Source organism: Cereibacter sediminicola (assembly GCF_007668225.1).
Lineage (GTDB): Bacteria > Pseudomonadota > Alphaproteobacteria > Rhodobacterales > Rhodobacteraceae > Cereibacter_A > Cereibacter_A azotoformans.
This window is the reverse complement of record NZ_VDEK01000006.1, coordinates 112,948-163,549: the sequence shown is the minus strand read 5'-3', so window position 1 is coordinate 163,549 and position 50,602 is coordinate 112,948. Positions and strand designations below refer to the sequence as shown.

At 68.7% G+C, this 50,602-nt stretch carries 46 protein-coding genes, 1 tRNA gene and 1 riboswitch (1 of these 48 cut by a window edge); of the genes, 30 read left to right on the top strand and 17 right to left on the bottom strand.

Annotated features, from left to right (window positions below; translation table 11 throughout):
* Nucleotides 1–87: 87 nt before the first annotated feature.
* Nucleotides 88–1,296: a signal recognition particle-docking protein FtsY gene (ftsY, locus tag FG154_RS06800; RefSeq protein WP_145105759.1), complete on the bottom strand. Its 1,209-nt coding sequence runs from the start codon at nucleotides 1,294–1,296 to the stop codon at nucleotides 88–90.
* A gap of 176 nt (nucleotides 1,297–1,472) precedes the next feature.
* On the opposite strand from ftsY, the gene FG154_RS06795 reads away from it, so the two are divergent.
* A complete protein-coding gene (locus tag FG154_RS06795) occupies nucleotides 1,473–1,871 on the top strand; it encodes a hypothetical protein (RefSeq protein WP_145105756.1) in 399 nt (132 codons plus the stop codon).
* Between the two features lie 12 nt (nucleotides 1,872–1,883).
* Here FG154_RS06795 and xseA read toward each other — a convergent pair whose 3' ends face one another.
* Nucleotides 1,884–3,443 (bottom strand): exodeoxyribonuclease VII large subunit, encoded by a 1,560-nt coding sequence (gene xseA / locus FG154_RS06790; RefSeq protein ID WP_145105753.1) that lies wholly within the window; start codon nucleotides 3,441–3,443, stop codon nucleotides 1,884–1,886.
* 104 nt (nucleotides 3,444–3,547) lie between these two features.
* Between xseA and purD the strand changes: the two genes are divergently transcribed.
* From purD to FG154_RS06760, 6 genes are all read left to right on the top strand, one after another.
* Nucleotides 3,548–4,810 carry a phosphoribosylamine--glycine ligase gene (gene purD / locus FG154_RS06785; RefSeq protein ID WP_145105751.1) on the top strand — a complete coding sequence of 421 codons (1,263 nt, stop codon included), beginning with the start codon at nucleotides 3,548–3,550 and terminating at the stop codon, nucleotides 4,808–4,810.
* A gap of 108 nt (nucleotides 4,811–4,918) precedes the next feature.
* Complete coding sequence (locus FG154_RS06780; protein ID WP_145105747.1) at nucleotides 4,919–6,178, top strand: aspartate kinase; 1,260 nt, start codon at nucleotides 4,919–4,921, stop codon at nucleotides 6,176–6,178.
* 24 nt (nucleotides 6,179–6,202) lie between these two features.
* Nucleotides 6,203–8,446 carry a phosphoenolpyruvate--protein phosphotransferase gene (ptsP, locus tag FG154_RS06775; RefSeq protein ID WP_145105744.1) on the top strand — a complete coding sequence of 748 codons (2,244 nt, stop codon included), beginning with the start codon at nucleotides 6,203–6,205 and terminating at the stop codon, nucleotides 8,444–8,446.
* 57 nt (nucleotides 8,447–8,503) lie between these two features.
* A riboswitch (SAM riboswitch) is annotated at nucleotides 8,504–8,581 on the top strand.
* A gap of 50 nt (nucleotides 8,582–8,631) precedes the next feature.
* Nucleotides 8,632–9,813, top strand: coding sequence for an O-succinylhomoserine sulfhydrylase (metZ, locus tag FG154_RS06770; RefSeq protein ID WP_145105741.1), 1,182 nt, complete (start codon nucleotides 8,632–8,634; stop codon nucleotides 9,811–9,813).
* 91 nt (nucleotides 9,814–9,904) lie between these two features.
* Nucleotides 9,905–10,984 (top strand): GTP cyclohydrolase FolE2, encoded by a 1,080-nt coding sequence (gene folE2 / locus FG154_RS06765; RefSeq protein WP_145105738.1) that lies wholly within the window; start codon nucleotides 9,905–9,907, stop codon nucleotides 10,982–10,984.
* 256 nt (nucleotides 10,985–11,240) lie between these two features.
* Nucleotides 11,241–12,695 carry a TrkH family potassium uptake protein gene (locus FG154_RS06760; RefSeq protein WP_145105735.1) on the top strand — a complete coding sequence of 485 codons (1,455 nt, stop codon included), beginning with the start codon at nucleotides 11,241–11,243 and terminating at the stop codon, nucleotides 12,693–12,695.
* 15 nt (nucleotides 12,696–12,710) lie between these two features.
* On the opposite strand, the gene FG154_RS06755 is transcribed toward FG154_RS06760, so the two are convergent.
* Nucleotides 12,711–14,507: a serine protease gene (locus FG154_RS06755; RefSeq protein ID WP_145105732.1), complete on the bottom strand. Its 1,797-nt coding sequence runs from the start codon at nucleotides 14,505–14,507 to the stop codon at nucleotides 12,711–12,713.
* Nucleotides 14,508–14,631: 124 nt separating this feature from the next.
* Between FG154_RS06755 and FG154_RS06750 the strand changes: the two genes are divergently transcribed.
* From FG154_RS06750 to FG154_RS06705, 9 genes are all read left to right on the top strand, one after another.
* A complete protein-coding gene (locus tag FG154_RS06750) occupies nucleotides 14,632–15,555 on the top strand; it encodes a glycine--tRNA ligase subunit alpha (protein ID WP_145105729.1) in 924 nt (307 codons plus the stop codon).
* Entirely contained in the window at nucleotides 15,552–16,022 is a 471-nt protein-coding gene (locus FG154_RS06745; protein ID WP_145105726.1) for a DUF6446 family protein, read from the top strand. The genes FG154_RS06750 and FG154_RS06745 overlap by 4 nt, the downstream gene beginning before the upstream one ends.
* Nucleotides 16,022–18,250 (top strand): glycine--tRNA ligase subunit beta, encoded by a 2,229-nt coding sequence (gene glyS / locus FG154_RS06740; protein ID WP_145105723.1) that lies wholly within the window; start codon nucleotides 16,022–16,024, stop codon nucleotides 18,248–18,250. Before FG154_RS06745 ends, glyS begins: the two co-directional genes overlap by 1 nt.
* A 118-nt stretch (nucleotides 18,251–18,368) precedes the next feature.
* On the top strand, nucleotides 18,369–20,927 hold the full coding sequence (locus tag FG154_RS06735; RefSeq protein ID WP_145105720.1) for a putative PEP-binding protein: 2,559 nt from the start codon (nucleotides 18,369–18,371) through the stop codon (nucleotides 20,925–20,927).
* A 204-nt stretch (nucleotides 20,928–21,131) separates the two neighbouring features.
* Nucleotides 21,132–21,818 (top strand): cell wall hydrolase, encoded by a 687-nt coding sequence (locus FG154_RS06725; protein WP_145105714.1) that lies wholly within the window; start codon nucleotides 21,132–21,134, stop codon nucleotides 21,816–21,818.
* A gap of 100 nt (nucleotides 21,819–21,918) precedes the next feature.
* Nucleotides 21,919–22,821 (top strand): dihydroneopterin aldolase, encoded by a 903-nt coding sequence (locus FG154_RS06720; RefSeq protein ID WP_145105711.1) that lies wholly within the window; start codon nucleotides 21,919–21,921, stop codon nucleotides 22,819–22,821.
* 45 nt (nucleotides 22,822–22,866) lie between these two features.
* A complete protein-coding gene (gene folP / locus FG154_RS06715) occupies nucleotides 22,867–23,904 on the top strand; it encodes a dihydropteroate synthase (RefSeq protein WP_145105708.1) in 1,038 nt (345 codons plus the stop codon).
* Entirely contained in the window at nucleotides 23,901–25,244 is a 1,344-nt protein-coding gene (glmM, locus tag FG154_RS06710; protein WP_145105704.1) for a phosphoglucosamine mutase, read from the top strand. The genes folP and glmM overlap by 4 nt, the downstream gene beginning before the upstream one ends.
* Before the next feature lie 95 nt (nucleotides 25,245–25,339).
* Entirely contained in the window at nucleotides 25,340–25,558 is a 219-nt protein-coding gene (locus tag FG154_RS06705; RefSeq protein ID WP_145105700.1) for a hypothetical protein, read from the top strand.
* A gap of 60 nt (nucleotides 25,559–25,618) precedes the next feature.
* On the opposite strand, the gene ilvC is transcribed toward FG154_RS06705, so the two are convergent.
* Entirely contained in the window at nucleotides 25,619–26,641 is a 1,023-nt protein-coding gene (gene ilvC, locus FG154_RS06700; protein ID WP_145105698.1) for a ketol-acid reductoisomerase, read from the bottom strand.
* A 130-nt stretch (nucleotides 26,642–26,771) separates the two neighbouring features.
* Here ilvC and FG154_RS06695 point away from each other — a divergent pair, with 130 nt between their 5' ends.
* The 3 genes from FG154_RS06695 to FG154_RS06685 all read left to right on the top strand — a co-directional run bounded on the left by FG154_RS06695 (nucleotide 26,772) and on the right by FG154_RS06685 (nucleotide 28,959).
* Nucleotides 26,772–27,227: an Lrp/AsnC family transcriptional regulator gene (locus tag FG154_RS06695; protein WP_145105695.1), complete on the top strand. Its 456-nt coding sequence runs from the start codon at nucleotides 26,772–26,774 to the stop codon at nucleotides 27,225–27,227.
* The gene (locus FG154_RS06690; protein WP_145105694.1) at nucleotides 27,224–27,682 is read left to right on the top strand and encodes an Lrp/AsnC family transcriptional regulator; all 459 of its coding nucleotides are present in this window, start codon (nucleotides 27,224–27,226) and stop codon (nucleotides 27,680–27,682) included. Before FG154_RS06695 ends, FG154_RS06690 begins: the two co-directional genes overlap by 4 nt.
* A gap of 149 nt (nucleotides 27,683–27,831) precedes the next feature.
* Entirely contained in the window at nucleotides 27,832–28,959 is a 1,128-nt protein-coding gene (locus FG154_RS06685; RefSeq protein WP_145105691.1) for an aminotransferase class V-fold PLP-dependent enzyme, read from the top strand.
* Between the two features lie 3 nt (nucleotides 28,960–28,962).
* Here the strand turns inward: FG154_RS06685 and FG154_RS06680 are convergent, their stop codons facing one another.
* The 3 genes from FG154_RS06680 to FG154_RS06670 all read right to left on the bottom strand — a co-directional run bounded on the left by FG154_RS06680 (nucleotide 28,963) and on the right by FG154_RS06670 (nucleotide 31,173).
* Entirely contained in the window at nucleotides 28,963–30,162 is a 1,200-nt protein-coding gene (locus FG154_RS06680; protein ID WP_145105688.1) for a UbiH/UbiF family hydroxylase, read from the bottom strand.
* A gap of 51 nt (nucleotides 30,163–30,213) precedes the next feature.
* Nucleotides 30,214–30,444: a hypothetical protein gene (locus tag FG154_RS06675; RefSeq protein ID WP_145105685.1), complete on the bottom strand. Its 231-nt coding sequence runs from the start codon at nucleotides 30,442–30,444 to the stop codon at nucleotides 30,214–30,216.
* Nucleotides 30,445–30,525: 81 nt separating this feature from the next.
* Nucleotides 30,526–31,173 (bottom strand): pyrimidine 5'-nucleotidase, encoded by a 648-nt coding sequence (locus FG154_RS06670; RefSeq protein ID WP_145105682.1) that lies wholly within the window; start codon nucleotides 31,171–31,173, stop codon nucleotides 30,526–30,528.
* A gap of 117 nt (nucleotides 31,174–31,290) precedes the next feature.
* On the opposite strand from FG154_RS06670, the gene FG154_RS06665 reads away from it, so the two are divergent.
* Nucleotides 31,291–31,926 (top strand): GntR family transcriptional regulator, encoded by a 636-nt coding sequence (locus FG154_RS06665; RefSeq protein WP_145105679.1) that lies wholly within the window; start codon nucleotides 31,291–31,293, stop codon nucleotides 31,924–31,926.
* Nucleotides 31,927–31,933: 7 nt separating this feature from the next.
* Here the strand turns inward: FG154_RS06665 and FG154_RS06660 are convergent, their stop codons facing one another.
* The 3 genes from FG154_RS06660 to carA form a co-directional block, all read right to left on the bottom strand.
* Complete coding sequence (locus FG154_RS06660) at nucleotides 31,934–33,859, bottom strand: glycosyltransferase (RefSeq protein ID WP_246100146.1); 1,926 nt, start codon at nucleotides 33,857–33,859, stop codon at nucleotides 31,934–31,936.
* 108 nt (nucleotides 33,860–33,967) lie between these two features.
* Nucleotides 33,968–34,750 carry a L,D-transpeptidase gene (locus tag FG154_RS06655; RefSeq protein WP_186312303.1) on the bottom strand — a complete coding sequence of 261 codons (783 nt, stop codon included), beginning with the start codon at nucleotides 34,748–34,750 and terminating at the stop codon, nucleotides 33,968–33,970.
* 215 nt (nucleotides 34,751–34,965) lie between these two features.
* On the bottom strand, nucleotides 34,966–36,129 hold the full coding sequence (gene carA / locus FG154_RS06650; RefSeq protein ID WP_145105676.1) for a glutamine-hydrolyzing carbamoyl-phosphate synthase small subunit: 1,164 nt from the start codon (nucleotides 36,127–36,129) through the stop codon (nucleotides 34,966–34,968).
* A 177-nt stretch (nucleotides 36,130–36,306) separates the two neighbouring features.
* On the opposite strand from carA, the gene FG154_RS06645 reads away from it, so the two are divergent.
* Entirely contained in the window at nucleotides 36,307–36,765 is a 459-nt protein-coding gene (locus FG154_RS06645) for a GatB/YqeY domain-containing protein (protein ID WP_145105767.1), read from the top strand.
* Nucleotides 36,766–36,781: 16 nt separating this feature from the next.
* Here the strand turns inward: FG154_RS06645 and FG154_RS06640 are convergent, their stop codons facing one another.
* From FG154_RS06640 to lipB, 3 genes are all read right to left on the bottom strand, one after another.
* Nucleotides 36,782–37,312 carry a DUF2244 domain-containing protein gene (locus tag FG154_RS06640; protein WP_145105674.1) on the bottom strand — a complete coding sequence of 177 codons (531 nt, stop codon included), beginning with the start codon at nucleotides 37,310–37,312 and terminating at the stop codon, nucleotides 36,782–36,784.
* Between the two features lies 1 nt (nucleotide 37,313).
* A complete protein-coding gene (gene ctaD / locus FG154_RS06635; RefSeq protein WP_145105671.1) occupies nucleotides 37,314–39,014 on the bottom strand; it encodes a cytochrome c oxidase subunit I in 1,701 nt (566 codons plus the stop codon).
* Nucleotides 39,015–39,332: 318 nt separating this feature from the next.
* Nucleotides 39,333–39,989, bottom strand: coding sequence for a lipoyl(octanoyl) transferase LipB (gene lipB / locus FG154_RS06630; protein WP_145105668.1), 657 nt, complete (start codon nucleotides 39,987–39,989; stop codon nucleotides 39,333–39,335).
* A gap of 254 nt (nucleotides 39,990–40,243) precedes the next feature.
* Here lipB and FG154_RS06625 point away from each other — a divergent pair.
* From FG154_RS06625 to rpmG, 6 genes are all read left to right on the top strand, one after another.
* Nucleotides 40,244–40,330: transfer RNA gene (locus tag FG154_RS06625), tRNA-Leu, on the top strand.
* A 290-nt stretch (nucleotides 40,331–40,620) separates the two neighbouring features.
* The gene (locus FG154_RS06620) at nucleotides 40,621–41,724 is read left to right on the top strand and encodes an ABC transporter ATP-binding protein (RefSeq protein ID WP_145105665.1); all 1,104 of its coding nucleotides are present in this window, start codon (nucleotides 40,621–40,623) and stop codon (nucleotides 41,722–41,724) included.
* A 56-nt stretch (nucleotides 41,725–41,780) separates the two neighbouring features.
* Entirely contained in the window at nucleotides 41,781–42,869 is a 1,089-nt protein-coding gene (locus FG154_RS06615) for an ABC transporter substrate-binding protein (RefSeq protein ID WP_186312302.1), read from the top strand.
* A 50-nt stretch (nucleotides 42,870–42,919) separates the two neighbouring features.
* Complete coding sequence (locus tag FG154_RS06610) at nucleotides 42,920–44,194, top strand: ABC transporter permease (RefSeq protein WP_145105657.1); 1,275 nt, start codon at nucleotides 42,920–42,922, stop codon at nucleotides 44,192–44,194.
* Nucleotides 44,195–44,271: 77 nt separating this feature from the next.
* Nucleotides 44,272–45,180 carry an ABC transporter permease gene (locus FG154_RS06605; protein ID WP_145105654.1) on the top strand — a complete coding sequence of 303 codons (909 nt, stop codon included), beginning with the start codon at nucleotides 44,272–44,274 and terminating at the stop codon, nucleotides 45,178–45,180.
* A 179-nt stretch (nucleotides 45,181–45,359) separates the two neighbouring features.
* Nucleotides 45,360–45,527: a 50S ribosomal protein L33 gene (gene rpmG, locus FG154_RS06600; RefSeq protein WP_002722806.1), complete on the top strand. Its 168-nt coding sequence runs from the start codon at nucleotides 45,360–45,362 to the stop codon at nucleotides 45,525–45,527.
* A 189-nt stretch (nucleotides 45,528–45,716) separates the two neighbouring features.
* Here rpmG and FG154_RS06595 read toward each other — a convergent pair whose 3' ends face one another.
* Together FG154_RS06595 and FG154_RS06590 are read right to left on the bottom strand one after the other, a co-directional pair.
* Nucleotides 45,717–46,457, bottom strand: coding sequence for a Bax inhibitor-1/YccA family protein (locus FG154_RS06595; protein ID WP_011907725.1), 741 nt, complete (start codon nucleotides 46,455–46,457; stop codon nucleotides 45,717–45,719).
* A gap of 132 nt (nucleotides 46,458–46,589) precedes the next feature.
* On the bottom strand, nucleotides 46,590–46,820 hold the full coding sequence (locus FG154_RS06590; RefSeq protein WP_145105651.1) for a YjiS-like domain-containing protein: 231 nt from the start codon (nucleotides 46,818–46,820) through the stop codon (nucleotides 46,590–46,592).
* A 121-nt stretch (nucleotides 46,821–46,941) separates the two neighbouring features.
* Here FG154_RS06590 and FG154_RS06585 point away from each other — a divergent pair, with 121 nt between their 5' ends.
* Nucleotides 46,942–47,871 carry a LysR family transcriptional regulator gene (locus tag FG154_RS06585; RefSeq protein ID WP_145105649.1) on the top strand — a complete coding sequence of 310 codons (930 nt, stop codon included), beginning with the start codon at nucleotides 46,942–46,944 and terminating at the stop codon, nucleotides 47,869–47,871.
* A gap of 4 nt (nucleotides 47,872–47,875) precedes the next feature.
* On the opposite strand, the gene FG154_RS06580 is transcribed toward FG154_RS06585, so the two are convergent.
* Nucleotides 47,876–48,835 carry an NADPH:quinone oxidoreductase family protein gene (locus FG154_RS06580; RefSeq protein WP_145105646.1) on the bottom strand — a complete coding sequence of 320 codons (960 nt, stop codon included), beginning with the start codon at nucleotides 48,833–48,835 and terminating at the stop codon, nucleotides 47,876–47,878.
* Nucleotides 48,836–49,198: 363 nt separating this feature from the next.
* On the opposite strand from FG154_RS06580, the gene FG154_RS06575 reads away from it, so the two are divergent.
* Both FG154_RS06575 and FG154_RS06570 read left to right on the top strand, forming a co-directional pair.
* Nucleotides 49,199–49,561 carry a helix-turn-helix domain-containing protein gene (locus tag FG154_RS06575; RefSeq protein ID WP_002722818.1) on the top strand — a complete coding sequence of 121 codons (363 nt, stop codon included), beginning with the start codon at nucleotides 49,199–49,201 and terminating at the stop codon, nucleotides 49,559–49,561.
* Between the two features lie 88 nt (nucleotides 49,562–49,649).
* Nucleotides 49,650–50,450, top strand: a complete 801-nt coding sequence (locus FG154_RS06570) for an inositol monophosphatase family protein (protein ID WP_145105642.1) — start codon at nucleotides 49,650–49,652, stop codon at nucleotides 50,448–50,450.
* A 64-nt stretch (nucleotides 50,451–50,514) separates the two neighbouring features.
* On the opposite strand, the gene FG154_RS06565 is transcribed toward FG154_RS06570, so the two are convergent.
* Nucleotides 50,515–50,602, bottom strand: partial view of a pyruvate carboxylase gene (locus tag FG154_RS06565; RefSeq protein WP_145105639.1) — the end only. It continues 3,377 nt past the right edge of the window; 88 of the gene's 3,465 nt are visible here — the last part of the coding sequence; the start codon falls outside the window, past its right edge; it ends in the stop codon at nucleotides 50,515–50,517.

Genomic DNA, 50,602 nt, shown 5'->3' with positions numbered 1-50,602 from the left:
CCGGGGGGCTGTCTGCCCCCCGGACCCCCCGAGGATATTTTTCCGGAGTGAAAGGCGGGGGTCGCGTCCGGGGAGGGGCGCGGTCGGTCAGTCGTCGAGGCCCATCAGGGCGCGGGCGAACTCGTCGGGGTCGAAGGGGGCGAGATCGTCGATCTGCTCGCCCACGCCGATCGCATGGATCGGCAGGCCGAAGCGATCGGCCAGGGCCACGAGCACCCCGCCCTTGGCGGTGCCGTCGAGCTTGGTCATCACGAGGCCCGAGACATCGGCAAGCTTGCGGAAGATCTCGACCTGGCTCAGCGCGTTCTGCCCGGTGGTGGCGTCCAGCACGAGCAGCGTGTTGTGCGGCGCGTCTGGGTCCTTCTTGCGGATCACCCGCACGATCTTGGACAGCTCTTCCATGAGGTCCGTGCGGTTCTGAAGCCGGCCGGCCGTGTCGATCATCAGAAGATCGGCCCCCTCGGCCTGGGCCTTTGTCATGGCATCGAAGGCGAGCGAGGCCGGGTCCGAGCCCTCGGGCGCCGTCAGGACCGGCACGCCGGCGCGGCGGCCCCAGACCTGAAGCTGCTCGACGGCGGCGGCGCGGAACGTGTCTCCGGCCGCGATCACGACGGACTTTCCGGCGGCGCGGAACTGGGAGGCGAGCTTGCCGATCGTCGTGGTCTTGCCCGACCCGTTCACCCCCACCACCAGCACCACCTGCGGGCGCGAGGGATAGAGCGGCATCGGGCGGGCCACGGGTTCGAGGATGCGGGCGATCTCGGAGGCCAGCGCCTCCTTGATCTCGCGCGACGAGACGCGGCGGCCATAGCGGCCCTCGGCGATGTTGGCGGTGACGCGGAGCGCGGTCTCGACGCCCATGTCGGCCTGGATCAGCACCTCCTCGAGGCTCTCGAGCATGGCGTCGTCGAGGATCCGGCGCGGCTCTTCCGTCTGGCCGAACATGCGGCCGAAGAAGCCGGGGCGGCGTTCGGGTTCGGGTTCGCGGTCGCGCCCGCCGTCCTCGGGGGGCGGTTCGGGCGCACGGCGATCTCGATCGGGCAGGGGGGCGGGCGGCGGCGGTGCGGGGGCGCGCGCAGGCGCGGGCTCGGGCTCGGGGGCGACGGTGGCCGGAGGCTCGGCCGGGCGCGGTGCGGGCGCGACCGGCCGGTCGAGGATCAGGGGCGCCTCGTCCATCTCGGGTCCCGTTTCGGCGGGTTCGGTCGAGGCGCCCTCCTCGACCAGCGCGTCCAGCTCGTCCGACAGCCGGTCCGAGGAGCGGAACATCTTCTCGCGCATCTTCTTGAAGAACGACATGGGCTTCCGCCTCCCCTTCCTGCGGCATCTGACACCTAGTCGCTCAGGCGGCGCGAGGGAAGGGGGAAGGCCGCCGCAGCGTCGCCGGGCGTTGGCGCAGGCGTGACTGGCCAAGGGGGCGCGCCTCTGGCAGTCTGGCGCGGGCGATCCCGCCCGCCGAACTGCCGGAGGGACTCATGCACAGGATCATCCTTTGCGCCATGGCGCTGGCCCTCGCCGGGGCCGCGCAGGCGGGCGAGCCGATCAGCGCCGAGGAGTTCGAGGCCTATTCGGTCGGCAAGACCCTCTCTTACGCCGTGGGCGGGCAGATCTACGGGGCCGAGCAGTATCTGCCCGGCCGCCGCGTCGTCTGGGCCTTTCGCGGGCAGGAATGCGCCCGCGGGGAATGGTACGAGGACGCGGGCCAGATCTGCTTCGTGTACGAGCACGATTCCACGCCGCAATGCTGGACCTTTTACCGCGATGCCGCGGGCCTCAGGGCGCAGTTCGAGGGCGATCCGGCGGGAACGGAGCTGTCGGAGGTGGCCCAGACGCCGGCGCCGCTGGTCTGTGCGGGCCCCGACGTGGGCGTCTGAGGCGCGCGGAGCTCAGAGCAGGCTCCCCTGTGCGGGCGGTTCGGCCTTGCCCTTGCGGGGCTTGCGCGCGCCGAGCGTGAGACGGCCGTCCTGGAACTCGATCTCGAGGCTGGCCGCCCGCTCGGCGGCGGTTTTCGTGGTCACCACCTCGCCGTCCGCGCGCACCACCGCATAGCCGCGCCGGAGGGTCTCGCGGTAGCCCAGCGTCTGGCGCAGCCGGTCGAGCGCCTCGAGCCGATCGGCCAGCCGCCCGAGCCGCGCCTCGGGGGCGGCCTCCAGACGGGCGGCCAGTGCCGCGAGAGCCGCCGCATCGCGCCGGTTCGTGCGCTCGCTTTCGGCCACCAGACGCGCGAAGGCGGGGGCGAGGCGGCCCGAGAGGGCCTCGAACCGGTCCCGCGCACGCTCGCTGCGGCGGCCGAGGCAGGTCTCGAGGCCGCGGCCGCGGTCGGCGAGCCGGTCCTTCTGCCGCGCCACCAGATCGGCCAGCAACCGGGGCCGCAGATGGGCGCCCAGCGGCTCGAGCCGGGCGCGGCGGGCCGCGACGCTCTGCCCGAGCGCACCCGCAAGCCGCGCGGACCAGAGGTCGAACCGCTGGCTCGGGCCGGCAACGAGGCTGTCCAGCCGCGGCAGCGCGCGCGAGAGATCCCGCAGCCGCTGGTCGCGGCGCCGGATCGTCTCGGCCGCGCACCGCGAGAGCCGCGCGCCCTGTCCGTCGAGGCCGGCCAGAAGTTCAAGCCGCACGGGCACGGCCATCTCGGCCGCGGCGGTGGGCGTGGGGGCGCGGCGGTCGGCGGCGTGGTCGATCAGGGTGGTGTCGGTCTCGTGGCCCACGGCCGAGATCAGCGGGATCCGGCTCTCGGCGGCGGCGCGGACGACGATCTCTTCGTTGAAGCCCCACAGATCCTCGAGACTGCCGCCGCCGCGCGCCACGATCAGCAGGTCGGGGCGCGGGATCGGCCCGCCCTCGGGAAGGGCGTTGAAGCCGCGGATGGCGGCCGCCACTTCGGGGGCGCATTTCTCGCCCTGCACCGCCACCGGCCAGACCAGCACATGGCTCGGGAAGCGGTCGCGCAGCCGGTGCAGGATGTCGCGGATCACCGCGCCCGAGGGCGAGGTCACGACGCCGATTACCCGCGGCAGGAAGGGCAGCGGGCGCTTGCGGGCGGCGTCGAACAGCCCCTCGGCCGCGAGCGCCGCGCGGCGCTTTTCCAGCATCGCCATCAGCGCGCCGGCACCCGCGGGGGCCATGTCCTCGACGATGATCTGGTATTTCGACTGGCCGGGGAAGGTGGTCATGCGCCCCGTGGCCACGACCTCCATCCCTTCCTCGGGCCGGACCGAGAGCCGCCCCGCCTGACCTTTCCAGCAGATCGCCGCGATCACGGAGCGATCGTCCTTGAGGTCGAAATAGAGGTGCCCCGACGCGGGGCGCGACACGCGCCCGATCTCGCCGCGCACGCGGACAAGGCCGAACTCGCCCTCGATCACGCGCTTCACGGCGCCCGACAGCTCCGAGACGGTGTATTCCGGCGTGTTGCGGGCGGGGGCGGGGTCTTCGAAGAGATCGGACATGGGGTCTTTCTGCCCCAGCGGGGCAGGGCAGGCAAGCGGCCGTGCGATCCTTGTCCGGGGCGGCCGCAGGCAGTAGGAAGCGGCAGGTTGGACAAGGAGCGCGCATGAACATCCTCATTCTCGGCGGCGGCGGGCGCGAGCATGCGCTGGCCTGGGCGATCAAGCAGAACCCCAAGTGCGACCGGCTGATCGTGGCGCCGGGCAACGCCGGGATTGCACGGATCGCCGAATGTTCCGACCTCGATATCCTCGATGGCGCGGCCGTGGTCGCCTTCTGCGAGGCGAATTCGGTCGATTTCGTCGTGGTGGGGCCCGAGGCGCCGCTGGCCGCGGGTGTGGCCGATGCGACGCGGGCCGCGGGCATCCTGACCTTCGGCCCCTCGCAGGCCGCTGCCCGGCTCGAGGCGTCGAAGGGCTTCACCAAGGAGATCTGCGACGCCTGCGGCGCACCCACCGCCGCCTATGCGCGCTTCACCGAGGCGGAGGCGGCGCGGGCCCATGTGCGGGCCTCGGGCGCGCCGATCGTCGTCAAGGCCGATGGGCTGGCCGCGGGCAAGGGCGTGGTGGTGGCCATGACCGAGGCCGAGGCCGTCGCCGCCATCGACGACATGTTCGCAGGCAGTTTGGGCGCGGCGGGCGCCGAGGTGGTGATCGAGGAGTTCATGGCGGGCGAGGAGGCCAGCTTCTTCGTCCTCACTGACGGGCGCACCGTCCTGCCGATCGGCACCGCGCAGGACCACAAGCGCGCCTTCGACGGCGACGAGGGGCCGAACACCGGCGGCATGGGCGCCTATTCGCCCGCGCCGGTGCTCACGCCCGCGATCCAGTGGCAGGCGCTGGACGAGATCATCAAGCCCACCATCGCCGAGATGGCCCGCCGCGGCGCCCCCTACAGCGGCGTCCTCTACGCCGGGCTGATGATCGAGCAGGGCCGCGCGCGGCTGGTGGAATACAACGTCCGCTTCGGCGACCCGGAGTGCCAGGTGCTGATGCTGCGGCTGGGGGCGCAGGCGCTCGACCTGCTTCTGGCCTGCGCCGAGGGGCGGCTTGACGAGATGCGGGTCAACTGGGCCGAGGATCACGCGCTTACCGTGGTGCTCGCGGCGCGGGGCTATCCGGGCAGCTACGAAAAGGGCTCGGAAATCCGCGGCCTCGAGGCGCTGCCCGAGACGAGCCGTCAGGTGGTGTTTCATGCCGGCACGGCGGCGCGGGATGGCCGGATCACGGCGGTCGGAGGGCGGGTTCTGGCCGCCACCGCGCGCGGCGGCACGCTGGCCGAGGCGCGGGAGGCGGCCTATGCGATGGTTGATGCGATCGACTGGCCGGAGGGTTTCTGCCGCCGCGACATCGGTTGGCGCGCGCTCTGATCCGGCCGGGCCCCGGCGCGCGTCTCGCGACGCCGGAAGCCCTTGCCCTTCCGTCCGCCCCCGCATAAGAAGCGCCGGATTCCGGGGTCCGGCTGCGGGGGTTAGACCATGCCGCTTCTAGTCATGAAATTCGGCGGCACCTCTGTTGCCGATCTCGCGCGCATCAAGAATGCGGCCGAGAAGGTCAAGCGCGAGGTCGAGCGCGGTTACGACGTGATCGTGATCGTCTCGGCCATGTCGGGCAAGACCAACGAGCTGGTGGGCTGGGTCGAGCAGACCTCGCCGCTGTTCGACGCGCGCGAATATGATGCGGTCGTGTCTTCGGGCGAGAACGTGACCGCGGGCCTCATGGCGCTGACCCTGCAGGAGATGGACGTGCCCGCGCGCAGCTGGCAGGGCTGGCAGGTGCCGATCAAGACTACCTCGCAGCATTCGGCCGCCCGCTTCCTCGAGATCCCGCGCGAGAACCTCGACGCGAAATTCGCCGAAGGGTTCAAGGTTGCCGTGGTGGCGGGCTTCCAGGGCGTGAGCCCCGAGGGCCGGATCACCACGCTCGGCCGCGGCGGCTCGGACACGACGGCCGTGGCCTTCGCGGCGGCCTTCGCCGCGGAACGCTGCGACATCTATACGGACGTGGACGGGGTCTATACGACCGACCCGCGCATCGCGTCGAAGGCGCGCAAGCTGGAAAAGATCGCCTACGAAGAGATGCTCGAGCTGGCCTCGCTCGGGGCCAAGGTGCTCCAGACCCGCTCGGTCGAGCTGGCGATGCGCTACAAGGTGAAGCTGCGGGTGCTGTCCTCGTTCGAGGACACCGACGAGACCTCGGGAACCCTGGTCTGCGACGAGGAGGATATCATGGAATCGAAAGTCGTCTCTGGCGTCGCCTATTCGCGCGACGAAGCGAAAATGACCCTCGTCACCGTCGAGGACCGCCCCGGCGTCGCCGCGGCGATCTTCGGCCCGCTGGCCGAGGCCGGGGTGAACGTGGACATGATCGTCCAGAACATCTCGGAAAAGGACTACGGCAGCCATCCGGGCTCGGTCACGGACATGACCTTCTCCTGCCCGATCAACCAGGTGGCCCGCGCGCGCAAGGCGCTCGAGGACGCCAAGGCCGCGGGCAGCATCGTCTATGACGAGCTGGTGGTCGATACCGAGGTGGCCAAGGTCTCGGTCGTGGGCATCGGGATGCGCAGCCATGCGGGCGTGGCCTCGACCATGTTCCAGGCGCTCGCCGCCGACGGTGTGAACATCAAGGTCATCGCAACCTCCGAGATCAAGATTTCGGTGCTGATCGACCGGAAATATATGGAACTCGCGGTGCAGGCACTCCATGATGCCTTCGCATTGGAGACGGCCAACTGAGGCCGGCATTGGCGCCGGGGGGTCATGCCTGAACGCAGCGAAAGCGAAAGCCGCAAGCTTCTCAGGCGGTTGCGTGACAGTCTGGCCCTGTCCGCCAAGGGGCAGGACCGGCTTGACCGCATCACGTCCCTGATTGCGGACTCGATGCAGACCGAGGTCTGCTCGATCTACCTCTTCCGTGACCCCGAGACGCTCGAACTCTGCGCCTCGCAGGGTCTGAAGCCCGAGGCGGTTCACAAGACGCGCCTGAAGCTGGGCGAGGGGCTCGTCGGGCGGGTGGCGCGGACGGCGGCGCCCATCAACACCGGCAACGCGCCCTCCGAGCGGGGTTTCCGCTTCATGCCCGAGACGGGCGAGGAGATCTATTCCGCCTTCCTCGGCGTCCCGATCCAGCGCGTTGGCGAAAAGCTGGGCGTGCTGGTGGTGCAGTCACGCGAGGCGCGGCTTTACACCGACGACGAGGTCTATGCCCTTGAGGTGGTGGCCATGGTGCTGGCCGAGATGGCGGAACTGGGGGTGTTCATCGGCGAGGGCGAGGCGCTTTCGGCCAAGCACATCCGTCCCGTGCTGGTGCGCGGATCGACCGGGCAGGAGGGCGCGGCCGAGGGCCATGTCTGGCTGCACGAGGCGCGCGTGGTGGTGACGAACCCGGTGGCCGACGATCCCGCCCACGAGATCGAGCGCATCCGGGCGGCGGTGGCGCAGCTGCGCGTCTCGGTGGACGATCTGCTCTCGGCCTCGGTGCTCGACAAGGACCAGCGGCAGGTGCTCGAGGCCTACCGCCTCTTTGCCCATTCCCGCGGCTGGCTGCGGCGGATGGAAGAGGACATCATGGCCGGCCTCTCGGCCGAGGCCGCGGTGCAGAAGGAGCAATCCGCCGCCCGCGCCCGGCTGGAACAGGTGCCCGACGCCTATCTGCGCGACCGGCTGCACGATCTGGATGACCTGTCGCACCGGCTGCTGCGCATCCTGACCGGGCAGGGGCGCGACACGGGCGCCGAGATGCCCGAGAATCCGGTGCTCGTCGCGCGCAACATCGGCCCGGCCGAGCTGCTGGAATACGGCCGGCAACTCCGGGGCATCGTGCTCGAGGAAGGGTCCGTCGGCTCGCACGCCGCGATCGTGGCGCGGGCGCTGGCGATCCCGCTGGTGATCCACGCCGACCGGATCACGACCGAGGCCCTGAACGGGGATCACATCATGGTGGACGGCGACAACGGCCTCGTCCATCTGCGTCCCGAGGTTGCGGTCGCGGCGGCCTTCCGGGACAAGATGGCGATGCAGGCCAAGGCGCAGGAGCGGTATGCCTCGCTGCGCAACCTCCCGGCGCAGTCGAAATGCGGCACCGTCACGGGGCTGATGATGAACGCGGGCCTGATGGCCGACCTGCCCAGCCTGGACAGTTCGGGCGCGGAGGGCGTGGGCCTCTTCCGCACCGAGTTGCAGTTCCTGATCCGCAACCAGATGCCCAAGCGCGACGAGCTGGCCCGGCTTTACGCCCGTGTCATGGATGCCGCGCGCGGGCACCGGGTGGTGTTCCGCACGCTCGACATCGGCTCGGACAAGGTGCTGCCCTATCTCAAGCCGCAGGATGAGCCCAACCCCGCGATGGGCTGGCGCGCGATCCGGGTGGGGCTCGACAAGCCGGGCGTGCTCAGGATGCAGCTTCAGGCGCTGATCCGGGCCTCGGCCGGGCGCGACCTCTGCATCATGTTCCCCTTCGTGTCGGAGCATCACGAGTTCATGATGGCGCGCAGCCACCTGCTGCGCGAGCTGCACCGCGAGCGGAGCCTCGGCCATCCGGTGCCGGTCAACATCTCGGTCGGCACGATGCTGGAGACGCCGAGCCTGGCCTACGCGCCCCGCGCCTTCTTCGAGACGACGGACTTCATCTCGATCGGCGGCAACGACCTGCGGCAGTTCTTCTTCGCCGCCGACCGCGAGAACGAGCGGGTGCGCCGGCGCTACGACGTTCTCAACGTGAGCTTCCTGAGCTTCATCGAGCATATCGTGAACCGCTGCGCCGATGCGGGAACCCCGCTCTCGTTCTGCGGCGAGGATGCGGGGCGCCCCGTCGAGGCGCTGTGCTTTGCCGCGATGGGCATCCGCACGCTCTCGATGCGCCCGGCCTCGATCGGCCCGGTCAAGGCGCTCTTGCGCCGGGTGGACCTGATCGAGGCGCGCAAGGTGATCGAGATGTCCCGCGCCTCGGGGGCCGAGACGGTGCGCCCGGCGGTTCTGGAATGGCTGGCGACGCAGGTCGACTGAGCCTGCCGCCCGCCCCGCACATCCGGTCGATTGACCTTGCCCTGCGACAGGCGTAAGGCCGTGCCTCGTGGTGCTTTGTTGCCGGATTGCGGGCCACGTTAAAGAAGCCGCTAAAGAGGCGAGGGCGCACAGCCCCCGTGCTCTCCGGCATGGGGGCTTTTTGGTATCGCGAAGGACGATCGGCCATGACGAAGGACTGGAAGACACGGACGCAGCTCGTCCACGGGGGCAGCCGGCGGAGCCAGTATGGCGAGATGGCCGAGGCGATCTTTCTCACGCAGGGCTTCGTCTATGACACGGCCGGGCAGGCCGAGGCCCGCTTCGTCGAGACCGGCGAGGACGAGTTCATCTACGCCCGCTACGGCAACCCCACCACCCGCATGTTCGAAGAGCGCATCGCGGCTGTCGAGGGCACCGAGGATGCCTTTGCCACCGCCTCGGGGATGGCGGCGATCCACGGCGTCCTGACCTCGATCGTGCGGGCGGGCGATCATCTGGTGGCGGCGCGCGCGCTCTTCGGCTCGTGCATCTACATCCTCGAGGAAGTGCTGGGCCGGTTCGGCGTCGAGGTGACCTTCGTCGATGGCACCGACCTTGACCAGTGGCGCGCGGCGGTTCGGCCGGGCACCAAGGCCGTGTTCTTCGAGTCGGTCTCGAACCCGACGCTCGAGGTGGCCGATATCGGCGCCATCGCCGCGATCGCCCATGCGGTGGGCGCGCTGGTGATCGTGGACAATGTCTTCACCACCCCCGTCTTCTCGACCGCCGTCCGGCAGGGTGCGGATGTGGTGATCTATTCGGCCACCAAGCATATCGACGGGCAGGGGCGCGCGCTCGGCGGCGTGGTCTGCGCCTCGCAGCAGTTCATCCGCAAGGTGCTCGAGCCGTTCATGAAACACACGGGCGGCTCGATGAGCCCCTTCAACGCCTGGCTGATGCTGAACGGCATGGCGACGCTGGATCTGCGCTGCCGGGCGATGGCCGACAGCGCCGAGAAGATCGCCCGGGCGCTCGAGGGCGATGCGCGGCTCGTGCGCGTGATCCATCCCTCGCTGAAGAGCCACCCGCAGCATGAGATGGCGCAGGCGCAGATGGACCGCCCCGGCACGATGATCGCGCTCGATCTGGCCGCGGGCAAGGAGGCGGCCTTCCGCTTCCTCGATGCGCTGAAGATCATCAAGATCTCGAACAACCTCGGCGACGCGCGCTCGATCGCGACCCATCCCGCTACCACCACCCACCAGCGGCTGTCGGACGCGCAGAAGGCCCATCTCGGCATCACGCCGGGCCTCGTGCGGCTGTCGGTGGGGCTCGAGGATGCGGACGATCTGATTGCCGACCTGAAACAGGCGCTCGACGTGATCTGAACCTTCGCCTGACCCGTATCGGATCGACTGTTGGGGAAAGGGGCGGCACCCTCTATATAGGGTCCGACCCGCTGTGATGAGGGGAAGCGAGATGAACATCCTGACGCCCGTGGCCGATCGCCTGCCAAGCCGCGAGGAGGCCGAGGAGGCTCTGGCCGTCCTCCGCCGCTGGGCGAAGCACACGCCGGTCTCCGACGTGGCCGGTCTTGCGCCCGACGTGCCGGCCCTGGTCTATCCCGATCTCAGCCGCTCCTACCCGCGCAACTTCACCGTGGACGAGGCCTACAAGGCCTCGCTGCCCGACCTGCAGAACGGTCCCGCCAGCCTGATCGTCGGCGCGAAGGCGGTGATCCAGCACGTCGGCATCTCGAACTTCCGCCTGCCGATCCGCTACCACACGCGCGACAACGGCGACCTGACGCTCGAGACCTCGGTCACCGGCACGGTGAGCCTCGAGGCCGAGAAGAAGGGCATCAACATGAGCCGCATCATGCGGTCCTTCTATGCCCACGCCGAGCAGGGCTTCAGCTTCGAGGTGATCGAGCGCGCGCTGGAAGACTACAAGCGCGACCTCGAGAGCTTTGACGCCCGCATCCAGATGCGCTTTTCCTTCCCGGTGAAGGTGCCGTCGCTGCGCTCGGGGCTCGTGGGCTGGCAGTATTACGACATCGCGCTGGAACTGGTGGACCGGGGCGGGGTGCGCAAGAAGATCATGCATCTCGACTTCGTCTATTCCTCGACCTGCCCCTGTTCGCTGGAGCTGAGCGAGCACGCGCGTCGCGAGCGGGGCCAACTCGCCACGCCGCATTCGCAGCGGTCGGTGGCGCGGATCTCGGTCGAGGTGCGGCCCGGCAAGTGCCTCTGGTTCGAGGATCTGATCGAACTGGCCCGGTCCGCGGTGCCGACCGAGACGCAGGTCATGGTCAAGCGCGAGGACGAGCAGGCCTTCGCCGAGCTGAACGCCGCCAACCCGATCTTCGTCGAGGATGCGGCGCGCAGCTTCTGCCAGGCGCTGCAGGCCGATCCGCGCGTCGGCGACTTCCGCGTGGTGGCGAGCCATCAGGAATCGCTGCATTCCCATGATGCGGTGTCGGTGCTGACGGAGGGGCCGACCTTCGCGGCCGAAAGCCTCGACCCGAGGCTCTTCGCCAGCCTCTATCACGCCGGCTGACCCGTCGGGCGGGCTGAAGGGCCCCGCCGCCCGCCTCCGGGGCAGGCCCCCGCTGGACTCGGGTGGGCCAGATCGGCTACGGCTTCGGCAGCGAGAGGGGGCCCCGATGGCACCTTCGCCGATTTGCCGGGGCTTGCCATATGGTTCCTCACCGCCGCCTTGCCGATGACCGGGCCGCTCCGCCCGTGCCAGGGCGGCGGCCGGCGCGTGTGAGGCAGGTTTGACAGCCCCGTCACCCACCCGACAAGCCTCTGGCATGATCGACCCTCGCCCCGTCGGATACATCCTTGGTCTGCTCGTGGCCACGCTGGGCGCGCTGATGCTGCTGCCGATGGCGCTCGATCTGGCCACCGGCAACCCGCACTGGATGAGCTTTGTCGAAAGCGCCACCATCTCGGCGCTTGCGGGCGCGCTGCTGGCGCTGGCCTGCGCCAACGGGCGGGGGCAGGGGATGGGCCTCTCGCTCCAGCAGAGCTTCCTGCTCACGACCGGCGCCTGGGTGGTGATGCCCTTCTTCGGGGCCCTTCCGTTCATGCTGGGCCAGCCCGACGTGGGCGTGACGGACGCCATGTTCGAGGCCATGTCGGGCTTCACCACCACGGGCACCACCGTCTTCGTCGGGCTGGACCGGCTGCCGCTCGGCACGAACCTCTGGCGGGGGATGCTGCAATGGCTGGGCGGTCTGGGGATCGTCATCGTCGCCATGATCTTCCTGCCGGTGATGAAGGTCGGCGGGATGCAGTTCTTCCGCTCGGAAGGGTTCGACACGCTGGGCAAGATCCTGCCGCGCGCGCTCGACATCTCGAAGGCGCTGATCCAGATCTACCTCGTGCTGACGATGGCCTGCGTGCTGACCTATCTCGCGCTCGGCATTCCGCTCTTCGAGGCGGTCGTCCATGCGCTCACCACGGTTTCAACGGGCGGTTTTTCCAGCTCGGACAGGTCCTTCGGCCTGTTTCAGGGGCCGGCCGAATATGCCTGCGCCGTCTTCATGCTGCTCGCCTCGCTGCCCTTCGTGCGGTTCGTCCAGCTGGCGCAGGGCGAGGTTCTGCCGCTCTGGCGCGATCCTCAGGTGCGGGCCTACCTGCGCTGGAACCTCTATGCGATCGCGCTGATCCTGATCTACGAGATCGTAAGCCGCGGAGCGCCGATGCTGCCCACGCTGCGCGAGACCACCTTCAACGTCGTCTCGACCTTTTCCGGCACCGGCTTCTCGAGCGTGGACCTCAGCCTCTGGGGCACCTTTCCCTTCGTGATGCTGATCGTGGTCGGGCTGATCGGGGGATGCACCTCCTCGACCGGCTGCTCGGTCAAGGTCTTCCGCTACCTGATCCTGCTCGAGGCCATCAAGGTCCAGATCCGCCGCCTCCAGAGCCCGAGCGCGGTCATCTTCGTCGATTACGAGGGCCGCCGCGTGGGCGAGGACGTGATCAACGCGGTGATCCTGTTCTTCACCATGTTCATCCTGAGCTTTGGCGTGCTGTCGGTGCTGCTGTCGCTGACGGGGCTTCAGACCAAGACCGCGATCACCGCCGCCTGGACGGCCATCGCCAATGTCGGCCCCGTCTTCGGCCCGGAGGTCAGCGCCACCGGCGCGGTGGACCGTTTCCCGGATTCGGCGAAATGGATGATGATCCTCGGGATGCTGGTGGGCCGGCTGGAGCTTCTGTCGGTCTATGTGCTCTTCATGCGCCGGTTCTGGCGCGGCTGAGCCGTCTCCTGCCGGTCAGTCCCAGCAGGAGACGAGCGCCGTCATTCCGTCGCCCAGACGGGCCAGATCCTCGGGCGCAAGCGCGCCGCCGCCGTCGGACATGCGGGGCAGGACGCCCGCCTCGGCAAGCCGGGCCGTCAGCGCCTCGGGCGCGAGGGCAAAGGAGACCTCGGCCGGCAGCTGCCGGTCGCCCTGCGGCCGCGACACCAGCATGCCCAGCACCGCGCCCGAGCCGTCGAGCACCGGCCCGCCCGCATCGCCCGGCCGCGCCTCAAGGCTCAGCCGGCGCAGGTTCGGCTCGCCCTCCAGCCCCGTCAGCCCGTCCAGCGTGCCGAAGGTCAGGGTGGGGGCGGGCAGCACGTCCTCGTAGGGATAGCCCGCCACGGCCACCGGCGAGCCGAGCCGCGCCTCGCTGCCGCGGAAACTGGCGGTGACGCGCGGGGCCATCGCGCGTTCCGGCTTCAGCACCGCGATCCCGAGGGCGGGGTCGGCCAGCACCACCCGCGCCTCGTGGTCGCGGTCGATCGTCACCCGCCCGCACTCCGCCACCGCCTCGGCCGAGGTCAGGACCGTGCCCCTGGCATCCACGAAGATCCCCGAGCGCGACTGGCGCGGCTTGCGCACCTCGAGCCCGGCCAGCATCCCGCGCCGCTGTTCCTCGCTCAGCTCCACCATGCCCGGATCGAGCGCACGGTCGCCGAAGGGGCGGAAGCTCGACCGCATCGCCGTCAGCACCCGCGCCATGCGCTCGTCCTCGTCGGGCCGCCAGACCAGCATGAAGCCCTTGATCAGCCCGCCGCGCAGTTCGGCGTGGGTGTAGCTGGCCACCCTGTCCGACCGCCCCTCGATGGTGAAGGAGCTGGCGCTGCGTTCGCGGTTGCCCTCCGGCGGAACCACCTCGAGCGTCTGGAGGATGTCGTAAAGCCCGAAGAGCGTGCCCTGATCGCCCGGCTCGGAGATGAGCATCACCTGCACGCCCGAGTCCTCGAGCGGGGCATAATGGACGAAGGGCGGGTCGTAGCGGTCGAACCGGACAAGGGAGGTGGGCAGGATCATGCGGATGCCCGCCGCTTCCTCGGTCACCGTCTCAAGCCCCAGTTCCGCCTGCGCGCGATCGTAGCTGTCCAGCAGGGCCGCCCGCTGGCGCGCGGTCAGAACGCCCGTCGCCTCAAGGCCCTGGGCTCCCTGGTAGGCCGCCATCGAGGCCCGCGTGCCCGAGCCGAAGGCGCCGTCGATCGCGGCCGTGTAGAAGCCGAACCATTGCAGCGCGGCCTGCAGCTCCTGCCGCTCGGCAAGCGACAGCCGCGCCTCGGATTGCCGCGCCTCGGCGGGCGTCTCGTCGGGGATCGTCGGCGCCGCCTCGGGCGGGGCCACGCGCACCGCCCCGGCGGCGTCCGCTTCCGGGGCGGGCTCGGCGGGGTCCTCCTCGGGGACGGGCTCGGGGCCGGGCACCGCCAGCGCCTCGATCTCGGGGCGCACCTGCCCCGGCGCCGCAAAGGCTTCGCGGAAGTTGCGCCCGTCGGCGATGAAGCTGTCGGGCGGGATCATGCCCGCGTCGCGCAGATCCTGCAGCCGCAGCCGCGCCACCTCGGGGCCGTAGGGGCCGAGCACGATCCCGTACCAGCCCGAGGCGAGCCGGTAGCCCGACACGTCGGGGAACAGCTCGGCATAGGCGCGGGCGCGGGCATCCGCCTCGGCCTCGGTGGGGCGGGCCTCGATCTGCACCCAGACCTGCGCCTGTTCCTGTGCCTCGAGGGGCGCGGCCGCCGGAAAGACTGCCAGCCACAGAAGGAAGATCGCCTGTCTCATCATCCGCCGTCTCGCCTCGCGCGGGCCGCGGCGGCAGGCCCGTCATTTCCGGTCCGCGCGGCCGCCGCCGATTGACCCTCGCCTGCCTCTTGCCTATGGAGAGGGCGCTTTGCAAGAGGGCCAGCGCATGACCGGCAAACCCGTTCCTCCCCGCAGCTTTCAGGAGATCATCCTGCGCCTGATGACCTATTGGGGCGGCAAGGGATGCGCGGTACTGCAACCCTACGACATGGAGGTGGGGGCGGGCACCTTCCACCCCGCCACCACGCTGCGCTCGCTGGGCGCGCGCCCCTGGGCCGCGGCCTACGTCCAGCCCTCGCGCCGCCCGACCGACGGGCGCTATGGCGAGAACCCCAACCGCCTCCAGCACTATTACCAGTATCAGGTGCTGATCAAACCCTCGCCGCCGGACCTGCAGCGGCTCTATCTCGGCTCGCTCGAGGCGATCGGGATCGACATGGATCTGCACGACATCCGCTTCGTCGAGGACGACTGGGAAAGCCCGACCCTCGGCGCCTGGGGTCTCGGCTGGGAGGTCTGGTGCGACGGGATGGAAGTCAGCCAGTTCACCTACTTCCAGCAGGTCGGTGGCCATGACTGCAAGCCCGTCTCGGGCGAACTGACCTACGGGCTCGAACGGCTGGCGATGTATGTCCTTGGCGTCGATCACGTCATGGACATGCCCTTCAACGATCCCGACAGCCCCACGCCGCTCACCTACGGCGACGTGTTCCGCCAGACCGAGCAGGAATATTCGCGCTGGAACTTCGACCAGGCCGACACTGACATGCTCTTGCAGCATTTCAGGGACGCCGAGGCCGAATGCGAGCGCATCCTGTCGGCGCCCGAGACCGACAAGGCGGGGCGCCGCATCGTCATGGCCCATCCGGCTTACGACCAGTGCATCAAGGCCTCCCACCTCTTCAACCTGCTCGACGCGCGCGGCGTGATCTCGGTGACCGAGCGGCAGGCCTACATCGGCCGCGTCCGGGCGCTGGCGAAGAAATGCGCCGATGCCTTCGTGACCACCGAAGCGGGGGCGGCTGCGTGAATGGCAAGCTCCTCGCCGGTGGCATCGTGCTGATCGCCCTGATCGCCGGGGCGGCGGTCTGGTGGACGCAACTCCATGCCTATTACGAGGAGGTCTCCTTTGACCGCGGCAACGAGATCCGCCTGACGCCGCTCCTTGGCGAAGTGCCCGAGGTGATCGTGGCGGACGGGGTGAAGGGGATCGACGCCGACTCCTCTCCGCTGCGCTTTCGCGCCTGCTTCACCACCCCGCTCAGCCAGGCGATGCTGACCGAAACCTACCGTGTCTATCCGACCCCCACGCCGCTCACCGCGCCGCCCTGGTTCGACTGTTTCGACGCGCCGAGGATCGACGAGGCGCTCCGCCGCGGCGAGGCCATCGCCTTCCTGTCCGAACATGACATCGCCCCCGGGGTGGATCGCGTCGTTGCGGTCTTTCCCGATGGCCACGCCTATGCGTGGCACCAGCTGAACGCCGAGGAACAGTAATGCCCGACCTGCTGATCGAACTCTTCTCGGAGGAAATCCCCGCCCGGATGCAGGCCCGCGCGCGCGAGGATCTGAAGAAGCTCGTGACCGACGGTCTGGTCGAGGCGGGCCTGACCTACGCCTCGGCGGGCGCCTTCTCGACCCCGCGGCGGCTGGTGCTGTCGGTCGAGGGGCTCTCGGCCGAAAGCCCCACGCTCCGCGAGGAGCGCAAGGGCCCCAAGGCCGATGCGCCCGCCGCCGCCATCGAGGGCTTCCTGCGTTCGACCGGCCTCACGCGCGACCAGCTCGAGATCCGGGAGGACAAGAAGGGCGCCGTCCTCTTCGCCGTGGTGGAAAAGCCCGGCCGCCGCGCGCCCGAGATCGTGGCCGAGGTGCTGGAGCGCACGATCCGCACCTTCCCCTGGCCCAAGTCGATGCGCTGGGGCACGGGCTCCTTGCGCTGGGTGCGGCCTCTCCATTCGATCCTCTGCCTGCTCTCGGATGAAGCCGGGTCGCAGGTCGTGCCGGTCACGGTCGATCAGGTGACAGCTGTCAACACCACCGAGGGTCACCGCTTCATGGCGCCCGGTCGCTTCGCCGTGACGGGCTTCGACGACTACCGCGCCAAGCTGCAGCGCGCCTTCGTGATGCTGGATGCGGTTGAGCGCGAACAGGCGATCTGGCACGAGGCCACCACCCAGGCCTTCGCGCAGGGCCTCGAGGTCGTGCCCGACGCGGGGCTTCTGACCGAGGTCGCGGGCCTCGTCGAATGGCCCGTGGTCCTGATGGGGCCGATCGGCGAAGAGTTCCTCGGCCTGCCGCCCGAGGTGCTGCAGACCTCGATGCGCGAACATCAGAAGTTCTTCTCGGTCAGGAACCCCGCCACCGGCCGGATCGAGAAATTCGTGACCGTCGCCAACCGCGAGACCGCCGACCACGGTGAAACGATCCTGAAGGGCAACGCCAAGGTGCTGTCCGCGCGCCTCTCCGACGCGCGCTTCTTCTGGGAGAACGACCTGCGCACGGTTCAGACGGTGGGCCTCGAAGGCATGGCCGCGGGCCTCGCCCATGTCACCTTCCACAACAAGCTCGGGAGCCAGGCCGACCGCATCGCCCGCATCGAAGCGCTCGCGCGCGAGATCGCGCCCCTCGTCGGCGCCTCTCCCGACCTCGCCGCCGAGGCCGCGCGCGTGGCCAAGGCCGACCTGCAATCCGCGATGGTGGGCGAGTTCCCCGAGCTTCAGGGCACGATGGGCAGCTACTACGCCCGCGCCGCCGGCCTCCCCGAGGCCGTCGCGCTCGCCTGCAAGGCCCACTACCAGCCGCTCGGCCCCTCCGACGAGGTGCCCACCGACCCCGTCTCCGTCGCCGTGGCGCTGGCCGACAAGATCGACACGCTCACGGGCTTCTGGGCCATCGACGAGAAGCCCACCGGCAGCAAGGACCCGTTTGCCCTGCGCAGGGCGGCGCTGGGTGCAATCCGCTTAATCAACGCAAACGAAGCTAGGGTGCCTTTGGCGCAGGTTTTGATCAAGCATTCGGTTCGGGTCTTCCTCGACCTTTACTACGCTGGCCATGCCGCCGCTGTGACGAAGCTCGATGCAGATTTGCCTGACGACATTCGCCAGGAAGCGCAAACGCGCATGGAAGGGCGCCTCAAGGCGCTAACGGCAGACGAGCCGGCAGATGTGCTCTTCTTCTTCCCAAATATTGAGAAGGGGAATGCCGACCTCCTCACCTTCTTCCACGACCGCCTCAAGGTCCACCTGCGCGAGCAGGGGATCCGGCACGACGTGATCGACGCCTGCCTCGCCATGCCCGGCAACGACGACCTGACCCTCCTCGTGAAACGCGCCGAGGCCCTCTCGGCATTCCTCAAGAGTGACGACGGCACCAACCTCCTGCAGGGCTTCAAGCGCGCGAACAACATCCTCGCGCAGGCCGAGGCGAAGGACGGCGTCGAATACTCCTTCGGCGCCGATCCGAAATTCGCCGAGACGGACGAGGAGCGCGCCCTCTTCGCCGCCCTCGCACAGGCCGAGGCCGCCATCGCCCCCGCCATGCAGGCCGAGGACTTCGCCGCCGCCATGGCCGCCATGGCCGCCCTCCGCGCGCCGATCGACGCCTTCTTCGACACGGTGCAGGTCAATTCCGAAAACCCGGTCCTGCGGCGCAACCGCCTCAACATGCTCCATTCCATCCGTGCCACCTGCGCGCGCGTGGCCGATCTCACCCGGATCGAGGGCTGAGCCTTTCATTCTCGCCCAAATATCCCACGGGGGTGCGGGGGTGTGAAACCCCCGCTTCCCACCTCTCCGCTTGCTTGCCCGGTCCGGTTGCGTATCCTGCCCTGAAGGGAGCGCCGCAGTGCAGAAAATCGAGCCTATCGCCGACTTCGACCGCATCACGCCCACCGCGGCGATCAGCCTGGGCAAGCACGGCTTCAGGGCCAAGTGCCTGCAGCGCCTGGTGCGACTCGATCTGCCGGTGCCCATCACCGTGGCCCTGCCCGCACCCACCGTCCGCGCCATCGCCGCGGGCCATCCGGTCGATTGCGCCGCGATCCTCGCGGATTTCGGCCCCACGCCCCTCGTCTCCGTCCGGCCCAGCCCGGAAAACTCCGACTGGGGCGGGCCGGCCACCGTGCTCAACATCGGGATGAACGCGGCCCGCCACGCCGCGCTGGCCCGCATCCACGGCGAAGAGGCCGCCGACGCGATCTATCTCGGCTTCATCCAGAGCTACGCCATCCATGTCGCGCGCCTCGACCCCGAGACCTTCGACACCGACGGCACCTCGTCCGAGGCTCTGCGCGCGGCGCTGCACGCCTGGCAGGAGGAGATGGACGAGCCCTTCCCGCAGGATCCGGCGCGGCAGCTCTCCGAGGTGCTGCGCTCGATGGCCCGCGCCTGGGAGGGCACGACGGCGCGGCTGCTGCGCCAGGCCAAGGGCGCGCCCGCCGAGGCGCGGCTTGGCCTCGTGGTGCAGGAGATGGCGCAGGATCTGGGGCAGGGGATCTCGGGCTCGGGCGTGATCCAGTTCGTCGATCCCGCCACCGGCGCCCCGCAGGTGACGGGGCGCTTCTTCAACCGCTCGCGCGCCTGGCATGGCAAGGCCGAGACGCTCTATCTCACCCGCGACCCGCGCGGACCCTCGCTGGAAGAGCGCGCGCCCGAGATCTTTGCCGCGCTCTGCCGGCACGGCTCGGTCTGCCGCGCCCGGCTGCGCGAGGAGATGCAGATCGAGTTCACCATCGAGGACAGTCGCCTGGCCGTGCTCGACGCGGTGAAGGTGCAGAGATCCTCGCGGGCCGGGCTGAGGATCGCGGTTGCGCTGGCCGAGGACCAGATCATCACCCGCGCCGAGGCGCTGCTCAGGGTCGAGCCGCGCGCGCTGTCCGAGCTGCTCCACCCCCAGGTCGATCCGCGAGGGCGGCGCGACCGCTTTGCCCGCGGCATCGCGGCCAGCCCCGGCGCCGCGGTGGGGCGGATCGTCTTTTCCTCGCAGGCCGCGCAGGCCTCGGCCGCGCGCGGCGAGCCCTGCATCCTCGTGCGGCGCGAGACCTCGCCCGAGGACATCCGCGGCATGAACTGCGCCGCGGGCGTCCTGACCGAGCGCGGCGGCGTCACCAGCCACGCCGCGGTGATCGCGCGGGGCCTGGGTCTGCCCTGCGTGGTGGGCGCCTCCGAGATCCGGCTCGATGCGCGCGAGCGCCGCCTCGTGGCTCCCGACGGGCGCATCTTCCGCGAGGGCGACCTCATCACTGTGGACGGCACCGCGGGCGAGGCGCTGGCGGGCGAGGCCGCCATGCTCGCGCCCGCGCTCGACAGCTGCTTCCGCAAGCTCCTGTCCTGGGCCGACGAGATGCGCGACATCGGCGTGCGGGCCAACGCCGACACCCCGGCCGATGCGCTGGTGGCGCGCCAGTTCGAGGCGCAGGGCATCGGCCTTTGCCGCACTGAGCACATGTTCTTCACCGACGACCGGCTCGTGGTGATGCGCGAGATGATCTTTGCCGACAGCGCGACCGACCGCGCGGCGGCGCTGGCCCGCCTCCTGCCGATGCAGCGGGCGGATTTCGTGCAGCTGTTCGAGATCATGCAGGGCCATCCGGTCTGCATCCGCCTGCTCGACCCGCCGCTGCACGAGTTCCTGCCCCATTCGCGTGAGGGGATGCTGGAGCTGGCCGAGGCGCTCGACCGGCCGCTTTCGGAAGTGACGCGGCGTGTCGAGGCGATGGCCGAGTTCAATCCGATGCTGGGGATGCGGGGCGTGCGCCTCGGCGTGGCCATCCCCGAGATCTACGACATGCAGGCGCAGGCGATCTTCGAGGCGACGCTCGAGGTGGCGGGCCGCGGCGATCCGGTGGTGCCCGAGATCATGATCCCGCTCGTCTCGGCCCGCCGCGAGGTCGAGCTGGTCAAGACCCGGATCGACGCGGTGGCGGCGGCCGTTCACACGAAATACGGGCGCGACTTTGCCTACCGGCTGGGCGTGATGGTCGAGACGCCGCGGGCGGCGCTGCGCGCCGGCGAGATCGCGCAGCACGCCTCGTTCCTTTCCTTCGGCACCAACGACCTGACGCAGATGACCTATGGCCTCTCGCGCGACGATGCCGGCCGATTCATGAGCACCTATGTCCAGAGCGGGGTCTTCCCCGAGGATCCGTTCCACATCCTCGACGTGGACGGGGTGGGGGAGTTGTTGCTGATCGGGGCCGAGCGCGGGCGCCGGACGAGGCCGGATCTGGTGGTCTCGATCTGCGGCGAGCATGGGGGCGACCCCGAATCGATCGAGTTCTGCCGCCGTGCGGGCTTTGACTATGTCTCCTGCTCGCCCTACCGGGTGCCGCTGGCTCGGCTCGCCGCCGCTCATCTGGCCATTCGCGAGCGGATGGAGTCAAACGCCGAACGATCAATGCGTTAGGCCGGGAATCCGTCAAAGTTGTCACAGTGGCATGTCTGCAACATGGGCGGGATCTCGCCCATTTGACGCTTTGATTGGCGTTGCAAAAATGTCACGCGGCTGGACTCGCAGGGCATTTTCCGGCAGCCACGGCGCGGTTCCGCGCGGGACGGGTCTGGGCCACCGGCTTCTCGTGCGACGCAGCAACGACCGGGAACAGAGTAAATGCGCTTGCTTTATGTCTGGATGCGCAGCGCCGTGGCGCTGACGCTTCTGAGTGGAGCGGCCTTCGCCGATGTGACGGTGAGCCAGTCCAACGACCCGTCCGCCAGTCTGAGCGGACAGCTTTCGGCCCTTCTGGGCTCCGAGAAGAACGCGCTGGGGACGGTGCCCGCGCACCGGCTCGAGCAGGTGGCGGCCGCCGTGGTGCGGCGCGACACGCGGCCCGCGTCGGGCGAGCCTGTGGGCGCACCTCCGACGCTGCGCTATGACGAGTCCTGGCTGGCTTCGCAGCCGGTGACGTCCAAGGGCTCGGACGAATGGAAGTGCCTGGCCACCGCGCTCTATTTCGAGGCGCGCGGCGAGTCGATCCAGGGGCAGTTTGCGGTGGCCGAGGTCATCATGAACCGCGTGGACCGTCCGGGCTATCCCGGCTCGATCTGCGGTGTGGTCAATCAGGGCGGCCAGTTCTCCTACATGTTCGACGGCAAGCCCGAGACGATCCACGAAAAGGCCGCCTTCCAGCGCGCGGGCAAGATCGCCGCGCTGATGCTGGCCGGTGCGCCGCGGCAGCTGACGCAGGGCGCCACCCATTTCCATACCCGCGCCGTGCGGCCGGGATGGGCGCACCGCTTCCCGCGCACGGCCGCCATCGGCGCGCATCTCTTCTATCGCCAGCCCGGCGGCTCGTGATCCGCGATCGGTCGCGCCTCTTGCCTCGCCTGTCGCCTTCGCGCTAGGCGGGGCCGGTGCCGGGACTATGCTGCCCGAAGACCGACGCCGGGAGGCTTTCTTGACCAACGACATCCGCCTCGCCTTCGCCCATCCCGAAGAGCGGGCCGAGGCTTCGGCCGGCGCGGCCCCGCGCGACCGCATCTCCTTGCGCGACCATGTGGCCGAGGTCGAGATCGGCGCCTTCCAGCAGGAGCGGGGCACCCGCCAGCGCGTGCGCTTCAACGTGGTGGTCGAGGTCCGGCCCCATCCGGCGCCGCTGCAGGATGATGTGGACCGGATCCTCTCGTATGACCGCATCACCGAGGCGATCGCCGACGAGCTTTCGGCCGAGAGGCTGAACCTTCTGGAAACCCTCGCCGAGCGGATCGCCGAGCGGATCCTGGCCGAGCCGCAGGCGATGCGGGTTTTCGTGCGGATCGAAAAGCTCGACCGGGGGCCGGGGGCGCTGGGGGTCGAGATCGTGCGCTCGCGCGCCGAGGCGCCCTTGCGGCGGACGGGCGAGGGTGGCGAGGCGGTGCATCCGCTGGTGGCCTATCTCGACAATGCGGCCATTGCGGCCGCGGACCTGCCCGCCCGGCTCGATGCGCTCGAGGCGCGCGGGCTGCCTCTGGTGCTGGCGGTGGACCTGCCGGACGCGCCGCGGCCCGAGACGCACCATCGGCCGACCCAGCGGCGGATCGACCTGCTGGCCATCGAGCAGAACGCCTGGGCGCTGGCCGCGCGCGACCCGCGCTGCGTGGTGGTGGCGACGCGGACCGAGATCGACTGGGCGATGCGCCGGGGCCAGACCATCGTCTGGGCGCCGTCGAAGCTGGTGCTCGATGCGGTGGACGGGCCGAACTCGCGCGAGCCGGTGGCGCTGGCGCTGTGGCTGGCCGAGATGCTGGCGGCCGAGCGTCTGGTTGTTCACGGGGATGTAACATTGCCGGCAGGAAGCCGCGTGCCGCTCGAGCGCGCCTGACTGCGGCCTCTTGCGCCCCGGGCGCATGCGCCGCATGAACCCGTCATGCACTATGTCCGTCCGATCCCGCTTGCCGATCCGGCCCGGCCCGAGGGGGCGCTTCCGCTTGCCGGGGGGCCGCTCTTCTTCGACCGTGTCGAGATCCTCGAACGCGGCCGCACGCCGCTGATCCTGCCGGTGCAGGAGCTTGACCCCGCCGCGCTGGCGCCGCTGACCGCGCCGCGTCCGCCGCTGGCGGGCCTCTCGATGGGGCGGCCGCGGGTGATGGGCATCCTCAACGTGACGCCCGACAGCTTTTCCGACGGGGGCCGCTTTGCGGCCCTGCCCGACGCGCTCGCGCAGGCGCAGGCGCTGGCGGCCGACGGGGCCGACATCCTCGACATCGGCGGCGAGAGCACCCGCCCCGGCGCGGCCGAGGTCGATGCCGCCGACGAGATCAGCCGCACCGCCCCGGTGATCGAGATGCTGCGGGGGCAGGGGCTGTCGATCCCGGTCTCGATCGACACGCGCAAGGCGGCGGTCGCCGAGGCGGCCTTGCAGGCTGGCGCCGATCTGGTGAACGATGTGGCGGCCCTGACGTGGGACGCGGGCCTCGCCGATCTGGTCGCGCGCAGCGGGGCGCCGGTCTGCCTCATGCATGCGCAGGGCACGCCGCAGACCATGCAGGCCGATCCGCGCTATGACGACGTGCTGCTCGACGTCTATGACTGGCTTGCGGAGCGTATCCGCGCCGCCGAGGCCGCAGGCATCCCGCGATCGCGGATCGTGACCGATCCGGGCATCGGCTTCGGCAAGACCCTCGAGCACAATCTGGCCATCCTGCGCCGCCTGTCGCTGTTCCACGGGCTTGGCTGTCCGATCCTGCTCGGCGCCTCGCGCAAGCGATTCATCGGCACCCTATCGGGCGAGCCTCTGGCCGATCGGCGGATGGGGGGCTCCGTCGCCGTCGCGCTTGCCGCAGCGGCGCAGGGCGCGCAGATTCTCCGGGTGCATGACGTGCGCGAGACGCGGCAGGCACTGGTTCTGTGGCGGGCAGTCACATGCGAGGCGGAAGAGCCCGCGAGAGGAGGGACGCAGGCATGACGAGAAAACTCTTCGGCACCGACGGGGTGCGCGGGCGGGCGAACAGCTATCCGATGACGGCCGAGGTGGCGCTGCGGCTGGGTGCGGCCGCGGGGCGCTATTTCCGGCCCGTCGGGGCGGGCTCTCCGCGCGTCGTGATCGGCAAGGACACGCGGCTGTCGGGCTACATGCTGGAAAATGCGCTGACGGCGGGGCTGACCTCGACCGGGATGAACGTGCTTCTGCTGGGGCCCGTGCCCACGCCGGCGGTAGGGTTTCTCACCCGCTCGATGCGGGCCGATCTGGGGGTGATGATCTCGGCCAGCCACAATCCGCACGAGGACAACGGGATCAAGTTCTTCGGCCCCGACGGCTTCAAGCTGTCCGACGAGGCCGAGGCCGAGATCGAGGCGATCCTTGCGGGAGAGATCCAGCCGGCGCAACCGGGCAACATCGGCCGGGCCAAGCGGATCGACGACGGGCGCGGGCGGTATCAGGAATATTGCAAGACCACCTTCCCGGCGGGCCTGCGCCTCGACGGGCTGAAGGTGGTGATCGACTGCGCCAACGGGGCGGCCTACCGCGCCGCGCCCGAGGTGCTGTGGGAGCTGGGCGCCGAGGTGATCCCGCTGGGGGTGGAGCCGAATGGCAAGAACATCAACCTGCGCTGCGGCTCGACCCACCCCGAGGCGGCGGCCGAGGCGGTGCGCGCGCATGGCGCGGATGTGGGCATCTGTCTGGATGGCGACGCGGACCGGGTGATCATCCTCGACGAGCAGGGGCGGCAGGCCGATGGCGATCAGATCATGGCGCTCTTCGCCGCCCGCTGGGCCGAGGAGGGGCGCTTGCGGGATGCCACGCTGGTGGCCACGGTGATGTCGAACCTCGGGCTCGAGCGGTTCCTGTCCGCGCGGGGCCTGCGGCTCGAGCGGACGCCGGTGGGAGACCGCTACGTGGTCGAGGCGATGCGGAGAGGGGGCTGGAACCTTGGCGGCGAGCAATCGGGCCATATCGTGATGACCGACTTTGCCACCACCGGCGACGGGCTTCTGGCGGGCCTTCAGTTCCTTGCGGCGATGGCGCAGACCGGGCGCAAGGCCTCGGAGCTGTCCCGCAGCTTCGAGACGGTGCCGCAGCTTTTGCAGAATGTCCGCTACGCGGCCGGGCAGGAGCCCCTGACCGCGCCGAGCGTGCAGGCCGTGATCCGCGAGGCCGAGGTGCGGCTGAACGGGTCGGGGCGGCTTCTGATCCGCAAGTCGGGGACCGAGCCTCTGATCCGCGTCATGGCCGAATGCGAGGACGAGGCGCTGCTGCGCGACGTGGTCGAGGAGATCGTGGCCGCCGTCAAGGACGCCGCCTGAGGGAACAAGGCCGCGCGCGGGCGCATTGTCGAGGCATCGCAGAGGGGTCGGGCCCGGCTCGCCCCCTCTGGTCTTACCCGGACAAGGAGACGCCCATGGACTTCGCCTGGATCATCCCCTTCCTGTTCATGTTCACGCTGCTTTGCGGCGTCGTGTTCGCCATGGTCAGCAAGAAGCGGGTCGAGGATCGCCGTCACGACCCGAACGCGCCGAAATCGACGCTGGCCAAGGACGGCCCGCAGGGTGGCGTGGCCTTCCTGCGCAAGGACGGGCCGACGGCCCGCAAGCCGGACGCCGAGCCGGTGCTGGAATAATCCCGCCACCTGAAACGAGGAAAGGCGCCCCGAGGGGCGCCTTTCTGGCCTGTCGCGCGATCAGTTGCGCGCCCGGTCCACCATCTTGCCCTTCGAGATCCAGGGCATCATGCCGCGCAGCTTCTCGCCGACCTTCTCGATCTGGTGTTCGTCGTTGATGCGGCGGGTGGCCTTGAAGAACGGCTGGCCGACCGCGTTCTCCTGCATGAAGTCGCGCACGAACTTGCCGGTCTGGATGTCGGTCAGAACCGCCTTCATCCGGGCCTTGGTTTCCTCGTAGGGCAGGATGCGCGGGCCCGAGACATACTCGCCATATTCGGCGGTGTTCGAGATCGAGTAGTTCATGTTCGCGATGCCGCCTTCGTAGATCAGGTCCACGATCAGCTTCACCTCGTGCAGGCACTCGAAATAGGCCATCTCGGGTTCGTAGCCGGCTTCCACCAGCGTCTCGAAGCCCATGCGGATGAGTTCCACGAGGCCGCCGCAGAGCACCGCCTGCTCGCCGAAGAGGTCGGTCTCGCATTCCTGGCGGAAGTTGGTCTCGATGATGCCCGAACGCCCGCCGCCGATGGCCGAGCAGTAGCTGAGGCCGATTTCCATCGCCTTGCCGGTCGCGTCGTTGTGCACGGCCACGAGGCAGGGCACGCCGCCGCCCTTCACATATTCGCCGCGGACGGTGTGGCCCGGGCCCTTCGGCGCCATCATGATGACATCGACGCCCGGCTTCGGCTCGATCAGGCCGAAATGCACGTTCAGGCCGTGGGCGAAGGCGATGGCCGAGCCTTCGCGCAGGTTGTCGTGGACATACTTCTTGTAGGTCTCGGCCTGAAGCTCGTCGGGCATGGTGAACATGATCAGGTCGCACCAGGCGGCGGCCTCGGCGATGCCCATGACCTTCAGCCCCTCGGCTTCGGCCTTCTTGGCCGAGGGCGAGCCCTCGCGCAGCGCCACGACCACGTTCTTCGCACCCGAGTCGCGCAGGTTCAGCGCATGGGCGTGACCCTGGCTACCGTAGCCGAGGATGGCGACCTTCTTGTCCTTGATCAGGTTGATGTCGCAGTCGCGATCGTAATAGACGCGCATGGGGCGCTCCTTTCGGTGATGAACTGATGCGCACCGTAAGGATACCCGTGCGAGAGCGGCTGCAAAGTTTGACGATTGGCGCAGGTTCTGGCAAAGGTCATGCGCCGAAGTGGCTTTCCGTGAAAAGATCATGCTCGACGACACCGACCGCCGCCTGCTGCGCCACCTGCTGGCCGAGCCATCGCTCGGCACGGCCGAGCTGGCCGAGCGCGCGGGCCTGACCACCGCGACCTGCTGGCGGCGGCTGGAACGCCTGACCGAGCGCGGCGTGATCGGCGCGCGGCAGGCGGTCATCGACTGGCGCAAGCTCGGCTATTCGGTGGAGGTCAGCTTGCGCTTCACGCTCGACAAGACCGACCCGCGGGCCTTCGACGAGTTCCTCGCCGCGGCCCGGCAGGTGCCCGAGGTGATCGGGATCGAGACCTTCCTCGGCCGCGTCGATGTGCGGCTGAACGTGATCGCGCGCGACATGAAACATTACCAGGAGCTTTACCGCAGCCGCATCCTGACCCTTCCCCATATCGCGGACATCGAGGCGCTGATGCTGGTCGCCACGATCCGCGAGGCCGAGGCGCTGCCGCTGTGATCGATCTGGACGACACCGACCGCGCGCTGCTGCGCGCCTTGGCCGAGGATGCCACGCAAAGCGCGGGCGCGCTCGGCCGCCGCTTCGGCCTGTCGCAACCCGCCGCCTGGCGGCGCATCCGGCGGATGGAGGAGGCGGGCGTGATCGCGGGCCGGCGCCTGGTGGTGGACCGTGCGGCGCTGGGTTTCGGGGTGACGGTGTTTCTCGGGGTGAAGCTTGCGACCAAGGGCCGGGTGAGCCTCGAGGATTTCGAGCGGGCGGTGACGGCCATCCCCGAGGTGCAGGTGGTGCAGCATGTGCTGGGGCTGTTCGACTACCGTCTGCGGGTGGTGGCCCGCGACATCGCCGATTTCGAGCGCGTGCTGCGCCGGAGGATCATGACCCTGCCGGGGGTGGGGCAGGTCGAGGCGAACGTGTTGCTGACCGAGGAGAAACGCCCCGGGCCGCTCGGCTAGCGGAAAGGCCGGGGGCTGTCTGCCCCCGGACCCCCGAGGATATTTGGGCGAGAATGAAAGACGCGACGGGCCGGGGACTGCGACCTTTTACGGGTGGCGCGGGGGCAGGTGCCGGCGCTATCTCTCGGGGATACAGGAAGGAGGCCCCCATGCCCGCGCTGCGCCCGGATGTCGATCCCGACGGTCTGATGGAGTTCTCGGTCGTCTTTACCGACCGTTCGCTGAACCATATGTCCGCCCGGTTCCAGCAGGTGATGCGCGACATCTCGGCCATGCTGCGCGAGGTCTATGCGGCCGAGGCCGTGGTCGTCGTGCCGGGCGGCGGCACCTTCGCCATGGAGGCGGTGGCGCGGCAGTTCGCGACCGGGGCCCATGCTCTTGTAGTGCGCAACGGGTGGTTCTCCTATCGCTGGACGCAGATCCTGGAAGCGGGCGGCTTTGCGGCGGAACAGACGGTCGTGATGGCGCGGCCCTCGGGCAACGGGGCGCGCGCGCCCTTTGCGCCGCCGCCGATCGAGGAGGTGGTGGCGAAGATTGCCGAGGTGAGGCCCGACGTGGTCTTTGCACCGCATGTCGAGACCTCCTCGGGGATCATCCTGCCCGACGATTACATCGCGCGCATGGCCGAGGCCGCGCATGAGGCGGGCGCGCTGATGGTGCTCGACTGCATCGCGAGCGGCTGCGTCTGGGTCGACATGCAGGCCACGGGTGTGGATGTGCTCATCTCGGCGCCGCAGAAGGGCTGGTCCTCGTCGCCGGCGGCGGGGCTGGTCATGCTCTCGGCGCGGGCGGCGGAGCGGCTCGAGGCGACGCAGTCGAACAGCTTCGCGCTCGACCTGAAGAAGTGGCGGGCCATCATGGCAGCCTATGAGGCGGGTGGGCACGCCTATCACACGACGATGCCGACGGACGCGCTGCTGGGCTTCCGCGAGGCGATGGCGGAGACGCGGGCCATGGGGTTCGGCGCGGCCAAGGAGGCGCAATGGCGGCTTGGCCGGGATGTCCGGGCGATGCTGGCCGCCAAGGGGGTGGAGTCGGTGGCCGCCGAAGGGTTCGCCGCGCCGGGCGTGGTCGTGAGCTATACGGACGATCCCGAGATCCAGACCGGGCGGACGTTCCTCGCGCAGGGGATGCAGATCGCGGCGGGCGTGCCGTTGCAGGTGGGCGAGGGGGCCGAGTTCCGCACCTTCCGGCTGGGTCTGTTCGGGCTGGACAAGCTGGCCGATGTGGAGGGGACGGTTGCGCGGCTGAAGGCGGTGGTGGACCGGGTGATCTGACGTTCAGGCGACGCCGAGGCCCGCGCGCATCAGCGTGCGGCGCACCGGGGCGGATCCGTAGAGGGCGCCCAGGAACGTGGCGCGCAGGTCGCGCCAGACGGGATCGCCGGCCATCGAGGCGCGGTTCAGAAGGTCGATGCCGAGGATGCGGGCCTGCACCTCCCAGTGCCGGCGCCGGTGGTAGGCGTCGAGCATCGCAGCCGAGCCGAAATCGTCCTTGTGGTCCGCGGCAAGCTCCAGCAGCGCGCGCAGGTCGGCGAGGCTCATGTTCAGCCCCTGTGCCCCGATGGGCGGCATGACATGGGCCGCCTCGGCCATCAGCGCCGTGCGCTCGCCCGACATGCGCTCGGCCACCTGGCTGATGATGGGCCAGACGTTGATCTGCGAGTTCAGCGTGAGTGGCCCGAGCAGACCGCAGGAGCGCGCCGTCATCTCGGCTTCGAAGGCCGCGCGCGGCAGGGCCTTCAGGCGCAGCGCCTCGGTGCCGCGCTCCATCCAGACGATGGCCGAGGCGGGCTTGCCGCTGGCATCGGGCAGGGGCACGAGCGTGAAGGGGCCGCCCGAGCGGTGGATCTCGGTCGAGACATTCTCGTGCGGGATCGGATGCGTGACGGTGAAGGCGAGCGCCTTCTGGCCATAACGCAGCGTGCGCACCGCGATCCCCAGCGCCTCGCGGACCGGCGAGGCGCGCCCGTCGGCGGCCACCAGCAGGCGGGCCGAGACGCGCGTGCCGTCCGAGAGGGTCACGAGCGCCTCGCTTTCGCGGGTGAGGACGGACCGGGTCGCGGTGCCGGGGCGGAAATCCACCTTCTTCAGGGTCTTGAGATGAGCCACCATCTCACGCCGCAGCAGCCAGTTCGGCAGGTTCCACCCGAAGGGCTGGCCGGAGATGTCGGCCGCGTCGAAATCCTTCACCACGCGCGGTTCGGGCACGGGGCCGCCGGCATCCACGATCCGCATGACCTGCAGCGGTGCGGCGTGCGGCGCAAGCCGCGGCCAGAGGCCGGCCGCCTGCAGAAGCGGGATGGAGGGCTGAAGAAGCGCCGTCGAGCGGAGGTCGGCGCCTTCTGCTTCGGCCGAAGTGACTGGCGGCTGGGGATCGACGCAGATCACGGACCAGCCGGCCGAGGCGAAGGCGGCTGCGGCCGTGAGGCCGGCGACCCCTCCGCCGGAGACGAGAATGTCGGTTGCGATCCGGGCCATGGTTCCCTCCGTTTCCGGGGAAGCTAGAGGCGTGGGCGCCGGTCGTCCAGATCAGCCCAGCGTGATCATCACGATGATGGCCATCATCACCGGCACGAAGACGAGCGCGGTCATTCCCAGCATGACGGGGCCGAACGCCAGCGTGCCGAGCGCCACGATCGCGATAAGCGCGGCCGCGAAGGCGAACAGGACCAGGTCATCGCGTCCCGTCTTGCGTGTGTGACGCTCCACGGGGGGGATGATGTGGTTCGGCAGCTCGGTGATGTCGGCGTAAGCGTTCATGCAGGATCTCCGTTTGCGACGACGGACAGATAGTCGCAAACGGCCAAAATTGCTAGGGCATTACGCCGCATTTCGGGGCGATCAGGGCTGAAGCCGGGACAGAAATTCCGACAGGTCGAGCGTGTGGTGGTGGATGTGGGGCGCCGGCGCCGCCTCGGGCGCGACATGGACCGTGCGCATCCCCATCGCGTGCGGCTCGACGAGGTTGCGCGAATCATCCTCGAACATGGCCGCGGTGGCGGGGCTGAGCCGGTCGGCGGCAAAGACGGTCTCGAAGGCGGCGCGCTCGGGCTTGGGCCGGAAGCCCGCATGCTCGACCCCGTAGACGGCGTCGAAGAGGCCGCCGAGGCCGCGCGCCTCGAGCACGCGCTCGGCGTAGGGGGCGCAGCCGTTGGTATAGACGATCTTGCGCCCCGGAAGCGCGCGGATGCGGGCCGCGAGGATCATGTCGCGTTCGAGATGGTCGAGCGAGATGTCGTGGACATGGCTGAGATAGGGGCCGGGATCGACACCATGCTCGGCCATCAGGCCCGCAAGCGTGGTGCCGTAGCGCTGCCAGTAGTGCCGCCGGAGCCGGTCGGCCTCGTCGCGCACCACCCGAAGCTCGGTCATCACCCAGTCGGTCATGCGCCGCTCGATCTGGTCGAAGAGCCGGGCGGAGGGCGGATAGAGTGTGTTGTCGAGGTCGAAGACCCAGCCCCGGACGTGCGAGAAACGATCGGCCACCATGGGGCGGACGCTAGACCCGGCGGCGCGACGGCGCAATGGTTTGCCGTTGATCTGCATCGCCGCTCGCGGATAACGTCGCGCCGTTCCGCAGGAAGCTTGGGAAAGGGCCGCGTCCTCGTGCAGAAAGATGCCTATACGCTGATCCTCGAGGCCATCGAGGGAGGGCTCTACAAGCCGGGCGACCGTCTGGTTGAATCCGAGCTGGCCGAGCGGCTGGGCGTGTCGCGGACGCCGGTCCGCGAGGCGCTGCAGCGGCTCGAGACCCAGTCGATGCTGACGCGCGACGGGCGGAGCCTGATCGTGGCGTCGCTCGACCACAACCAGCTGTCCGAGCTTTACACCGTGCGCACCGAACTGGAGGGGCTGGCCGCGCGGCTGGCGGCGCGGCACGCCACGGAAGAGGAGATCCGCGTGCTGCGCGGCATGGTCGAGGATGACCGCGCGCTCCTCGGGGGTGATCCGCGGGCGCTGTCGAGGGCCAACAAGCGGTTCCACAAGCAGATCCACCTCGCGTCGCACAACCGCTTTCTCGTGCAGCAGCTTGATCTCGTGCATCGGTCGATGGCCCTGATGGCGAACACCTCCTTTGCGGCCGAGGGGCGTGACGAGGTGGCGATGGCCGAACATGACCAGATCGTTCAGGCCATCGCGTCCCGTGACGGCGATGCGGCCTATGCCGCCTTGCGCAACCACATCTCGAAGGCCTTCGAGACCCGGCTGAGGGTGGATGCGGGCGAGCTGCGGATGCGGTGATCCGCCATCAGGCTGCGCGGCGGCCCCTCAGCCGCGGCACCCAGGACGCCGCCCCGCGCGACGCGCCGTCGAAGAGGCCGTGGCGCGTCTTGTCCCAGTAGAACGGGGCGCGGAGAAGCTCCCACAGGGCCTTGTAGGCGGCGAAGGTGGCCAGCGGGTTGTAGAGATGCATCGTCGGCACCCACAGGGGGTTGAGCTTGTGCCGCGTGAGGCGCAGCGCGAGGATGCCGAGCGCGATGCTCACGCCCTCGGCCCCGAGAAGCAGGCCGACGATGGCCCAGAGGGCCGGCGTGGACAGAAGCGGCGCCACCGGATGCGGCAGGCCGAGGGCCAGCAGCCAGAACGACCACAGGACCGGGGCCAGCAGCGTCTGCGACAACGAGCCGAGGAACATCACCTGAAACCCGGCAAAGCGCCAGGGGCCCAGCTGACGCCACAAAAGCACCGGATCGCGCATGTGGACGGCCCAGGTCATCATGAAGCCCTTGATCCAGCGCGAACGCTGCTTGATCCAGGGGATGGCCCGGCAGTTCGCCTCTTCGCCCGTCACCGTGTCGATCAGGTCCGTCCGGTAGCCGTGACGCGCGAGGCGGATGCCCAGATCCGCGTCCTCGGTGACGTTGTGGGCATCCCACGCGCCCAGATCCTCGAGCGCCTCGCGGCGGAAGAAGAGTGTCGTCCCCCCCAGCGGCACCGCAAGCCCGAGCCGGTCGAGCCCCGGCAGCATCAGGCGGAACCACGAGGCATATTCGATGGTGAAGCAGCGCGAGAGCCAGTTGGTCCGCGGGTTGTAATAGTCGAGCTGGCCCTGAAGGCAGGCCACCTGCGAGCCGCGGCGGCTGAACCCCTCGACCACGCGGCGGATCTGGTCGGGGTCGGGCGCATCCTCGGCGTCATAGACGCCCACGATCGAGCCGCGGCAATGGTCGAGCGCCACGTTGAGCGCGCGCGGCTTGGTGCGAATGGCCCCGGCGGGAGAGATCACGATCCGCATCCAGGGCGGCAGGCGGGCCTCGAGCAGAGCCTTGCGGGTGCGCAGATCGGCCTCTTCGACCACGAGCAGGATCTCGAGCCGGTCGTGCGGATAGTCGATCCGCCCGAGCCGCGCCACGAGGCGGCCTGCGATATCCTCTTCCTGGTAGAGGGCGACGATCACCGAGACGATGGGCAGCCGCAGGAGGGGCGGGCAGGGCGGCTCGGCCGGGCGGCGGCGGAGCGTGGCCATGGCGGTGGCGATCCGCAGGGCGGTGCCGCAGGTCATGGCGAACAGCGCCCAGAAGGAGAGCGCGAGCACCACGAGCCCCGGCGCCAGCATCAGCCCGGCGGCAAGGCCGAGGCCCGTGCCGAGGGCAAGCCGCGTCGCCCGTCCCGTGCGCCAGCCCCGGCAGCTTTCGCCGGGCGTGACGCGGGTTTCGGCCGCTCGTCCGATGGCGGTGGCGCGCGCCGCATGCAGCGCGCCCTCGATCGCGGTTCGCGTGGCCAGCACGGGGATCACGCGCCCGAAGAGCTGCTCGAGCAGTGGGCCGTGGCGCCGGAAGCTCTCGGGCGACGGGGCCGCGACCAGCACGGCGCCGCCGACGTCATGCACCGGCAGAAGCGTCTCGCGCAGGCAGGTCCGAACGCCGAGGCGGTCGATCAGCCGCGGATCGGCGGCCCCGGTCGCCGGATCGAGAATGGGCAGGCCGCTTCGCCGGGCGATCAGGGCGAGGATCTCATCCTCATCCATCGCTCCTTCGGCCAGAAGCACGTCGGCAAGTCCCGCCGCATGGCCCGAGCTGCGCCGGAGGGCGCCCATGATCCGGTGCGGGGCAAGGTGGCCCTGCCGCAGGAGCATCACGCCCAAGGCATCCGAGGCCTCGGGCAAAGGCACGGCCTTGGAAGGGGGCGTCGGGCGGCGCCGTTCGACGGGCAGGACAAGGGGAGGGGCGGCCACGGTCAAGCCTTTCGCTGGATGCCGCACCTTCGCTCGAACTGGTTAAGAAGGCATGAAGGCCCAAGGGCCTTCATGGGCGCAGAGCGTGACTGCTCGCCAGGGCCGCTGTCAGAACCTCTCGGTGAAGAACATCGTCGCCGCCGTCTCGCCGGGGGGCGCCACCGGGTCGAGGCCTGCCACGCGCGGCGGAAGGGTGTTTCCGGCCGGCACCGTGCCCCGGCCCGACTCGGCTTCGGTGAGCACGACGACGCGGGTTCCGGGCTGCACGCGCGCGTAGAGATCGAGGATGTCCTGGTTCCAGAGCCGGATGCAGCCGGCCGAGGTGGCCTGGCCGATCGAGGAGACATCGTTGGTGCCGTGGATGCGGTAGTAGGTGTCCTTGCCGTTCTTGTGCAGATAGAGCGCCCGCGCCCCGAGCGGGTTCGAGAGGCCGCCGTCCATCCCGTCCCTGTAGGGGCCGTATTGTTCGGGGTCTTCCTCGATCATGCTCTTGGTCGGGATCCAGCGCGGCCACTCGCGCTTGATGGGGATCACCGCATCGCCGGAGAAGCCGCGGCCCTCGCGCCCCACGGCCACGGCATAGCGGATGGCGCGCTGACCCGGCTGCACGAGATAGAGGTAGCGGGCGTAGGGATCGACCACGATGGTGCCCGGCGGCTGGTCCGTCCAGTAATCGACCTCGCGGCGGATCTTGTGCTCGGCCAGATATTGCGGGGGGACGGCGGGGATGACGCGCTCTCCGTCCTGAACCGGGCCATAGACCGCGGCAATCTGCGGAGAGATCCCCATCGGGGCGGCGCTTCGGCTGGGCGGAGGCTCTGGCGCGCAGGCGGCGACCAGCGCGAGGGCGGTCAGGGCGGGCAGGAGGCGGCTGGGGAGAGATCCGGTCATCGGCTTGTCCTTCTTGCGGGGCGCGCGGGCCGCTTGCGGGACCGAGCCCCTGCCGCAGGCCCTGCGCCCTCCGTTATCGTAAAAAGGAAGCCGAAGGGTGTTTGGTTCCAGCCAAGGGCGCCGGAGAGGGTCACGAACCGATGTGCTGCGGGTGCCCGGCGCGACGCTCGGGGCTTCTGCCTTGCTGCGGCTCCGGCGGGCCGGAGCCGCCGGCCTCAGGCCGCGCGGCGGGCGCGCATGGCGGCTGCGAACCGCTCGAACAGGTAGTAGCTGTCCTGCGGGCCGGGGCTCGCCTCGGGGTGATACTGCACCGAGAACACGGGCCGGTCCTCGACCCGGATGCCGCAGTTCGAGCCGTCGAACAGGCTCACATGCGTCTCCTTCACGCCGGCGGGCAGGGTCTGGCTGTCCACGGTGAAGCCGTGGTTCATCGAGGTGATCTCGACCTTGCCGGTTTCCAGATCCTTCACGGGATGGTTGGCGCCGTGGTGGCCGTGGTTCATCTTGACCGTCTTCGCCCCGAGCGCGAGCGCCAGCATCTGGTGGCCAAGGCAGATGCCGAAGAGCGGCAGATCCTTCTCGAGTACGCCCTGGATCATCGGCACCGCATAGGCGCCGGTCGCGGCCGGGTCGCCGGGGCCGTTCGACAGGAAGACGCCATCGGGGTTCAGCGCCAGCACATCCTCGGCCGTGGCGCTGGCGGGCAGCACGGTCACGTCGCAGCCCGCCGAGGCGAGGCAACGCAGGATGTTGCGCTTGGCGCCGTAGTCGATGGCCACGACCTTGAGGCCCGGCTCGGTGCGCGAGCGGTAACCCTGGGGCCATGCCCAGCGCATCTCGTCCCAGCGGTAGCTCTGGGTGCAGGTGACGTCGCGGGCGAGATCGAGCCCGACGAGGCCACGCCAGCCGCGGGCCTTGGCGACCAGCGCCTCGATGTCGAAGCGGCCCTCGGGGTCGTGGGCCAGCGCCACATGCGGCGCGCCCTGCTGGCGGATCGCACGGGTCAGGCGGCGGGTGTCGATGCCGCCGATGCCGATCCGGCCCTTGGCCAGCAGCCACGAGGTCAGTTCGGACGTGGCGCGCCAGTTCGACGGTTCGGTCGGGTCCCATTTGACGACCATGCCCGAGGCGACCGGCTCGGCCGTCTCGTCATCCTCGGGCGTCACGCCCACATTGCCCACATGGGGGAAGGTGAAGGTCACGATCTGCCCGGCGTAGGAGGGATCGGTCATGATCTCCTGATAGCCGGTCATGGCGGTGTTGAAGACAAGTTCCGCCACCGTCTCACCCCGGGCGCCGAAGCCCTTTCCGTAAAAGATGGTGCCGTCGGCGAGTGCGAGGCAGGCCGTGGGTTTTTCGGTGGGGCTGGCGGCGGCCATGGGGCGACTCCTTGGCAAAATCTGGCGGACACTAAGGGTTGGGGCCCTGCGGGTCAAGGCCGCGACCGAAATGACTTATCCTTTTCGATCAATGGCTTGATCTTCCGGGGCGTGGTTGTGTCGGCACGGGCTTGCCTGTATGGTGCGGGTTTCGCACAGCCACGGAGATGGATGAGGATGACCCTGCGCGAAGAGCTTCAGGATGCCATGAAAGAGGCGATGCGCGCGAAACAGCCCGATCGCCTCTCGACCCTGCGCCTCATCAATGCCGCCATCAAGGATCGCGACATCGCGGCCCGCGTGGACGGGGCCGCCGGAATGGTCTCGGACGAGGAGATCACCGCCATCCTCGGCCGCATGGTCCGCCAGCGCGCCGAGAGCGCGCGCGCCTACGAGGAGGGCGGCCGGCTGGAGCTTGCCGAGAAGGAGCGGGCCGAGATCGAGGTGATCGAGGAGTTCCTGCCGCGCCAGCTGGAGCCCGAAGAGGTCGAGGCCGCCATTGCCGCCGCCATCGCCGAGGTGGGCGCCACGACAATCCGCGACATGGGCAAGGTCATGGCCGAGCTGAAGGCCCGCTACACCGGCCAGATGGACTTCGGCGCCGTGGGCCCGATGGTGAAGGACCGCCTGGGCTGACCGGGCCGCGCCTGGGTCACCGACCGCGGGCCAGCGCCTGACGCAGCTCGGGCAGCAGCGCCAGCCGTTCTTCCTCGCTCAGGAAGGCGCCGATCTCGACCTCGCGCGGGCCACCGCCGAGCGTCAGGTAGTTGGGCACCGGCCCCCCTTGGCCGTGAAGCGTCACCCGCACCCAGTGCGGGTTGGCCTGCCAGCTCTGCCGCCGCCCGCGCGGCCCGTGCCGGTCGAGCGTCACCCGGTCGCTCCAGAGCGTCAGTTCCTCGAGGATCTCGCCATCGGCATAGCTGCGGTTCAGCGCAAGCCAGATGCCCGTGACCGCGAGGGCCAGGAACGGAAGCAGCCCCCAGAGCACGGGTGAACCGAGCACCCCCACCAGCGGCAGCGTCAGAAGAAGGCAGGTGGCCCCGATGAAACCCGCAAAGCCGCGCCGCGGCAGCGAGCGGTAGGGCCACAGGTGCAGCCGGTAGGCCGGCGCGTCGCCGTCGGCATGACAAAAGGCCCCGGATCGCTCCGGGGCCTTCGGCAGGATGACCCATTCGTAGGGCATGTCAGTGCGCGTGCGAGCGGTCCCAGTCCTCGCGCTTGGGAAGCTGCTCGAACGTGTGCTCGGGCGGAGGCGAGGTCAGCGTCCATTCCAGCGTGTCGGCATGTTCGTTCCAGTAGTTGTTCGCCGTCACGCGCGCGCCGCGCGTCAGGGTGTAGAAGACGATGCCGATGAAGAAGAGGAACGAGGCGAAGGACAGGAAGGCGCCCAGCGACGAGACGAAGTTCCAGGTGGCGAAGGCCTCGGGATAGTCGATGTAGCGCCGGGGCATCCCCTGCCGCCCGAGGAAATGCTGCGGGAAGAACGTCAGGTTCGCGCCGACGAACATCATCCAGAAATGCAGCTTGCCGGCCCACTCGGGATATTGCCGTCCCGACATCTTGCCGATCCAGAAATAGATGCCCGCAAAGATGCCGAAGACCGCGCCGAGGCTCATCACATAGTGGAAGTGCGCAACGACATAGTAGGTGTCGTGATAGTAGCGGTCCACGCTCGCCTGGCTCAGCACGATGCCGGTGACGCCGCCCACGGTGAAGAGGAACAGGAACCCCAGCGCCCAGAGCATCGGCGTCTTGAGTTCGATCGAGCCGCCCCACATGGTCGCGATCCACGAGAAGATCTTGATGCCGGTGGGCACCGCGATCACCATGGTCGCCATCATGAAATAGCTCTGCTGCGTCAGGCTGAGGCCCGCGGTGTACATGTGGTGCGCCCAGACCACGAAGCCCAAGACGCCGATCGCCACCATCGCATAGACCATCGGCAGATAGCCGAAGATCGGCTTCTTCGAGAAGGTGGCGATGACGTGGCTGACGATGCCGAAGGCGGGCAGGACGATGATGTAGACCTCCGGATGGCCGAAGAACCACAGGATGTGCTGGTAAAGCACCGGGTCGCCGCCGCCCGAGGGCTGGAAGAAGGTGGTGCCGAAGTTGCGGTCGGTCAGCAGCATGGTGATCGCCCCGGCCAGCACCGGCAGCGCCAGCAGGATCAGCCAGGCGGTGACGAAGATCGACCAGGCAAAGAGCGGCACCTTGTGCATCGTCATGCCCGGCGCGCGCATGTTCAGGAAGGTGGTGATCATGTTGATCGCGCCCAGGATCGACGAGGCCCCCGAGAGGTGCACCGCGAAGATCGCAAGGTCGGTCGAATAGCCCGATTCGGAGGTCGACAGCGGCGGATAGAGCACCCAGCCGATCCCCGATCCCAGCTGCCCGTTGCCGCCCGGCGCAAAGAGCGAGGCGACGGCGAGCGAGGTCCCCGCCACATAGAGCCAGAACGAGAGGTTGTTCATCCGCGGGAAGGCCATGTCCGGCGCACCGATGTGCAGCGGCATGAAATAGTTGCCGAAGCCGCCGAACAGCGCGGGGATCACCACGAAGAACATCATCAGGATGCCGTGGGCCGTGATCATCACGTTCCACAAGTGGCCGTTCGGCGTGCAGTTCTCGACCGCCGAGGGCCAGAGCGACTGGAAGAAGCCCCGGACCAGCCCCGATTCCAGATGCTCGGCGCACATGAACTGCACGCCGGGCGCCATCAGCTCCATCCGCATGTAGACGGTGAAGGCCACCGAGATCAGCCCGACCAGGCCCCCGGTGAAGAGATAGAGAACGCCAATGTCCTTGTGGTTGGTGGACATGAACCAGCGGGTGAAGAACCCCCTCCGGTCGTGCTCGTGGCCATGGATGGCTGCGTCGGCCATGGGCTCGCCTCCCCGCGTGCTGTTTCGATCCCGCAGGCGCCGGACAGGCTCGCCACCCGCGCCTGCGTCTATGTGTAGAGCGCCGGAAGTGCTCCGGCAACTTCGCACTTTGATCTGGATCAATAATTTCGGCCAGTAGGCGATTTTGTTGAGTGGCATGGTGCCGCAGAAGGGGCGCGCCCGGCAGGAGATACCCGACTCGCGGCGCTTGGGTGTTCCGTTGCGTCCTGCGGCGGCTGCGCCCGTGCGGCGGGCAGCCTTCAAGAGCCCGCTCAGGGCGGGTCGGCAGAGGCCTTGTTGGCCCGGATGGGATGCGGATCAGTCGGGGAAGGATCGGGAAAAGGTGCGCAGCAGGGCCGCGTCGAGGTCCTGCATCGTGACGGGCAGGCCCAGATCGACGAGGCTCGTCACCCCATGCTCGCGGATGCCGCAGGGCACGATGCCCTCGAAGTGGGACAGGTCGGGCTCGAGGTTGATGGAGAGGCCGTGAAAGCTCACCCAGCGGCGGAGCTTCACGCCGATGGCTGCGATCTTGTCCTCTCGGGGCCGGCCGTCGGGTCCGGGGGCGCGGTCGGGGCGGACGACCCAGACCCCCACGCGGCCCGCGCGCCGCTCGCCCTTCACGTTGAACTCGGCCAGCGTGGCGATCACCCAATCCTCCAGCGCGCACACGAAGCGGCGCACGTCGCGGCCCCTCCGGTCGAGATCGAGCATGACGTAGGCCACCCGCTGCCCCGGCCCGTGGTAAGTATATTGCCCGCCGCGGCCCGCCACATGGACGGGAAAGCGCCCGGATTCGACCAGATCCTCGGGGCGTGCCGAGGTGCCGGCCGTATAGAGCGGGGGATGTTCGAGCAGCCAGACCGCCTCGGGGGCGTCGCCGGCGCGGATGGCGGCGACGCGGGCCTCCATCGCCGACAGTGTTTCCTGATAGGGGCTGAGCCCCGGAAGAACCGACCATTCCACGTCAGACATCACGGCCTTCCTCCCGATCTGCGGCGGCAGGGCCCGGATCATGCCGGCCCTGTGCGGGATCTATGGCAAGTCGGGCCGCGCCGCCAGCCTTGCGGCAGGGCCTCGGCGCGGGACTTCTGCCGCAAGACCCGCGGCTTGACCCGCAAGCCGAGGGGGGCCTCCCATGCCCTCTGAACAATTTTGACGCGGCGCAAAAATAGCCCTTTTCTTCCCTCGCGAGCTTGGCTAAGAACCCGCCACCAAGCCAAGGCAGTGCGGTCGTGGCGGAATTGGTAGACGCGCAGCGTTGAGGTCGCTGTGGGGTAACTCCCGTGGAAGTTCGAGTCTTCTCGACCGCACCATTTCTCTGACGAAACGCCGAAGGGCGGTCCCGCCGGGCCGCCCTTCGGCGTTTCAGGTTCGGCCGAAGGCGGGCGAGGGCGCTTTTGTCGCCCATGCGTCGTATTTGGATCCCGTCAGTTCGCATCCCGGCGCTTGGGCACGCGCGTTGCCGTGCAACCTGCCCATCAAGGTGGCAACCGCCGCCCCTCCCGCAGCCTGTGCACAACAAGATTGCATTGCGGGGACCGTTCCGTTTTAAACGATCATAACGAGTGCAGGAAACCTGCCGGACCAAGATGGGGAGAATGGGGTGGTGGCTTCTACCCAGGACGACGGTTTCGTCGTTTTCGAACATGTGCAGAAAAGCTACGACGGTGAGACGCTCGTCGTTAAGGATCTCAATCTGACCATAGGGCAGGGCGAGTTCCTCACGATGCTGGGGCCGTCCGGGTCGGGCAAGACCACCTGTCTCATGATGCTGGCGGGGTTCGAGACCGCCACCCACGGCGACATCCGGCTCGACGGGCGCCCGATCAACACCGTGCCCCCGCACAAGCGCGGCATCGGCATGGTGTTCCAGAACTACGCGCTCTTTCCGCACATGACGGTGGGAGAGAACCTCTCGTTTCCGCTCGAGGTGCGGGGCATGTCGCGCAGCGACCGCGAGCGCAAGATCAAGCGCGCGCTCGACATGGTGCAGATGGGCGCCTTCGCGAACCGCCGCCCCGCCCAGCTGTCGGGCGGCCAGCAGCAACGGATCGCGCTGGCCCGCGCGCTGGTGTTCGACCCGCAGCTCGTGCTGATGGACGAGCCGCTCGGCGCGCTCGACAAGCAGCTGCGCGAACACATGCAGTTCGAGATCAAGCACCTGCACGAGAGCCTCGGGATCACGGTGGTCTACGTCACCCACGACCAGGGCGAGGCGCTGACCATGTCGGACCGGATCGCCGTCTTCAACGACGGCCGCATCCAGCAGCTCGCCCCGCCGGACGAGCTGTACGAGCGTCCCAAGAACAGCTTCGTCGCCAGCTTCATCGGCGAGAACAACCGCCTGCCCGGCGTGATCGAGGAGATCGCCGAGGGCCGCGCGCTGGTCCGGCTCGACACCGGCGAGCTGATCGACGCGACGCCCGTCAACGTCAGCCACAAGGGCCAGAAGACTCTCGTCTCGATCCGCCCCGAACGGGTGGAATACAAGCCCGAGATGCTGCCGCCGAACGCCCACCTGATCGATGCCGAGGTGATGGAGTTCATCTACATGGGCGATATCTTCCGCACCCGCCTGCGGGTCGCCGGCTCGGAGGAATTCGTCATCAAGAGCCGGAACACGCTGGGCCAGCGGATGCTGCAACCCGGCGAAAGGATACGGATCGGCTGGGCGCCGCAGGACGCGCGCGCACTCGATCCGCTTTAACTCCGTGGTAACGGACCTGCCGCAGGCTGCGGCCAATAACAACGAGACTGCATAACATGGGAGACGACTTGATGAAGAAGGCCCTCATTCTGTCCACCGCCTTGACGGCCGTGGCCTTCTCCGCCTCGGCGGAGCAGGTGACGGTGATGTCCTGGGGGGGCGCCTACACGACCAGCCAGGTCGAGGCGTTCCACAAGCCCTTCACCGCCGAGACCGGCATCAGTGTCGTGTCGGTGGATGCGGACAACCCCGCCACCCCGCTCAAGGCGATGGTCGAGGCGAACAACGTCAGCGTCGATGTGTTCGACGTGAACACCTCGGACGCGGTGCGCCTGTGTGACGAAGGCCAGCTGGAAGAGATCGACCCGGCGATGCTGCCGCCCGCGCCCGACGGCACGCCGGCCACCGAGGACTTTCTGCCCGGCGCCCTCAGCGAATGCGCGGTGGGCAACATCGTCTATTCCATGATCGTGGCCTACGACGATTCCAAGTTCCCGAACGAGAAGCCGCAGACGATCGCCGACTTCTTCGACACGTCGACGTTCCCCGGCAAGCGCGCGATGTGGAAAAGCGCCAAGACCACGCTCGAGATGGCGCTGATGGGTGACGGTGTCCCCGCGGCCGAGGTCTATGACGTGCTGGACACGCCGGAAGGTGTCGAGCGCGCCTTCGCCAAGCTCGACTCGATCAAGCGCGACCTGATCTGGTGGGAGGCGGGCGCCCAGCCGGTGCAGCTTCTGGCGGACGGCGAGGTGGCCATGACGACGGCCTACAACGGCCGGATCTTCGCGGCCGCGGTCAGCGAGAACAAGCCCTTCGTGCCGATCTGGGACGGGCAGGTCTATGAATACGACCTGTTCGTGATCCCCAAGGGCGCGCCGAACCTCGAGGCGGCGAAACAGTTCGTGGCTTTTGCCACCGGAACGCAGCCGCTGGCCGACCAGGCCAAATGGATCAGCTACGGCCCCGCCCGCAGGTCCTCGGCCCCCCTCGTCGGTCTCTACCAGGACGGCCAGACCGAGATGGCTCCGCACATGCCGACGGCCGAGGCCAACCTGACCAACGCGCTGCCCTCGTCCTACGAGTTCTGGGTCGATCACGACACCGAGCTGGAAGAGCGGTTCAACGCCTGGCTGGCGAACTGATACGGACGGGCGCGCACTCCGGTGCCCGCCCCCCTGATGCGAGGGTAAAGATGGCCGACGCAACCGCAGATCTCGCCGCCCCGGCTCCCGGGCGCCTCACGACGGCCGATGGCCGCCCGCTGAAGGCCGCACTCGGCCGCGCCCAGTCCCGCGCGCGGCGCCGCGCCTTCCTTCTGGTGCTGCCGCTTCTGCTCTTCATCGTCATAACCTTCATCGTGCCGATCGGGCAGATGCTGCACCGCTCGATCCACAATGACGGCTTCGCGCGGAACATGCCGCAGCTCAGCCAGTGGTTCGCCGACACCGAACCCGGAACCGAGCCGGACGAGACCGCCTACGCAGCCCTTGCCGCCGATCTCAAGGGCGCGGCCGAGGCCAGGACCGTCGGCATCGTGGGCACGCGAGTGAACTACGAGATGCCGGGCACCCGCTCGCTCTTCACCTCGACCGGCCGCAAGGCGCGCGGGTTCGAGCCTCCCTACATGGAGGCCATCCTCGAGGCGGATCCGAAATGGGGCAACCCGAACCTCTGGGGCACCATGCGCCAGGTCTCGCAGGCCTATTCTCCGAACTTCTTCCTCGCCGCGGTCGATCTCGCCCGCGACAACGAGGGCAACATCGTGCGGGCCCCCCAGGAGCGCCGCGTCTACGTCATGCTGTTCCAGCGCACCTTCCTGATCGCCGGCCTGATCACGGTGCTCTGCCTGCTGCTGGGCTTTCCGATCGCCCACCTGCTCGCCACGCTGCCCCTGCGCACCTCGAACCTGCTGATGATCCTGGTGCTCCTGCCCTTCTGGACCTCGCTCCTCGTGCGGACGACGTCCTGGATCGTGCTGCTGCAGGGGCAGGGCGTCGTGAACAACTCGCTCGTGGCCACGGGCCTCATCTCCGACGCGAACCGGATCCAGATGATCTACAACCAGACCGGCACGATCATCGCCATGACGCACATCCTGCTGCCCTTCATGATCCTGCCGCTCTATTCCGTGATGCGGCCGATCCCGCCCTCCTACGTCCGGGCCGCCCGCTCTCTCGGCGCCTCCAGCTGGACGGCCTTCCGCAGGGTCTATCTTCCGCAGACCCTGCCGGGCATCGGCGCGGGCGCGCTGCTCGTCTTCATCCTCGGCGTGGGCTACTACATCACCCCCGCGCTCGTCGGTGGCGCTTCGGGGCAGCTCATCTCGAACCTGATCGCCTTCCACATGCAGGACAGCCTGAACTGGTCGCTCGCCGCGGCCCTCGCCGCCGTGCTGCTGGGCGCCGTGCTGATCCTCTACTGGCTCTACGACCGTCTGGTCGGCATCGACAATCTCAAGCTGGGCTGACCGGCCTTTCACTCTGCCCAAATATCCCGGGGGTCCGGGGGCAGCGCCCCCGGCCTCTGCCTCAGGAGACCCGCCCGATGGCTCTTCCCGTCTATGCCAGCCCGCTCGAGCGCATCTGGTACTATGCGTATCGCATCATCTGCGCCCTGATCTTCCTGTTCCTGATCGCGCCGATCCTGATCATCATCCCGCTCAGCTTCAACGTGGAGCCCTACTTCACCTTCACCGAAAAGATGCTGGCGCTCGACCCCGACGGCTATTCGCTGCGCTGGTACGACACGCTGCTCACCTTCGGCATGGCCAACCCCGAGGCGCCGCGCACCTCGTCCTGGTGGATGGATGTGTGGAACAACGCAGCCTGGGTGCGGGCGGCGAAGAACTCGGTCATCATCGGCGTCTCCTCGACCGTTGTCGCGACCGTTCTCGGCACCATTGCCGCCCTCGGTCTCTCGCGGCCCGAGATGCCGTTTCGACGGGCCATCATGGCGATCCTCATTTCGCCGATGATCGTGCCGATCATCATCACGGCCACCGGGCTCTTCTTCTTCTATTCCGCCACCGGCCTGGCCGGCAGCTATGTGGGCGTGGTGCTGGCCCATGCGACACTGGGCATTCCGTTCGTGATCATCACCGTGACGGCCACGCTCATCGGCTTCGACAAGTCGCTCACTCGCGCCGCCGCCTCGCTCGGTGCCAGCCCCACCACGACCTTCTTCAAGGTCACCATGCCGCTCATCCTGCCGGGCGTGGTCTCGGGGGCGCTCTTCGCCTTCGTCACCTCGTTCGACGAGGTGGTGGTGGTTCTCTTCGTGGCCGCGCATGACCAGCAGACGATTCCCCGCCAGATGTGGAACGGGATTCGCGAGCAGATCAGCCCCGCCATCCTCTCCGTGGCGACCATTCTCGTGATCATCTCCGTGGCGCTGCTGGCGACGGTCGAACTGCTCCGCCGCCGCTCCGAGAGGCTCCGCGGCATCACGAACTGAGGCACCGAACGTCGCCCCGTCAGGTCCGTGCGGCATCAGCGCCGCGCGGGCCTTTTCATCTTCCGCGGCCTGCCGTTTCAGGGGTCTTTTGCGGTTGACTCCTGCATCAGCCTCGGTAAAAGGCGGGCCTCAGGGATTTTTGCGGGGGGCGTCTGCCCGCCGACTGCAGGAGAGAAACCATGGCGAAGCCGACGACGATCAAGATCCGGCTGAACTCGACGGCGGGCACCGGGCACTTCTACGTGACCAAGAAGAACGCCCGCACCATGACCGACAAGATGGTTGTCCGCAAGTACGACCCGGTCAAGCGCGAGCATGTCGAATACAAGGAAGGCAAGATCAAGTAAGATCTGTCTTTCCCGGTTTGCGGAAAAGGCCGTGCCTCTCGGGCGCGGCCTTCTGCGTTTGCGCCTGCCGAGCTGCGGCCGTGCAGGCGCGACTGGGCTGGGCTCAAGGACAGAACCGGGCTTGACCCAAGGAAAAACCCGCCGAGGAGGTCCCCGGCGGGTTGGCGGTCTGTCGGAACGGTGCTTCGATTACTCGCGGTTGCCCATGAACTGAAGCAGGAACATGAACAGGTTGATGAAGTCGAGGTAGAGCTGCAGCGCGCCCATGATGGCGGCCTTGCCCAGCCACTCGGCATCGCCGCTGTGGGCGTGCTGAAGGTAGGTGTTCTTGATGTTCTGCGTGTCGTAGGCGGTGAGGCCGGCGAAGATCAGCACGCCGATCACCGAGATCGCGAAGGCCAGCGCCGACGAGGCGAGGAAGATGTTCACGATCATCGCCACGATCAGGCCCACCACGCCCATGATCAGGAACGTGCCGAAGCCCGAGAGGTCCTTCTTCGTCGTGTAGCCGAAGAGCGAGAGGCTCGCGAACGCGATCGCCGTGATCAGGAAGGTCTGCGCGATCGACACGCCGGTGAAGGCCACGAAGATCCAGCTGAGCGACAGGCCCATCACGGCCGCATAGGCATAGAAGAAGAGCTGCGCCGCGGCCTGGCTCAGACGGTTCAGCACCGCGCCGAAGGCGAAGACCATGACCAGCGGGGCGAACATGACGATCCAGCCGAGGATGTTCGGGCTCATCGTCACCGGGTCGCGCAGCAGCGAGAAGAGCTGCTCGCTGGTCCCGACGGCCCAGGCCACGCCGCCGGTCAGCAGCATCCCGACCGACATCAGCCCGTAGACCTTGTTCATGTGGGCGCGCAGGCCCTCGTCGATCCTGGCCGCCCGGGCGCCTGCGCCGACCGAACGCACCGTCTGATACTCAGCCATCTCGTGCTCTCCTTGTTGATCCGTCAGGGTGCCCGGTCGCCCGGACACTGTTTGACGCCAATATTGGAAAGCTGGCCCCCCAGTTCAAGGACTTCCGGTCCGCACCGGGGGGAGGGGACGTGGCGTGACGTCTCAGTTGCGCCAGTTCGACGGCACGTCCCAGAGCGGGCGGGTCGCCTCGGCGCGGGCTTCGTCGGCGGTAAGGCCGACATCGCTCAGAAGATGCGGGTCGAGATGGGCCAGCGCGCGGCGCTGGCGACGGGCGGCGAGCGCGCTGTTGAAACGGGCGACGAGGCGCTGAAGGCTCCCGCCCGCCTGCACGCCGCGGGTCGCGATGCGGGCTGTGTGAAGCGAGGCAAACATGGGTCCGTCCTTTCGGTGGTCGGGTAATGGCCAGAGGGACCTTCCCTCCGCTTGATCCTTATGCCCGAATCGTTCACATTTGGAAAATGAATGCTTTTGACTTCAACCATCAGGAGTCGTGATGCCTCGAAATCTCGACCTGACCGCGCTGCGGTCCTTCGTGGCGGTTGCCGATGCGGGCGGGGTCACGCGCGCGGCAGGCTTTCTGAACCTGACCCAGTCGGCAGTGTCGATGCAGATCAAGCGGCTGGAGGAGGCGCTCGATCTGGCGCTTCTGGATCGCTCGGCCCGCCGGGTGACGCTGACGGCGGCGGGCGAGCAGCTTCTGGGCTACGCGCGGCGGATGCTGGCGTTGAATGACGAGGTCTTCGGCCGGCTCACGCATGATGATTACGAGGGCGAGGTGGTGCTGGGCGTGCCCCATGACATCGTCTATCCCGCCATCCCGCAGGTTCTGCAGCGGTTCGCGGCCGAGTTCCCGCGGATGCGGGTGACGCTGCTCTCGTCTTACACCCGCAAGCTCAAGGCGCAGTTCGCGCGGGGTGAGTGCGACGTCATCATGACCACCGAGGATGCGGTGGAGCCCGGCGGCGAGACGCTGGTCGAACTGCCGCTGGTCTGGGTCGGTGCGCCGGGCGGGCAGGCCTGGAAGCAGCGCCCGCTGCGCCTCGCCTTCGAGCCGAACTGCATTTTCCGCATGGGGGTTCAGTCGGCGCTCGATGCGGCGGGCATTCCCTGGACAATGGCGGTGGAGTCCGACAGCTCGCGCACCATCGAGGCCAGTGTCTCGGCCGATCTGGCGGTGCATGTCTCGCTGGCCGGGGCCGAGCCGCGCTACATGGAGCGTATCCCCCATTGCGGTGCCTTGCCCGATCTCGAGACGAGCAAGGTCAATCTGTATGTCGCCGATCCCGTGCACAGCCCGGCGGTCGAGGTGCTGGCCGACCTGATCCGCCGCGCCTATGCCGCGCAGGCGGGCGGCGCGCCGGTGGCGCGGCACGTTGCGGGCGAGGTGGCCGAGGACGCGCCGCGGCTGGCGCTTCGCGCCTGAGCCGTCAGGGCAGGATCACCACCTTGCCCGTGGCCTGCCGGCTCCGCAGCAGCTCCAGCCCCTCGGCGGCGCGTTCGAGCGGCAGTTCGTGGCTGACATGCGGGCGCAGGCTGCCATCGGCGATCCAGCCCAGCAGCGTCTCGAGGCTGCGCATCAGCACCTGCGGGGCGAAGGTCATGTAGCCGCCCCAGTACAGGCCGATCACGCTCAGGTTCTTGACCAGCAGCAGGTTCGCCGGCACCTGCGGGACATCGCCCCCGGCAAAGCCGATGGCGAGCAGCCGGCCTTCGGGTCGCGAGGCGCGCAGCGCCGCATCGAACCCCGCACCGCCCACCGTGTCATAGGTCACGTCCACGCCGCCGAGCGCCTTCAGCGCCGCCCTGAGGTCGGGCGTGTCGCTGTCGATCGTCTCGTGCGCGCCGGCCTGCCGCGCGATCTCGAGCCGGTCGGCCCCGCGCGCGCTGGCGATGACATGCGCCCCCATGCGCCGGCCGATCTCGACGGCTGCGAGGCCCACGCCCCCCGCCGCCCCGGTCACCAGAAGCCGTTCTCCCGGCTGCAGGCGCGCGCGATGCTCCAGCGCGAGATGGCCGGTGCCATAGGCGATCTGGAAGGCCGCGGCCTCGCGGAAGCTGACGCCGTCCGGCAGCGGCAGGCAGCGGTCGGCGGGCCAGCAACCGAACTCGGCCAGCCCTCCGCAGGAGCCGAAGGCCGCGACGCGCGTGCCGGGGGCGGGGCCCGTCACGCCCGGCCCCAGCGCATCGACCGTGCCGGCCACTTCCATGCCCAGAGTAAGGGGAAGGGGCGGGCGCTCCTGGTAGCGGCCCTGGATCATCAGCAGATCGGCGAAATTGAGCGCACAGGCGGCGATGCGGAGCCGGATCTCGCCCGGTCCGGGCTCGGGCAGGGGAAGGTCGATCAGCGCCGGATCCTGTCCGGTTTCTGTCAGTCTGAAGGCGCGCATGGGGCTGTTCATGGCCTTTCGGAGGCGGAATATCGGGCGGATCTCACCATCAGGATGTCGTTTTTGCCAGAGCCTTCGGCCCCATTTGCGATCTGCAAAATTTCAGCGGTGAAAAGATTGCAAACTGCATTGCATTTCGCAAAATCACTCTGAGGCGAGTGCGGCCTTTTCTGTGCGCCCGACGGGCGATCCACAGGGCTCTGCGCGCAGGACGCTTCGGTCTGTATGAATGGACATATCCAAAAAGACAGGTTTGTTTCAAGACAACTTTTTCTGGAAAGAAAAGCAGCATTCCGCCCACTTTGGCACACAATTTGCTTGTTAAGGAGGCAGGGACAGCTGGAAGATTTACGGAGACATTTCATGAAACATCCCGTCGACGCCCATGTGGGAAAGCGCATCCGCCACCGCCGGTGGATGGTGGGCATGACGCAGCAACAGCTTGCCGATTGCGTGGGCATCAAGTTCCAGCAGATCCAGAAATATGAAACCGGCATGAACCGGGTCAGCGCCTCGCGTCTGTGGGACATCGCCGAAGCCCTGGGCGTCTCGATCAGCTTCTTCTTCGAGGGGCTCGAGGGTGCGGGCGATCAGGCGCGTCAGGCCGAGGGCGACCGCATCACCGACAAGGAGGCGCTCGAACTGGTCCGCTCCTACTACGCGATCCCCGAGGCGCAGCGTCGCCGCCTGTTCGACCTCGCCCGCGTGCTGTCCGAAGCGGCCTAGCTCGATGGATGAGCGGGTGTCCGGGCCGGGACACCGCGCTTGACCCTGAACGCCCCGCAGGATACCCGCGGGGCGCAGGAGGGCCGGGATGCAGATGCTCACTGACAACGAGACCGCCGAACTCATCGACACGGCGGCCGAAATGGCCGCGGCAGCCCGGGAAGCCACCTTGCTGCATTTCCGCAGCACCGGCCTCACGGCGGATACCAAGGAAACGGACCGGTTCGATCCGGTCACAGTCGCCGACAGGCTGTGCGAGGAACGCATGAGGGCGATCCTTGCACGGCGGCGCCCCGGGGACGCCATCCTCGGCGAGGAAATGGGCGTCAGCTCGGGCGAAAGCGGCCTGACGTGGGTCCTGGATCCGATTGACGGCACACGATCCTACCTGTGCGGCACCCCCACCTGGGGAGTGCTTATTTCCGTCGCCGACGAGACCGGCCCGATCTACGGCCTGATCGACCAGCCCTACATCGGCGAGCGGTTCGAGGGCGGTTTCGGCCGCGCTCTGGTGCGCGGCCCTCTGGGTGAGCGCGCGCTTGCGACGCGGGCACCGCGGCCATTGTCCGAGGCGATCCTGATGTCCACCTTCCCCGAGGTCGGCACCGCCGAGGAAGAGGCCGCCTTCCGCCGTCTCAGCACTCAGGTGCGGCTGACCCGCTACGGCGCCGACTGCTACGCCTATGCGCTGCTTGCGGCGGGGCAGATCGATCTTGTCGTCGAGGCGGGCCTCCAGCCTTATGACGTGCAGGCGCCGATGGCCGTGATCGAGGCCGCAGGCGGGATCATGACCGACTGGGACGGTCGCCGAAATCCTGAAGGCGGGCGCGTCATCGCGGCCTCGTCGCCCGAAATCCATGCGGCGGCCATGCAGGCCCTGCGCGGCTGAACCGGCGCCACCGGCCGCCGCATCCTGGGCCAAGAGGGGCCGGCTGTCGCCGGCCCCGGATGGCTCACTCTTCCAGTTCCACCAGCAGATCCTTGGCCTCGATCTGCGCGCCCGTGCCGACATGAAGCGCCTTCACCGTGGCGGGCCGGTCG

What these genes read in the sequence shown, in the direction of transcription:
- FG154_RS06680 (WP_145105688.1), bottom strand. Translation starts at nt 30,162, where the DNA reads ATGGCCCGGATCGCAACCGACATTCTCGTCTCCGGCGGAGGGGTCGCC.
- FG154_RS06705 (WP_145105700.1), top strand. Translation starts at nt 25,340, where the DNA reads ATGGACTTCGCCTGGATCATCCCCTTCCTGTTCATGTTCACGCTGCTT.
- FG154_RS06725 (WP_145105714.1), top strand. Translation starts at nt 21,132, where the DNA reads ATGCGCTTGCTTTATGTCTGGATGCGCAGCGCCGTGGCGCTGACGCTT.
- FG154_RS06760 (WP_145105735.1), top strand. Translation starts at nt 11,241, where the DNA reads ATGATCGACCCTCGCCCCGTCGGATACATCCTTGGTCTGCTCGTGGCC.
- folP (WP_145105708.1), top strand. Translation starts at nt 22,867, where the DNA reads ATGCACTATGTCCGTCCGATCCCGCTTGCCGATCCGGCCCGGCCCGAG.
- FG154_RS06580 (WP_145105646.1), bottom strand. Translation starts at nt 48,835, where the DNA reads ATGCGCGCCTTCAGACTGACAGAAACCGGACAGGATCCGGCGCTGATC.
- FG154_RS06750 (WP_145105729.1), top strand. Translation starts at nt 14,632, where the DNA reads ATGACCGGCAAACCCGTTCCTCCCCGCAGCTTTCAGGAGATCATCCTG.
- FG154_RS06615 (WP_186312302.1), top strand. Translation starts at nt 41,781, where the DNA reads ATGGGAGACGACTTGATGAAGAAGGCCCTCATTCTGTCCACCGCCTTG.
- ftsY (WP_145105759.1), bottom strand. Translation starts at nt 1,296, where the DNA reads ATGTCGTTCTTCAAGAAGATGCGCGAGAAGATGTTCCGCTCCTCGGAC.
- FG154_RS06595 (WP_011907725.1), bottom strand. Translation starts at nt 46,457, where the DNA reads ATGGCTGAGTATCAGACGGTGCGTTCGGTCGGCGCAGGCGCCCGGGCG.
- metZ (WP_145105741.1), top strand. Translation starts at nt 8,632, where the DNA reads ATGACGAAGGACTGGAAGACACGGACGCAGCTCGTCCACGGGGGCAGC.
- glyS (WP_145105723.1), top strand. Translation starts at nt 16,022, where the DNA reads ATGCCCGACCTGCTGATCGAACTCTTCTCGGAGGAAATCCCCGCCCGG.
- FG154_RS06610 (WP_145105657.1), top strand. Translation starts at nt 42,920, where the DNA reads ATGGCCGACGCAACCGCAGATCTCGCCGCCCCGGCTCCCGGGCGCCTC.
- FG154_RS06585 (WP_145105649.1), top strand. Translation starts at nt 46,942, where the DNA reads ATGCCTCGAAATCTCGACCTGACCGCGCTGCGGTCCTTCGTGGCGGTT.
- FG154_RS06755 (WP_145105732.1), bottom strand. Translation starts at nt 14,507, where the DNA reads ATGATGAGACAGGCGATCTTCCTTCTGTGGCTGGCAGTCTTTCCGGCG.
- FG154_RS06780 (WP_145105747.1), top strand. Translation starts at nt 4,919, where the DNA reads ATGCCGCTTCTAGTCATGAAATTCGGCGGCACCTCTGTTGCCGATCTC.
- FG154_RS06570 (WP_145105642.1), top strand. Translation starts at nt 49,650, where the DNA reads ATGCAGATGCTCACTGACAACGAGACCGCCGAACTCATCGACACGGCG.
- FG154_RS06590 (WP_145105651.1), bottom strand. Translation starts at nt 46,820, where the DNA reads ATGTTTGCCTCGCTTCACACAGCCCGCATCGCGACCCGCGGCGTGCAG.
- carA (WP_145105676.1), bottom strand. Translation starts at nt 36,129, where the DNA reads ATGGCCGCCGCCAGCCCCACCGAAAAACCCACGGCCTGCCTCGCACTC.
- FG154_RS06695 (WP_145105695.1), top strand. Translation starts at nt 26,772, where the DNA reads ATGCTCGACGACACCGACCGCCGCCTGCTGCGCCACCTGCTGGCCGAG.
- FG154_RS06640 (WP_145105674.1), bottom strand. Translation starts at nt 37,312, where the DNA reads ATGCCCTACGAATGGGTCATCCTGCCGAAGGCCCCGGAGCGATCCGGG.
- FG154_RS06685 (WP_145105691.1), top strand. Translation starts at nt 27,832, where the DNA reads ATGCCCGCGCTGCGCCCGGATGTCGATCCCGACGGTCTGATGGAGTTC.
- FG154_RS06795 (WP_145105756.1), top strand. Translation starts at nt 1,473, where the DNA reads ATGCACAGGATCATCCTTTGCGCCATGGCGCTGGCCCTCGCCGGGGCC.
- ctaD (WP_145105671.1), bottom strand. Translation starts at nt 39,014, where the DNA reads ATGGCCGACGCAGCCATCCATGGCCACGAGCACGACCGGAGGGGGTTC.
- xseA (WP_145105753.1), bottom strand. Translation starts at nt 3,443, where the DNA reads ATGTCCGATCTCTTCGAAGACCCCGCCCCCGCCCGCAACACGCCGGAA.
- folE2 (WP_145105738.1), top strand. Translation starts at nt 9,905, where the DNA reads ATGAACATCCTGACGCCCGTGGCCGATCGCCTGCCAAGCCGCGAGGAG.
- glmM (WP_145105704.1), top strand. Translation starts at nt 23,901, where the DNA reads ATGACGAGAAAACTCTTCGGCACCGACGGGGTGCGCGGGCGGGCGAAC.
- ptsP (WP_145105744.1), top strand. Translation starts at nt 6,203, where the DNA reads ATGCCTGAACGCAGCGAAAGCGAAAGCCGCAAGCTTCTCAGGCGGTTG.
- FG154_RS06675 (WP_145105685.1), bottom strand. Translation starts at nt 30,444, where the DNA reads ATGAACGCTTACGCCGACATCACCGAGCTGCCGAACCACATCATCCCC.
- FG154_RS06645 (WP_145105767.1), top strand. Translation starts at nt 36,307, where the DNA reads ATGACCCTGCGCGAAGAGCTTCAGGATGCCATGAAAGAGGCGATGCGC.
- FG154_RS06670 (WP_145105682.1), bottom strand. Translation starts at nt 31,173, where the DNA reads ATGGTGGCCGATCGTTTCTCGCACGTCCGGGGCTGGGTCTTCGACCTC.
- FG154_RS06605 (WP_145105654.1), top strand. Translation starts at nt 44,272, where the DNA reads ATGGCTCTTCCCGTCTATGCCAGCCCGCTCGAGCGCATCTGGTACTAT.
- FG154_RS06655 (WP_186312303.1), bottom strand. Translation starts at nt 34,750, where the DNA reads ATGACCGGATCTCTCCCCAGCCGCCTCCTGCCCGCCCTGACCGCCCTC.
- rpmG (WP_002722806.1), top strand. Translation starts at nt 45,360, where the DNA reads ATGGCGAAGCCGACGACGATCAAGATCCGGCTGAACTCGACGGCGGGC.
- purD (WP_145105751.1), top strand. Translation starts at nt 3,548, where the DNA reads ATGAACATCCTCATTCTCGGCGGCGGCGGGCGCGAGCATGCGCTGGCC.
- lipB (WP_145105668.1), bottom strand. Translation starts at nt 39,989, where the DNA reads ATGTCTGACGTGGAATGGTCGGTTCTTCCGGGGCTCAGCCCCTATCAG.
- FG154_RS06575 (WP_002722818.1), top strand. Translation starts at nt 49,199, where the DNA reads ATGAAACATCCCGTCGACGCCCATGTGGGAAAGCGCATCCGCCACCGC.
- ilvC (WP_145105698.1), bottom strand. Translation starts at nt 26,641, where the DNA reads ATGCGCGTCTATTACGATCGCGACTGCGACATCAACCTGATCAAGGAC.